Annotated in this window: 66 protein-coding genes (2 of these 66 cut by a window edge); 33 read left to right on the top strand and 33 right to left on the bottom strand. The window is 45.4% G+C overall.

Features of this window, described 5'->3' with window-relative positions:
* The 3 genes in view from cobA to ICN17_RS01170 are tightly spaced (at most 20 nt apart) and all read right to left on the bottom strand, a layout consistent with a single transcriptional unit that may run on beyond the window.
* On the bottom strand, window positions 1-214 hold the beginning of the coding sequence (cobA, locus tag ICN17_RS01180) for a uroporphyrinogen-III C-methyltransferase (protein WP_216235779.1). 605 nt of this gene lie to the left of the window's left edge; the window shows 214 of its 819 coding nt (coding positions 1-214); the start codon lies at window positions 212-214; the stop codon falls past the left edge of the window.
* A 20-nt stretch (window positions 215-234) separates the two neighbouring features.
* Window positions 235-828: a DUF934 domain-containing protein gene (locus ICN17_RS01175; protein ID WP_216235777.1), complete on the bottom strand. Its 594-nt coding sequence runs from the start codon at window positions 826-828 to the stop codon at window positions 235-237.
* Entirely contained in the window at window positions 825-2,543 is a 1,719-nt protein-coding gene (locus tag ICN17_RS01170) for a nitrite/sulfite reductase (RefSeq protein WP_216235774.1), read from the bottom strand. Before ICN17_RS01170 ends, ICN17_RS01175 begins: the two co-directional genes overlap by 4 nt.
* A 204-nt stretch (window positions 2,544-2,747) precedes the next feature.
* On the opposite strand from ICN17_RS01170, the gene ICN17_RS01165 reads away from it, so the two are divergent.
* Both ICN17_RS01165 and ICN17_RS01160 read left to right on the top strand, forming a co-directional pair.
* Window positions 2,748-2,996 carry a prevent-host-death family protein gene (locus tag ICN17_RS01165; RefSeq protein WP_087909036.1) on the top strand — a complete coding sequence of 83 codons (249 nt, stop codon included), beginning with the start codon at window positions 2,748-2,750 and terminating at the stop codon, window positions 2,994-2,996.
* A 3-nt stretch (window positions 2,997-2,999) separates the two neighbouring features.
* A complete protein-coding gene (locus ICN17_RS01160; protein WP_216235773.1) occupies window positions 3,000-3,380 on the top strand; it encodes a type II toxin-antitoxin system death-on-curing family toxin in 381 nt (126 codons plus the stop codon).
* Window positions 3,381-3,387: 7 nt separating this feature from the next.
* Here ICN17_RS01160 and ICN17_RS01155 read toward each other — a convergent pair whose 3' ends face one another.
* Genes ICN17_RS01155 through ICN17_RS01140 form a run of 4 tightly spaced genes read right to left on the bottom strand, consistent with a single transcriptional unit; the run spans window position 3,388 to window position 5,982 of the window.
* A complete protein-coding gene (locus tag ICN17_RS01155) occupies window positions 3,388-3,759 on the bottom strand; it encodes a hypothetical protein (RefSeq protein WP_216236614.1) in 372 nt (123 codons plus the stop codon).
* An 18-nt stretch (window positions 3,760-3,777) separates the two neighbouring features.
* Entirely contained in the window at window positions 3,778-4,002 is a 225-nt protein-coding gene (locus ICN17_RS01150) for a hypothetical protein (RefSeq protein WP_216235771.1), read from the bottom strand.
* A 54-nt stretch (window positions 4,003-4,056) separates the two neighbouring features.
* Window positions 4,057-4,968: an amidohydrolase gene (locus tag ICN17_RS01145; protein WP_216235769.1), complete on the bottom strand. Its 912-nt coding sequence runs from the start codon at window positions 4,966-4,968 to the stop codon at window positions 4,057-4,059.
* Between the two features lie 9 nt (window positions 4,969-4,977).
* Window positions 4,978-5,982 (bottom strand): tripartite tricarboxylate transporter substrate binding protein, encoded by a 1,005-nt coding sequence (locus ICN17_RS01140; RefSeq protein ID WP_216235767.1) that lies wholly within the window; start codon window positions 5,980-5,982, stop codon window positions 4,978-4,980.
* A gap of 89 nt (window positions 5,983-6,071) precedes the next feature.
* Here ICN17_RS01140 and pcaD point away from each other — a divergent pair, with 89 nt between their 5' ends.
* Genes pcaD through ICN17_RS01125 form a run of 3 tightly spaced genes read left to right on the top strand, consistent with a single transcriptional unit; the run spans window position 6,072 to window position 8,169 of the window.
* Window positions 6,072-6,887 (top strand): 3-oxoadipate enol-lactonase, encoded by an 816-nt coding sequence (gene pcaD / locus ICN17_RS01135; protein WP_216235765.1) that lies wholly within the window; start codon window positions 6,072-6,074, stop codon window positions 6,885-6,887.
* Window positions 6,888-6,928: 41 nt separating this feature from the next.
* Complete coding sequence (locus ICN17_RS01130) at window positions 6,929-7,105, top strand: hypothetical protein (protein ID WP_216235763.1); 177 nt, start codon at window positions 6,929-6,931, stop codon at window positions 7,103-7,105.
* Window positions 7,106-7,113: 8 nt separating this feature from the next.
* Entirely contained in the window at window positions 7,114-8,169 is a 1,056-nt protein-coding gene (locus ICN17_RS01125; RefSeq protein ID WP_216235760.1) for an acyltransferase, read from the top strand.
* Between the two features lie 15 nt (window positions 8,170-8,184).
* On the opposite strand, the gene yjgA is transcribed toward ICN17_RS01125, so the two are convergent.
* Window positions 8,185-8,712 carry a ribosome biogenesis factor YjgA gene (yjgA, locus tag ICN17_RS01120; RefSeq protein ID WP_216235758.1) on the bottom strand — a complete coding sequence of 176 codons (528 nt, stop codon included), beginning with the start codon at window positions 8,710-8,712 and terminating at the stop codon, window positions 8,185-8,187.
* 81 nt (window positions 8,713-8,793) lie between these two features.
* On the opposite strand from yjgA, the gene ICN17_RS01115 reads away from it, so the two are divergent.
* The gene (locus ICN17_RS01115) at window positions 8,794-10,419 is read left to right on the top strand and encodes a GMC family oxidoreductase (protein ID WP_216235756.1); all 1,626 of its coding nucleotides are present in this window, start codon (window positions 8,794-8,796) and stop codon (window positions 10,417-10,419) included.
* Window positions 10,412-11,314 (top strand): EamA family transporter, encoded by a 903-nt coding sequence (locus ICN17_RS01110; RefSeq protein ID WP_255538229.1) that lies wholly within the window; start codon window positions 10,412-10,414, stop codon window positions 11,312-11,314. Before ICN17_RS01115 ends, ICN17_RS01110 begins: the two co-directional genes overlap by 8 nt.
* 16 nt (window positions 11,315-11,330) lie before the next feature.
* Here ICN17_RS01110 and ICN17_RS01105 read toward each other — a convergent pair whose 3' ends face one another.
* A complete protein-coding gene (locus ICN17_RS01105; protein ID WP_216235753.1) occupies window positions 11,331-12,152 on the bottom strand; it encodes a sulfite exporter TauE/SafE family protein in 822 nt (273 codons plus the stop codon).
* Window positions 12,153-12,238: 86 nt separating this feature from the next.
* On the opposite strand from ICN17_RS01105, the gene ICN17_RS01100 reads away from it, so the two are divergent.
* The 3 genes from ICN17_RS01100 to ICN17_RS01090 all read left to right on the top strand — a co-directional run bounded on the left by ICN17_RS01100 (window position 12,239) and on the right by ICN17_RS01090 (window position 13,697).
* Entirely contained in the window at window positions 12,239-13,099 is an 861-nt protein-coding gene (locus tag ICN17_RS01100; protein WP_216236613.1) for an MBL fold metallo-hydrolase, read from the top strand.
* Between the two features lie 7 nt (window positions 13,100-13,106).
* The gene (locus ICN17_RS01095) at window positions 13,107-13,418 is read left to right on the top strand and encodes a metalloregulator ArsR/SmtB family transcription factor (RefSeq protein ID WP_216235752.1); all 312 of its coding nucleotides are present in this window, start codon (window positions 13,107-13,109) and stop codon (window positions 13,416-13,418) included.
* A 66-nt stretch (window positions 13,419-13,484) separates the two neighbouring features.
* Window positions 13,485-13,697: a DUF2892 domain-containing protein gene (locus ICN17_RS01090; protein ID WP_216235751.1), complete on the top strand. Its 213-nt coding sequence runs from the start codon at window positions 13,485-13,487 to the stop codon at window positions 13,695-13,697.
* A gap of 10 nt (window positions 13,698-13,707) precedes the next feature.
* Here the strand turns inward: ICN17_RS01090 and ICN17_RS01085 are convergent, their stop codons facing one another.
* From ICN17_RS01085 to ICN17_RS01070, 4 genes are read right to left on the bottom strand one after another with little or no spacing between them, the layout of a single operon-like run.
* Window positions 13,708-14,166: a hypothetical protein gene (locus tag ICN17_RS01085; protein ID WP_216235750.1), complete on the bottom strand. Its 459-nt coding sequence runs from the start codon at window positions 14,164-14,166 to the stop codon at window positions 13,708-13,710.
* A complete protein-coding gene (locus tag ICN17_RS01080) occupies window positions 14,163-14,981 on the bottom strand; it encodes an FAD:protein FMN transferase (protein ID WP_216235749.1) in 819 nt (272 codons plus the stop codon). The genes ICN17_RS01085 and ICN17_RS01080 overlap by 4 nt, the downstream gene beginning before the upstream one ends.
* Entirely contained in the window at window positions 14,978-15,511 is a 534-nt protein-coding gene (locus ICN17_RS01075) for an FMN-binding protein (RefSeq protein WP_216235748.1), read from the bottom strand. Before ICN17_RS01075 ends, ICN17_RS01080 begins: the two co-directional genes overlap by 4 nt.
* Window positions 15,512-15,526: 15 nt before the next feature.
* Window positions 15,527-16,441 carry a DUF6662 family protein gene (locus tag ICN17_RS01070; protein ID WP_216235746.1) on the bottom strand — a complete coding sequence of 305 codons (915 nt, stop codon included), beginning with the start codon at window positions 16,439-16,441 and terminating at the stop codon, window positions 15,527-15,529.
* Window positions 16,442-16,596: 155 nt separating this feature from the next.
* On the opposite strand from ICN17_RS01070, the gene ICN17_RS01065 reads away from it, so the two are divergent.
* Complete coding sequence (locus tag ICN17_RS01065) at window positions 16,597-16,830, top strand: DUF3820 family protein (protein ID WP_216235745.1); 234 nt, start codon at window positions 16,597-16,599, stop codon at window positions 16,828-16,830.
* Here ICN17_RS01065 and ICN17_RS01060 read toward each other — a convergent pair whose 3' ends face one another.
* On the bottom strand, window positions 16,831-17,856 hold the full coding sequence (locus ICN17_RS01060; protein WP_216235744.1) for a DNA/RNA non-specific endonuclease: 1,026 nt from the start codon (window positions 17,854-17,856) through the stop codon (window positions 16,831-16,833).
* Window positions 17,857-18,373: 517 nt separating this feature from the next.
* Here ICN17_RS01060 and ICN17_RS01055 point away from each other — a divergent pair.
* Window positions 18,374-19,360, top strand: coding sequence for a transglycosylase SLT domain-containing protein (locus tag ICN17_RS01055; RefSeq protein WP_216235743.1), 987 nt, complete (start codon window positions 18,374-18,376; stop codon window positions 19,358-19,360).
* 86 nt (window positions 19,361-19,446) lie between these two features.
* On the opposite strand, the gene ICN17_RS01050 is transcribed toward ICN17_RS01055, so the two are convergent.
* Window positions 19,447-19,794, bottom strand: a complete 348-nt coding sequence (locus tag ICN17_RS01050) for an FKBP-type peptidyl-prolyl cis-trans isomerase (protein WP_087909061.1) — start codon at window positions 19,792-19,794, stop codon at window positions 19,447-19,449.
* A 61-nt stretch (window positions 19,795-19,855) separates the two neighbouring features.
* On the opposite strand from ICN17_RS01050, the gene ICN17_RS01045 reads away from it, so the two are divergent.
* Window positions 19,856-20,899, top strand: a complete 1,044-nt coding sequence (locus ICN17_RS01045) for a DUF6352 family protein (RefSeq protein WP_255538228.1) — start codon at window positions 19,856-19,858, stop codon at window positions 20,897-20,899.
* Between the two features lie 4 nt (window positions 20,900-20,903).
* Here ICN17_RS01045 and ICN17_RS01040 read toward each other — a convergent pair whose 3' ends face one another.
* Window positions 20,904-22,097 (bottom strand): MFS transporter, encoded by a 1,194-nt coding sequence (locus tag ICN17_RS01040; protein ID WP_216235742.1) that lies wholly within the window; start codon window positions 22,095-22,097, stop codon window positions 20,904-20,906.
* A gap of 236 nt (window positions 22,098-22,333) precedes the next feature.
* Here ICN17_RS01040 and ICN17_RS01035 point away from each other — a divergent pair, with 236 nt between their 5' ends.
* From ICN17_RS01035 to ICN17_RS01010, 6 genes are all read left to right on the top strand, one after another.
* A complete protein-coding gene (locus tag ICN17_RS01035; protein WP_216235741.1) occupies window positions 22,334-24,568 on the top strand; it encodes an NADP-dependent isocitrate dehydrogenase in 2,235 nt (744 codons plus the stop codon).
* 87 nt (window positions 24,569-24,655) lie between these two features.
* The gene (locus tag ICN17_RS01030; RefSeq protein WP_216235739.1) at window positions 24,656-25,060 is read left to right on the top strand and encodes a BLUF domain-containing protein; all 405 of its coding nucleotides are present in this window, start codon (window positions 24,656-24,658) and stop codon (window positions 25,058-25,060) included.
* Between the two features lie 68 nt (window positions 25,061-25,128).
* Window positions 25,129-26,091, top strand: coding sequence for a protein-methionine-sulfoxide reductase catalytic subunit MsrP (gene msrP, locus ICN17_RS01025; RefSeq protein WP_216235737.1), 963 nt, complete (start codon window positions 25,129-25,131; stop codon window positions 26,089-26,091).
* Window positions 26,092-26,096: 5 nt separating this feature from the next.
* The gene (locus ICN17_RS01020; protein WP_216235735.1) at window positions 26,097-26,666 is read left to right on the top strand and encodes a lipocalin family protein; all 570 of its coding nucleotides are present in this window, start codon (window positions 26,097-26,099) and stop codon (window positions 26,664-26,666) included.
* A gap of 1 nt (window position 26,667) precedes the next feature.
* Window positions 26,668-27,591: an MBL fold metallo-hydrolase gene (locus tag ICN17_RS01015; RefSeq protein ID WP_216235733.1), complete on the top strand. Its 924-nt coding sequence runs from the start codon at window positions 26,668-26,670 to the stop codon at window positions 27,589-27,591.
* Between the two features lie 20 nt (window positions 27,592-27,611).
* Complete coding sequence (locus tag ICN17_RS01010) at window positions 27,612-28,382, top strand: SDR family NAD(P)-dependent oxidoreductase (RefSeq protein ID WP_216235731.1); 771 nt, start codon at window positions 27,612-27,614, stop codon at window positions 28,380-28,382.
* Between the two features lie 5 nt (window positions 28,383-28,387).
* Here the strand turns inward: ICN17_RS01010 and ICN17_RS01005 are convergent, their stop codons facing one another.
* Window positions 28,388-28,945 (bottom strand): DUF2889 domain-containing protein, encoded by a 558-nt coding sequence (locus ICN17_RS01005; RefSeq protein WP_255538227.1) that lies wholly within the window; start codon window positions 28,943-28,945, stop codon window positions 28,388-28,390.
* A gap of 78 nt (window positions 28,946-29,023) precedes the next feature.
* Between ICN17_RS01005 and ICN17_RS01000 the strand changes: the two genes are divergently transcribed.
* Complete coding sequence (locus tag ICN17_RS01000; RefSeq protein WP_216235729.1) at window positions 29,024-29,749, top strand: pseudouridine synthase; 726 nt, start codon at window positions 29,024-29,026, stop codon at window positions 29,747-29,749.
* A 14-nt stretch (window positions 29,750-29,763) separates the two neighbouring features.
* On the top strand, window positions 29,764-30,063 hold the full coding sequence (locus ICN17_RS00995; RefSeq protein ID WP_255538226.1) for a 4a-hydroxytetrahydrobiopterin dehydratase: 300 nt from the start codon (window positions 29,764-29,766) through the stop codon (window positions 30,061-30,063).
* Between the two features lie 14 nt (window positions 30,064-30,077).
* Here the strand turns inward: ICN17_RS00995 and ICN17_RS00990 are convergent, their stop codons facing one another.
* Entirely contained in the window at window positions 30,078-30,293 is a 216-nt protein-coding gene (locus tag ICN17_RS00990) for a hypothetical protein (protein ID WP_087909072.1), read from the bottom strand.
* 157 nt (window positions 30,294-30,450) lie between these two features.
* On the opposite strand from ICN17_RS00990, the gene msrQ reads away from it, so the two are divergent.
* Complete coding sequence (gene msrQ, locus ICN17_RS00985) at window positions 30,451-31,044, top strand: protein-methionine-sulfoxide reductase heme-binding subunit MsrQ (protein ID WP_216235727.1); 594 nt, start codon at window positions 30,451-30,453, stop codon at window positions 31,042-31,044.
* A 3-nt stretch (window positions 31,045-31,047) separates the two neighbouring features.
* Here msrQ and ICN17_RS00980 read toward each other — a convergent pair whose 3' ends face one another.
* Complete coding sequence (locus tag ICN17_RS00980; RefSeq protein WP_216235725.1) at window positions 31,048-31,938, bottom strand: transporter; 891 nt, start codon at window positions 31,936-31,938, stop codon at window positions 31,048-31,050.
* A 57-nt stretch (window positions 31,939-31,995) separates the two neighbouring features.
* On the opposite strand from ICN17_RS00980, the gene ICN17_RS10340 reads away from it, so the two are divergent.
* Both ICN17_RS10340 and ICN17_RS00970 read left to right on the top strand, forming a co-directional pair.
* Window positions 31,996-32,316 carry a hypothetical protein gene (locus ICN17_RS10340; protein WP_255538225.1) on the top strand — a complete coding sequence of 107 codons (321 nt, stop codon included), beginning with the start codon at window positions 31,996-31,998 and terminating at the stop codon, window positions 32,314-32,316.
* Between the two features lie 50 nt (window positions 32,317-32,366).
* A complete protein-coding gene (locus ICN17_RS00970) occupies window positions 32,367-33,209 on the top strand; it encodes a peptidylprolyl isomerase (protein ID WP_255538224.1) in 843 nt (280 codons plus the stop codon).
* Between the two features lie 46 nt (window positions 33,210-33,255).
* Here the strand turns inward: ICN17_RS00970 and ICN17_RS00965 are convergent, their stop codons facing one another.
* Genes ICN17_RS00965 through fdxA form a run of 4 tightly spaced genes read right to left on the bottom strand, consistent with a single transcriptional unit; the run spans window position 33,256 to window position 35,984 of the window.
* Complete coding sequence (locus ICN17_RS00965) at window positions 33,256-33,744, bottom strand: dihydrofolate reductase (protein WP_216235723.1); 489 nt, start codon at window positions 33,742-33,744, stop codon at window positions 33,256-33,258.
* Window positions 33,745-33,757: 13 nt separating this feature from the next.
* Window positions 33,758-34,552, bottom strand: coding sequence for a thymidylate synthase (locus ICN17_RS00960; RefSeq protein WP_216235721.1), 795 nt, complete (start codon window positions 34,550-34,552; stop codon window positions 33,758-33,760).
* Window positions 34,553-34,587: 35 nt separating this feature from the next.
* Window positions 34,588-35,634, bottom strand: a complete 1,047-nt coding sequence (locus ICN17_RS00955) for an FAD-dependent oxidoreductase (protein WP_216235719.1) — start codon at window positions 35,632-35,634, stop codon at window positions 34,588-34,590.
* 26 nt (window positions 35,635-35,660) lie between these two features.
* On the bottom strand, window positions 35,661-35,984 hold the full coding sequence (gene fdxA, locus ICN17_RS00950; protein WP_087909078.1) for a ferredoxin FdxA: 324 nt from the start codon (window positions 35,982-35,984) through the stop codon (window positions 35,661-35,663).
* Between the two features lie 187 nt (window positions 35,985-36,171).
* Between fdxA and ICN17_RS00945 the strand changes: the two genes are divergently transcribed.
* Window positions 36,172-36,711: a hypothetical protein gene (locus ICN17_RS00945; protein ID WP_216235717.1), complete on the top strand. Its 540-nt coding sequence runs from the start codon at window positions 36,172-36,174 to the stop codon at window positions 36,709-36,711.
* Between the two features lie 97 nt (window positions 36,712-36,808).
* Here the strand turns inward: ICN17_RS00945 and ICN17_RS00940 are convergent, their stop codons facing one another.
* From ICN17_RS00940 to ICN17_RS00930, 3 genes are all read right to left on the bottom strand, one after another.
* Window positions 36,809-38,689 carry a TRAP transporter large permease subunit gene (locus ICN17_RS00940; RefSeq protein ID WP_216235715.1) on the bottom strand — a complete coding sequence of 627 codons (1,881 nt, stop codon included), beginning with the start codon at window positions 38,687-38,689 and terminating at the stop codon, window positions 36,809-36,811.
* Window positions 38,682-39,350, bottom strand: coding sequence for a TRAP transporter small permease subunit (locus tag ICN17_RS00935; protein ID WP_216235713.1), 669 nt, complete (start codon window positions 39,348-39,350; stop codon window positions 38,682-38,684). Before ICN17_RS00935 ends, ICN17_RS00940 begins: the two co-directional genes overlap by 8 nt.
* A gap of 115 nt (window positions 39,351-39,465) precedes the next feature.
* On the bottom strand, window positions 39,466-40,581 hold the full coding sequence (locus tag ICN17_RS00930; RefSeq protein ID WP_216235712.1) for a TRAP transporter substrate-binding protein: 1,116 nt from the start codon (window positions 40,579-40,581) through the stop codon (window positions 39,466-39,468).
* A 221-nt stretch (window positions 40,582-40,802) separates the two neighbouring features.
* Here ICN17_RS00930 and ICN17_RS00925 point away from each other — a divergent pair, with 221 nt between their 5' ends.
* The gene (locus ICN17_RS00925) at window positions 40,803-41,789 is read left to right on the top strand and encodes a D-glycerate dehydrogenase (protein ID WP_216235711.1); all 987 of its coding nucleotides are present in this window, start codon (window positions 40,803-40,805) and stop codon (window positions 41,787-41,789) included.
* Between the two features lie 88 nt (window positions 41,790-41,877).
* On the opposite strand, the gene ICN17_RS00920 is transcribed toward ICN17_RS00925, so the two are convergent.
* The 5 genes from ICN17_RS00920 to ICN17_RS00900 all read right to left on the bottom strand — a co-directional run bounded on the left by ICN17_RS00920 (window position 41,878) and on the right by ICN17_RS00900 (window position 47,926).
* Complete coding sequence (locus tag ICN17_RS00920) at window positions 41,878-42,171, bottom strand: hypothetical protein (RefSeq protein WP_216235710.1); 294 nt, start codon at window positions 42,169-42,171, stop codon at window positions 41,878-41,880.
* A 12-nt stretch (window positions 42,172-42,183) separates the two neighbouring features.
* Complete coding sequence (glp, locus tag ICN17_RS00915) at window positions 42,184-43,500, bottom strand: gephyrin-like molybdotransferase Glp (protein WP_216235709.1); 1,317 nt, start codon at window positions 43,498-43,500, stop codon at window positions 42,184-42,186.
* Window positions 43,497-44,102, bottom strand: coding sequence for a molybdenum cofactor guanylyltransferase MobA (gene mobA / locus ICN17_RS00910; RefSeq protein ID WP_216235708.1), 606 nt, complete (start codon window positions 44,100-44,102; stop codon window positions 43,497-43,499). Before mobA ends, glp begins: the two co-directional genes overlap by 4 nt.
* Window positions 44,102-45,229, bottom strand: a complete 1,128-nt coding sequence (gene moaA, locus ICN17_RS00905) for a GTP 3',8-cyclase MoaA (protein ID WP_216235707.1) — start codon at window positions 45,227-45,229, stop codon at window positions 44,102-44,104. The genes mobA and moaA overlap by 1 nt, the downstream gene beginning before the upstream one ends.
* 93 nt (window positions 45,230-45,322) lie before the next feature.
* Complete coding sequence (locus ICN17_RS00900; RefSeq protein WP_216235705.1) at window positions 45,323-47,926, bottom strand: Rne/Rng family ribonuclease; 2,604 nt, start codon at window positions 47,924-47,926, stop codon at window positions 45,323-45,325.
* Window positions 47,927-48,390: 464 nt separating this feature from the next.
* Here ICN17_RS00900 and ICN17_RS00895 point away from each other — a divergent pair, with 464 nt between their 5' ends.
* From ICN17_RS00895 to ICN17_RS00885, 3 genes are read left to right on the top strand one after another with little or no spacing between them, the layout of a single operon-like run.
* Window positions 48,391-49,419 carry an RluA family pseudouridine synthase gene (locus ICN17_RS00895; RefSeq protein WP_216235703.1) on the top strand — a complete coding sequence of 343 codons (1,029 nt, stop codon included), beginning with the start codon at window positions 48,391-48,393 and terminating at the stop codon, window positions 49,417-49,419.
* A complete protein-coding gene (locus tag ICN17_RS00890; protein WP_216235701.1) occupies window positions 49,416-50,102 on the top strand; it encodes an HAD-IA family hydrolase in 687 nt (228 codons plus the stop codon). Before ICN17_RS00895 ends, ICN17_RS00890 begins: the two co-directional genes overlap by 4 nt.
* A 29-nt stretch (window positions 50,103-50,131) precedes the next feature.
* Window positions 50,132-51,079 carry a S49 family peptidase gene (locus tag ICN17_RS00885; protein ID WP_216235699.1) on the top strand — a complete coding sequence of 316 codons (948 nt, stop codon included), beginning with the start codon at window positions 50,132-50,134 and terminating at the stop codon, window positions 51,077-51,079.
* A 35-nt stretch (window positions 51,080-51,114) separates the two neighbouring features.
* Here the strand turns inward: ICN17_RS00885 and ICN17_RS00880 are convergent, their stop codons facing one another.
* The gene (locus ICN17_RS00880; RefSeq protein ID WP_216235698.1) at window positions 51,115-51,885 is read right to left on the bottom strand and encodes an SAM-dependent methyltransferase; all 771 of its coding nucleotides are present in this window, start codon (window positions 51,883-51,885) and stop codon (window positions 51,115-51,117) included.
* A 20-nt stretch (window positions 51,886-51,905) separates the two neighbouring features.
* Complete coding sequence (locus ICN17_RS00875) at window positions 51,906-52,502, bottom strand: Maf family nucleotide pyrophosphatase (RefSeq protein ID WP_216235695.1); 597 nt, start codon at window positions 52,500-52,502, stop codon at window positions 51,906-51,908.
* 41 nt (window positions 52,503-52,543) lie between these two features.
* Between ICN17_RS00875 and ICN17_RS00870 the strand changes: the two genes are divergently transcribed.
* The 4 genes from ICN17_RS00870 to ICN17_RS00855 all read left to right on the top strand — a co-directional run.
* Window positions 52,544-53,122, top strand: coding sequence for a YceD family protein (locus ICN17_RS00870; RefSeq protein ID WP_216235693.1), 579 nt, complete (start codon window positions 52,544-52,546; stop codon window positions 53,120-53,122).
* Between the two features lie 114 nt (window positions 53,123-53,236).
* Window positions 53,237-53,416, top strand: coding sequence for a 50S ribosomal protein L32 (gene rpmF / locus ICN17_RS00865; RefSeq protein WP_011902241.1), 180 nt, complete (start codon window positions 53,237-53,239; stop codon window positions 53,414-53,416).
* Window positions 53,417-53,500: 84 nt separating this feature from the next.
* Entirely contained in the window at window positions 53,501-54,514 is a 1,014-nt protein-coding gene (gene plsX, locus ICN17_RS00860; RefSeq protein ID WP_216235691.1) for a phosphate acyltransferase PlsX, read from the top strand.
* A protein-coding gene (locus ICN17_RS00855; RefSeq protein ID WP_216235689.1) for a beta-ketoacyl-ACP synthase III crosses the window boundary here: on the top strand, window positions 54,511-54,807 show its start. 690 nt of this gene lie beyond the right edge of the window; only the first 297 of its 987 coding nucleotides appear in the window; its start codon is at window positions 54,511-54,513; the stop codon falls past the right edge of the window. Before plsX ends, ICN17_RS00855 begins: the two co-directional genes overlap by 4 nt.

Below are 54,807 nucleotides of genomic sequence, written 5' to 3'. Positions count from 1 at the left end.
GCTTGCCACAGCGTTTACCTACGGCTACTTGAAGCGCTTGTGGGCAAAGAAGGAGCATTTCCGGGTCGACTAGTGCGTCATAAAAAACAATATCGGCTTGCTCTAGTAGTTTTGCGCCGCGCACAGTAATGAGATCAACGGCACCTGGGCCAGCACCAACCAAGAATACCTTTCCAGGTGTTCTAGTGGCATTGGAGTTTTTTAGCGTTGTCATGTGAACTTTGGATTTCTTGCTCAAGCACTTACAGTAGCGCGTGTTGTTCTGAGGCCGCGCCAACTATTCTGGGTAGTTACTGAAAACAGATCAAATTGTCTTAGGGCAACATCCGTATTTTGATCAGGGCGTAATGCAAAACTATCAAAGCCAACGCGAGCACCTTGTAGGAGCTGATCAATGAGTACATCACCAATCGCCCGAATCTCACCAGTCCATTGAAAGCGATCTCGTAATAGAGCTGCAGTACTAAAGCTTCTGCCATCTCTGAAAATAGGAAAGTGCGCACCTACTAGAGGCCATATTTTCTTGCCATCTTCCACGAGGTCTGCGTGCTTCAAAATGTCATCATCCGCTGCAAACCAAACACCAATTTGGCCGGCCTTTGCTTTTTCTTGAATATCTGCTTCTTTATGATGGGTAATCCACCAGGCAAAGGGAACCAATACTTTATGAGCGCCATACTCTAGGTCTGGCAAACCACCTTCATCTTGGCTGCCACTCCAGATCAGCCATTCATTTTTAGCGAGTGTTGGCTTGCCGTTCTTTGGAAAGTGCAAGATTTGCTCATGTGAAGCAATGGCATTGGTAGCGCTGATATTGAGTTGACTCACGCCACTTCTCCAACAGTCTCAATCTTCTCTTTTTGCTTAGTGTTTTCTTTCTTGTTCTTGTAGGCGGCCTCTTTAAATGGCGCCATACCCAGACGGCGATAACTTTCAATGAAAGACTCGTCCTCATTGCGTTGCTGGGTATAGCTATTGATGATGTTAGTCATGACATCCGGAATTTCATCAGCATAGAAAGAGGGTCCGATTACTTTGCCAATCGCGGCATCATTGCCTTGCTCGCCACCTAAAGTGATTTGATACCACTCCTCACCATCTTTATCGACCCCGAGCACGCCAATATTGCCAACGTGATGATGGCCGCAAGAATTGATGCAGCCTGAAATATTTAAGCTGATATCACCTAAATCAAATAAGTAATCGAGATCATCAAAGCGCTCTTGGATCGCCTTAGCAATTGGTAAGGACTTGGCATTTGCTAGTGAGCAAAAGTCACCACCAGGACAAGCGATGATATCGGTGAGTAAGCCAATATTAGGTAGAGCTACTTTTTGTTTTTTCGCTTCTTGCCACAGGCCATAAAGCTTAGCTTGCTCTACATCAGCCAATACTAAGTTTTGTTCGTGAGTAGCACGTAATTCACCAAAGCTATATTGATCGGCTAAATCAGCAATGGCTAACATTTGTGCAGTAGTGGCATCACCAGGCGCCACAGTGCCATGGGGTTTGAGCGACAAAATCACGCTGGCATAGCCATCAACTTGATGAGATTTCACGTTACGCTCTAGCCATTTTGAGAAAGCGATTTTTTCTGTTGCGCTGGCAGTATTGATTACTTGCTCATCAGAGAGTTTTGGCAAGCTCTTGTAATCAGGCTTAGTAAAGTGCTGAGCAACACGATCCCACTCTGCTTGAGTGAAGTTGTCATCACCATTTTTGATGTATAGCCATTCGCCTTCAACTTGGCGAGCAAATTCTGCAGGGCTTAAAGCCTTGACTAAAATCTTGATGCGAGCCTTATAGAGGTTGTCACGTCTACCAAAACGGTTGTAAACACGTAGTAAGGCGGTGAGATAGCTTGGTAGTAGCTGCCATGGCAATTCGGACTTGATGAGCGAACCCAAAATGGGTGTGCGACCCATGCCACCACCTGCATAAATATCAGCAATGAGTTCGCCCCGAGTATTTTTCTTGAGTTCAATGCCTACGTCATGGCATAGTAATATGGTGCGATCTTCTTTGGCACCGTTGATGGCAAACTTAAATTTGCGTGGCAAATGTGCAAATTCAGGGTGCAGTGTTGACCATTGACGTAGTAATTCACAAACAGGACGTGGATCTACATACTCATCACCAGCAACTCCGGCAAAGGCGTCACTTGTAATATTGCGAATACAGTTGCCGGATGTTTGAATAGCATGCATTTCTACTTTGGCAAGTTCAGCCAAAATTTCGGGAGTGTCTTCTAAGGTAACCCAGTTGTACTGAATATTTTGCCGAGTAGTGAAGTGGCCATAACCTCGGTCATACTTTTCAGCAATGAACGCCATGGTTCGTAATTGCTTAGAATTAAACAAGCCATACGGAATTGCCACGCGCAGCATGTAAGCATGGCGCTGGTGGTAGAGACCGTTTTGCAGGCGCAAGGGGCGAAACTCTTCCTCTGCTAGGCTGCCATTCAGACGCCGGGCAACCTGGTCTCTAAATTGGGCAACCCGTTGATCTACCAGGGTTTGGTCAATATGGTCATATCTATACATAAGCCACGATTGTCTAGGGATTTTGATATTGCTACAAATACTTAAAAGTCGTTTCCTTATAGCAATTTAGATATAAAGAGCCTGAAAACCTATTCAAACCTCAAAAGTCTGCATCAATAGCTTTGAGGGGGGGGGGGTTAAAAGCTTATTGCCTTCTTAATGTATTTAAATATACAATTAAACATATATTTAATTGGAGGCTTTATGGAAAACCTATTAACATCTCTCACAGCATCACTTACAGAGCTGAGGGAGCCGAATAAGGTGATTGCCAGGGCCGGTAATCAGCCCGTAGCGATACTGAATCGTAACGAAGCTATTGGCTATTTTGTGCCCAAAGCTGCTCTGGCCGATATTGAATTGAAACTTGCTTCAAAGGATCAAGTGACTGAGTTTATAAGCTCCAAGTTACCGAAGATCGATCACGTCTTAGATTACCTTAAAGATAAGTAATTAATGGCTCAATTTGTTGTCATTGATGTTGAAAATGTCGTATTGATTCATGATGCGGTCATTGGTAAAAAAGAGTTGCGAGGCTTAGCAAAAGATAAATCCTTAGAGGCTACGCTAGAGAGGGTGCATAACCGCTTGCAGTATGGATTTATTTCGGACGCTTTTGACTTGGCAGCATGCTACGCAACTTTTATCGCTAAAGGGCATTGTTTCAATGATGCGAATAAAAGAACATCAGCCGCAGTCCTATTTTTTATATTAACTGAAAACGGCATTGAGATTAATTTTCCAACTCTTGAGTTAGGCGATTGGATTATTGCAATTGCTTCAGATATAAAAACTGAGGTTGAGCTAGCTGGGTGGCTTAGGAGTCATAACACCTAATTTTTTGCTACAACCGAAATTCCCGATAGTGCTTATACAGATTGGCAATCGATGCAAAGCCAAGAATGACGATCAAGATTGAAAAAGCATAGTCAACCGTTAAGTAAGTAAAGATACCCATTGGAATGAGTATTGCTGCTCCAATAAAGGCAGCAATAGAGCCCAGTACAACTAACTTAAAGTTTGGAATGAAAGCGCCTAAAGTAATTGCAATAAATACAATGTATAAATCAGATACAAGCTGATCTGCTGTTACAAATACTGTATTTGTAAACTCAGGGTTAGTAAATTTACCCAATACTGCAATCACCAAAATGCTGGCCAAAATAGCAAAGTTGAGTTTTGCTTTAATAAAGATGGCTTTGAGTTGATCGTTCATATTGATCACTGCGTTTTATTAAGAAGTACTACCGCTAAATACGAGACTCATACCAATCCATAGCAATATAAAAGCAACGAGGATTGTGGAGCCAATTTTCTTGAGAAAGTATTCAAGAGTATCCATATAGGCTTCATCGCCCCGGCCAAAGTATTGATCAAAACGTTTCCATACAAGGCGACCCACCACGATTGGTAGGAGCATGGCAACAATGCCAAAAATGATGGTGAAAGTGTTATCCATAAAAGCTTCTTTCTTGCTAAATACAAATCCTGATGGGTCGGCCCTATCCACTATTTAGGGAGTAAGTGCCGCAAAGTCATACAGGATACAGGGGTTGTCGACTAGGATGGATTTTCTGAGATTTTCATCTTGAACCCAAGACCCTAGTAGGTCACACAGATCAGCATCATGGGGCATCTTTCGCTTGACCATCACATGTGGCCAATCGGTGCCCCAAACTAGCCTATGGGGGTTTGCCTCAATGACCGCATCGTTAAATGGGCGCATATCGACATAAGGCAGATCGCCATCACAAATTCGATAGGGACCAGTCATTTTGACCCAAGCACGGTTACTTTTCAGGAGATCTAGAAGCCCCAAAAACCCCTCATTCTTAAACCCATGTTTGGTATGGGAGTAACCAAAATGCCCCAAAACCAAATCTACTGGAAAGTTTTCAAAAACTGTAGCCAGATTTGGATATTCATTCACATGCATCAGTAGCTCTAAGTGCCAGCCAAAAGGTTTGATACGCTCAGCCAGCATTTTTAGATTTTGTATGGGCAATCCGGCTGACTGATCAGCAACATCCACAATATTGCAGCGGATGCCGCGTACGCCAGATGTATGAAGGCGCTCTAACTCTTCATCACTAATTTCATGCACATCATTAGAAATCACTGCCACACCGCGAAACTTTTTTGGATGGACTTTTAGTGCTGCGAGCATGGCTCGATTGTCTGTGCCGTATACACTCGGTTGTACTAGCACTGCGCGATCAATACCTAACATCTCTAGTAGATCTTGGTAATTATTTAGCGTGGCATCGGGTGGCGTATAGATCCGTGCCTGCGAATACGGAAATTGATTGGCTGGGCCACATATATGTGCGTGGCAATCAACCGCCCCAGCCGGAAATCTAATCTGTGGCGATCGGATTTCTGAATCAGGGGCTTGGCACAGCGGTGCTGAAACGGTTTGAGTCAAAGCAATTCTTTATTGTGGTTCGATGTTCGCTTCTTTGGCAATTTTTTGATACTTCGCCATTTCTTCACGAACAAACTTACCAAATTCAGCAGGGCTCATTGGGGTTGCTTTAATGCCTTTAGTTTCATAAGCAGTTTTGACTTCGGGATCTTGCATCGATTGGTTGATATCGGTGTTGATCTTTTTAATTACTGCAGCTGGAGTTCCTGCGGGAGCCCACACACCAAACCAAAGACCAATTTCAAAAGCGGGGTAGCCTTGCTCAGCAATGCTAGCAATCTCAGGAACTGCCGCATTACGAGTCTTGCTAGTGATACCTAAGGCACGCACTTTGCCACCTTTGAGTTGACCAATGGCTGTATCCAGTGGCGCCATATAAAAAGCCGTGCGACCAGACATCGTGTCAGCAATAGCCTCTGGAGATCCTTTGTAAGGCACATGAATAAGCTTGATGCCCATAATTTGGTTGAAGTACTCAGCAGCTAAGTGGGTTGAGCTACCAACGCCAGCAGAGGCAAAGGTAATTTCTCCTGGTTTGGATTTAGCTGCGATTACTAAATCTCGAATAGTTTGATAAGGACCATCTGCTGCCGTAATCATCACATACGGAGTTTGCCCAAGAATAGCGACATCGACCAAGCTCTTGAGCGGGTCATAAGGTAGCTTCTTATAAATTGCTGGATTGGCTGCATAAGAGGCAGATTGCACTAGTAGGGTATAGCCATCTGGTTCGGAGTTCACCACCACACCAGTACCAATGAGTCCACCAGCACCAGGACGGTTTTCAATAATGACCGATTGCTTCCAGGTTTCTGAAAGATTCTTTGCAACGACACGACCGGCAATATCAGCGCCTGATCCGGTCGTTAATGGCACCACCATTTTGACTGTCCGATTGGGGTAGTTTTGGGCCTGCACCAGGCTAATGCCAAAGCAGAGGCCAGCCGCAATGATGAGCTTGCCAAGAATGAGGCTATTTAGGGCATGCTGTCCCTTTTTAATTGAGGTGAACATCTCGTCTCCTTAGTGTTTTTTAATTTTTTACTTATTTCATTGGATAATCTAACATGCTCTTCACAATAGATAAATAAAGATTGAGGCAAATGACGAAAATGCAGGATGTCCAGACCGCAAAAGTAAATGGGATAGATATAGCCTACCGTTTTGACGGCCCTAAAGATGGCCGCGTTTTATTGGTGGCAAATAGCCTGATGGCCAATGGCAGCATGTGGGATTGGAACGTACCTGCTCTAGCCGATCGATATCGCGTACTGCGCTATGACAAAAGAGGGCATGGACAGTCAGGGGTAAGTCCTGGACCATATACGATTGCCCAACTGGCAGATGACGCAGTTGGATTATTGGATGCGCTCGGAATTGAAAAAGCCCACTTTATGGGCTTATCCATTGGCGGCATGATTGGCCAGCAATTGGGGGCACGTTATCCAGAGCGAGTTCATTCTTTATCGCTTTGCAATTCTGCTTCAGAGATGCCACCACGCAGTTTATGGGAAGAGCGTTTTGAAATTGCTCGAACTCAAGGTATTGCTGGTTTAGTCGATGGCACCATCAAGCGATGGTTCACTGCGCCATTTATCGAGCGCGCTCCAAAAGATATTGAAAAAGTGCGTCAAATGATTTTGGGCACAAATGTTGATGGTTATATGGCTTGTGGAAGTGCGGTGAGGGATATGGCACAAAGCACGATGTTGCTTAAGATCAAAACCCCGACTTTAGTGCTTTCAGGACAATATGATCCAGCCTGTACAGTCGATCAAGGCACTGTTTTACATCGACTCATTGACGGCTCTAAGATGGTAGTGCTTCAAGATGCAGCGCACTTATCCAATATTGAGCAGCCAGCAGCATTTAATCGCACAGTACGCGAATTCATAGATTCTATTGATAGAAGTTTGTAGTGATCGAGTCATAAGGGTACTTAGCACAGAAAGAATTTTGTATGACAATGAAAAAAACCGACCTGTATAAGAACCTAGCCTTAACTACTGCTCAGCGTATGAAAAATGCTGCCAAGACTCCCAAGCTTGGGGCTGCTGAAGCTAAAGCCAAAACTAAAAAAGAGCTAGCTGAGGCAAACCCGATGCTGGCTTCTTTAATGGGCAAGAAAAAACCTTAGTAATTCACTTGAAGCAATCCTCACCATTTCTTCTGATTGATTTTTTAAAGGTCTTTGCGGCTCTTCTGATTATTCTTCACCATTTATCGAGTTATGGGCAGATTGCAGAGGATGCTCGTCAGGCTCTACCCGGCATCATGAATTGGCTTTTTGAGTACGGTCGCTATGCTGTACAAATATTCTTGGTGATGGCGGGTTATTTAGCTGCTCAGTCTTTAACTCGCTACGCTTATGTCAAATTTAGTGCACAAGGATTGCTCAAGGTCATCCTCAATCGCTATTTGCGCCTATTGGGCCCTTATGCTGCCGCCTTAGTCTTGACGATTGCTTGTGCTTATATTGCCCGCTTTTGGATTAGCGATGAATTTGTGGGTGAAGCCGAAACACTTTCACAATTTTTAGCCCACCTCTTTTTTATTCAGGGGATCTTAGGGCTGGATTCCATCTCCGCAGGTGCTTGGTATATCGCGATTGATTGGCAGCTGTATTCAGTGTTGGCTATTTTATTGATTTCCTTTCCAAGATATCAGGCAGTCATTTGGGTGATTAGCGTGCTAGCAGTGAGTTCACTTATGTTCTTTAATCGCTCTGGTACGTATGAGGCCTACTTTATCTATTTCATTGGCTCTTACAGCTTAGGGGTCTTGGCCTACCTAGCTAAGTGCTTTGATAATCAGGGCGTGAATCGCCTAGCCAAAATCGCGCTATTCCTCATCGGACTCATCATTATCGTTTCCTCCTTTCAAGAAATTTGGCTCAGAAACTATTTAGCCTGGTTCGTTGCAATAGCATTACTATTTTGGGGAAACAAATCATATCCAACTGCAGATAGCAAAATGCTAGAAATAATTGCTTGGGGAAGTCAGCGTTCTTATTGTGCGTTTCTCATTCACTTTGCATTGATCTTGCTCGCCAATACCCTGTACATTGCAACAGGCATGTACATGCATGAAAGCGGGATCCTAGCGCTTGTCTTGATGTTGGGGGTAGTGATCTGCAGTACTGTCGCTGCAAATTATCTATATCGTGCTGTTGAGCTACCTACAATGCGCCTGAAAATCTAGGTCTAGATTATTTACCTAGAGCCCCATATCTTTTAAGACCCGGAAGATCTCGCGATAAGCTTTAGGCGGCTTATTTTGCTCTTTTTCTCTACGGGCATTCCGAATCAGCGTACGCATATTCTGAATATCCATATCGGGATATTGATCAATCATTTTGGTGAAAGCTTCATCATTGGCAATTAAGCGATCGCGATAGCTTTCCAAAAAATGGAGCTTGGCAGTTTCTGCTTTACTAACACCCTGAATAGCATCTAAACGTTTCTGAATAGCGTCAAGCTCTTCTGCATCCAAAAAGCGCATGAGTTTGCCAAGATATTGCTTATGGCGACGAATCGCCTCAAAGCTTTTGATTTTATTCGTTTCTGCAATTGCTACTTTGATTGCTTCATCTAAGGGGATGGTTTTGAGAGCATCGCTACTTAAGGCTGCCAAAACTTCTGCCAATTTCTGGCGCTCAGTCATTTGGCGCTTAAGTTCAGACTTGCTAGGGCCTTCATCAGCCTCGACTAGCTTGGGTGTGCGATTCTTCTCATTAATGTGCATACAACCATTTTAGACGGGTATTGGACTATCCTAATTAGATGTCAGGATTCTGGGTTTGGTAAATAATAGGTGCTCAAGCATATGACTCAAGCAAATACCTACGACTACATCATTATTGGGGCAGGCAGCGCTGGCTGTATGTTGGCCAAACGTTTGACCGAGAACCCCAAGAAGAAGGTTTTACTCATTGAAGCGGGTAAGAGTGATAACTACATCTGGATTCATATTCCGGTGGGTTATCTGTATTGCATTGATAACCCGAGAGCAGATTGGCGTTTTAAGACCGCTACTGAAAAAGGCCTCAATGGCCGCTCATTAATCTACCCTCGCGGCAGAGTTCTGGGTGGATGCTCTTCCATTAACGGCATGATTTATATGCGTGGCCAAGTCGGTGACTACGACGCTTGGGTGGAGGCTACTGGCGATGATGATTGGTCTTGGCAAAATGCTCTAGCCCGTTACAAAAAGTTTGAGGATTACCATAGTGCTGCTAATGATTGGCATGGCAAAGGTGGTGAATGGACCGTATCTAAGCAACGCCTACGCTGGCCCATCATGGATAAGTTTAGAGAGGCGGCTGTAGAGGCAGGCATTCCATCATCGGATGACTTTAATCGAGGCGATAACTTTGGCGTAGGCTACTTTGATGTCAGTCAGCGCTCTGGTTTGCGATTAAACACTGCCAAGGCTTTTTTAAAAGAGGCGGCCAAGCGTAGCAATTTGACAGTGATTACTGAAGCAATGGTTACTAAGCTCAAGATTGATCCAACTACCAAGAGTTGCTTTGGAGTCGAGTATCGCAAAGATGGGGTTCTTCACCAAGCCCTGTGCACAATTGAGTCTGGCGGCGAAGTTTTACTGAGTGCAGGCTCTATTGGCAGCGTACAAATATTAGAGCGATCCGGTATTGGTGATGCTGCACATCTTTCTGCATTAGGCATTCTGGTGATGGCTGATTTGCCTGGTGTTGGTCAAAATCTACAAGACCACCTACAACTGCGCATGATTTATAAAGTCAATGGCATTAAGACTCTCAACACCAAGGCCAACTCTTGGTTTGGTAAGTTGATGATTGGTTTGGAATATCTCTTGAGGCGCTCTGGCCCGATGTCGATGGCACCATCCCAATTGGGTGCTTTTGCTTATAGTTCTCCAACGCAAAAGAGTGCTAATGTGGAATATCACGTGCAACCACTCTCATTAGAGAAGTTTGGCGAAGATTTGCATTCATTTAATGCCTTTACAGCTAGTGTTTGCAATCTGAGACCTACATCTCGTGGCAGTGTGCATATCAATTCTCTGGATCCTGAAGCGCCACCAGTGATTTGCCCAAATTATTTATCAACCGAGGAAGATCGCCAGATTGCGGCTGAATCGTTACGCTTAACACGCAAGATTGTGCAAAGCCCAGCCCTTCAGCCTTATTCACCAGAAGAATACAAGCCGGGTGCACAGTACCAAACTGAAGCGGAGTTGGTTAAAGCTGCTGGTGATATCGGCACCACTATTTTTCATCCAGTTGGCACCTGTAAGATGGGACGTGTAGATGATCCGATGGCAGTACTAGATTCTCAATTACGCGTCAGAGGTATTCAGCACCTACGAGTAGTTGATGCCTCTGCTATGCCCACCATCACTTCAGGTAACACCGCTGCTCCAACGATGATGATTGCAGAGCGTGTTGCGGAGTTACTCACTATTGAATAGTCCTAAAAGCAATCAGCTTCCCTTAAGTCATCTTCTGCTAGCTTTAGCTATTGTGGCGGTGTGGGGAACAAACTTTGTGGTGATCAAACTTTCTTTAGATGCCTTTCCACCATTCCTATTTGCAGCGCTACGTTATACCTTTGCATTTTTACCCTTGGCATTTTTTATACCCAGACCTAAGGTCTCTTGGGCCAATATGTGTGCATATGGTGTTGCCATTGGGGTTGGGCAATTCGGTATCTTATTTTTTGCGATTGATGGGCGAATTTCTCCAGGCTTAGCCTCTTTGGTAGTGCAGACACAGGTATTTTTTACCATTGGATTTGCAATGTTCTTTGCAAAAGAGCGTTTGAAGCTTTATCAAGCAGTTGCTGTCTCGGTATCAATGACCGGCCTCGCAATTATTGCGCTCCATACGGATGCAAACACAACATTTTTGGGATTGGCTTTAGTGGTTCTTGCAGGTCTAGCTTGGGGAATGGGCAATACGGTGAGTCGGCGTGCTGGCTCTATTAATATGCTTGCTTATGTTGTCTGGGCAAGTGTGTTTTCGCTGCCACCACTCTTTCTGATCTCTTGGATTTTTGAAGGTGGATGGGAGCAGATGAGTACTTCAATCAGTTCTGCGCCAATGAGTGCATGGGCTGGCGTGTTTTGGCAATCATGGGGTAACACTGTCTTTGGTTACGCTGCTTGGGCTTGGCTGCTCTCAAAGCATCCTGCTGCAGTAGTGGCACCAGCTCCATTATTGGTGCCGATATTTGGGATGGGTGCTTCAGTCTATTTTTTAAGCGAACCGCTCCCTTTGTGGAAAATTTTGGCTGCTGGCCTAGTGATTACTGGACTGATCGTGAACTTATTTTGGCCGAATCTAGAAAAGTTCTTTAGAAAATAATCAATATTTTCATTGCCTAGTAATAACTTTTGATGCCTTTGGCCATGAGGCTAAATGCCACTGCAAAAGTAAGAATCGAAAAAATTTGCTGTAGGCGCGGACCACTGATTTTTTTACCAAACGCCATTCCAATCAAAAGACCTAATAAAGCCCCTAAAGAGAAGGGAGCTGCAAGCAGTAAATCCAAGTTTCCAGAAGCGGCAGAAAACACGGCGCCACCAGCTGAAATGACCGCAAGCACGCCTAATGAAGTAGCCACAATCGATTGAACTGGTAGATCGGTATAGCGCTTCAGCGCAGGAACAATTACAAAGCCACCACCAACACCCAGAAGCCCAGATAAAAATCCTGCCACTCCACCAGAAAGCATCAGCGCTCTTGCGCAAGGAATATTCCAAGCCAACTTACCAATTGATGGATCTAGCAAACATGGTGGTGGTTTACTCGCTGAGTCAGTGATACCCAATAATTCTCTGCTGGCTTGTTTGTAGAGATTGGTTGATGAATAGAAGAGCGTGAAACTAAATAAAATCAATAATGGTCCATTAGGTACGCGTTGCGCTAACCAAAGACCTATTGGGGATAGTAGTAATCCAAAGATCGCCATAAATCCAGCGGCTTTGTATCTCAAGATTTTATTTTTCAGCCCTAATAGCGCACCAACACCGGCGGCAAGCGCAATAGCAGATAAAGCAATCGGAGCTGCCTCTGCTACTGATAGATGCAGGGCAAAGACGAGCAATGGGACAGACAAAATACCTCCACCAGCGCCAGTAAGGCCCATGAGGAGGCCTACAAGGATGCCTAAGGCGGGGCCGATCAGTATTGAGTAATCCATTGCAATTTATTTTATATTAAGATAATATATAAATATATATATTAATTACCAAGATCAATCATAGAAAGACTATTGTGAACTCAAAAGTGCATACTGACATTAAAGCTTTCTTCGATCCAGAAACCTGGACATTCACCTACGTGGTCTATGCGGGTGAGGGAAGTGCTTGTGTAGTGATTGATTCTGTTTTGAACTATGAATCTAAGTCAGGTCGAACCACTACTAAATCTGCAGATGAGGTAATCCAATTCATTGTTGAGCATAAGCTACAACTTGCTTGGATATTAGAAACCCATGCCCATGCAGACCATCTCACTGCTGCCCCGTATTTGCAAGGTAAGCTTGGTGGCAAAATTGTCATTGGTGATCACATTACCAATGTGCAACAAGTTTTTAAAGGTATCTTCAACTTAGATGAGCAATTTCCAATTGATGGTTCTCAATTCGATCATCTACTCAAGGATGATGAATCACTTACTTTTGGTAATTTATCCTTAAAGGCAATGTACGTTCCAGGTCATACCCCAGCCTGTATGGCTTATGAAATTGGAGATGCCTTATTTGTAGGAGATACATTGTTCATGCCTGATGTTGGTACGGCACGCTGTGATTTCCCGGGAGGAGATGCTAAAGCCCTGTATCAATCCATCCAGAAAATCTTAGCCTATCCTAATGAAACTAAGCTGTACATGTGTCACGATTACCCTCCAAGTGATCGACCAGTGGCCCATCTCAGTACTGTAGGCGCAGAGAAGCAAAGCAATATTCACGTCCATGATGGCATTACTGAAGATGCATTTGTACAAATGCGTAGTAAGCGGGATGCTACTTTAGAGGTGCCTCAACTCATCTTGCCATCGATTCAGGTCAATATTCGTGCTGGTCACTTTCCTGAGCCAGAGGCGAATGGTAAGTCCTATCTCAAAATTCCACTCAATACTCTCTGATATGAATATGCCGATTTCAAAATCTGAGCTTAAGAAAATGCAATCTTCTGCAGAAGATGCTTGCAAGCTCATGAAAGTACTTTCTAACCGAGATCGCATGATGCTCTTATGTGAAATTGGTCAGGGTGAAAAATGCGTTGGCGAGCTTGAAGCTGCCTTAGATCTTCATCAACCGACACTCTCACAGCAATTAACCGTTTTACGAAACGAAAAGCTAGTAAAGACCCGAAGGGATGGCAAGCAAATCTACTACTCGCTTGCTAGCCAGGTAGTTGTTGCGGTGATGGGATTGCTATATAAGCACTATTGCAAAAAATAATGACTGCATCAAAGTGAAGCGGTAATCAAAATTGAGTTAACGTTTTATTAAAAGAAGGGATTCACCATGAAATGCAACGTCGGTGGTATTGATCGTATCTTAAGAATCGCAGTTGGCGCATTGTTAGTGGCACTTGCAGCGAGTAATGTAGTTGGATGGTGGGGCTGGTTGGGTGTGATTCCATTAGCAACTGGATTATTTCGTTTTTGCCCAGCCTATCCTTTGCTTGGAATAAATTCATGCGGAGTATCTGCTGATAAGGGCTCTTGCTGTAAGTAATTAAACTGAATCAAGATTTATCTAGAGGGGGTGCCAAGTACATCCCCTTTTTGATACCTCTTATTTCTAATCGCAAGATTGAATGAATTAAAAAAATAGTAAAGAACAGCAGTCCCAAGATCCAGTGGGTACTAATAACAGCATCTCGAATTTCTGCAGGTCCGTAATAGAGTAAAGCCCCAGTAGTGAGTAGGGCTAGCAAGAGGCTCAATTGGCTAAAACCACTTAACCATTTCTTTTTAGATTTAAGACCAGCCTTTAAGTGAAAGGGCAGCACCGATCCTAGGGCGAGAGTTGCGATCATCGCAAAGACTCCATGCAAAGCCAGAATATGGTGCTTTCCTAAAGCTGATCTTTGAACCTGAAACTCATGGCCAAGTAAATATAGGCTCCCACTCATTGAGCAGGCAAGCATGCTGATAATGACAAATGACCTTTGCCAGCTAGGCATTTTTCCTAAACGACTCATGCGGCAATCTTGATGGTCTTGGCTGAGAAGTGGGTAAAGCAAGTATGATCTCGCAGGTTTGAGAGTGCAAGTACCTTGGTAAGCGCGTCTGCATAAACACATTCATTCGCTAAGACGGAATACGATCCTGAAAAATGGAGATGTGCCTCAGATTCATCTTTTGCAAAAGGGTTGATGATGTGGCTTTGTTCTTGATCGCGATTGGAAAAGTACAAGCCACTTGTAGCGATAGCCCCATTTTGTAGAGAGCCAACATCGATCAACTGGTTTGGGCGGCTTGGATTTCGAATTTGCACTGGTCTTGCCGTTCCAAATACTCGCAAATCACCTCCCGCATTCACGCAACCCGATTGAATGCCGCTTGCCAGCAAACTCTCAACAGCCTTATCGACTGCAAACCCTTTGGCAATTCCTCCGAGATCTAGGCATACGGGCTTAGAGGCTCTTAAAGTTTGCGGGTCTATAAAGTGAATATCTTCTATGCCGCCTAGCTCATATTGGGATAGATCAAGATGGCGAGGCAATAAGCCAGCAGCAACAAGTCGATGCCCAATGCCGCAATTAAATAAGCCATTTGATTGCTGATATATCTCTTGGGCAATCTTGATGATTTCAGCAGTCCATGGGTGAACTACCAGGGATACTTGATGGGCCCAGCGATTAATTTGATTGAGCTCACTTAAGGGATCATAAAAACTCATCAAGTGTTGAACTTGCCCTACTGTAGTAAATGCTTTAGTGATTGCTCCATCACTTTCTTGATCGATAGTGATTTCTACAAATGTTCCCAAAAGGGCTTGGCAGCGGATGGTCATTTAGCCTTTAAAGCTAAGTCATACAAGACTGCTACTCGCTTCACTCCATCGGTAATATGTTTGCAAGAAAGGGTCGCGCCACCAATATTCTGGATATCTTGATTGAGTTTGATAGGATCCTTCGCCGACTTACCAACAAATTGTTTGCGCCACTGAGCTTCTGCTACCTCGTAGCCATAAGATTCAACGTATTCCAAAATCTCAATACCTAAAATACTGCCATTGGGAGAGATCCCCACGGCATAGGTAATCATTTCGTGTTTACCAACAACTTCATCAACAATGAGCCAGCTACCATCAGATGCTTTCCAGACTCGGTCCCCTTGAAAGGGGTGGCGAATACTAGAGGCTGCCCGCATCCTCTCTTGGAGATCATCGGTAATGATGATGGGTGTTTTTGTGAGCTGCTTATTAGGGAATAGAATTTTCTGTACTTGATCTACTGTCACATAAATCTTTGCCTGAGCAATAATGGGGACACTCACCATTGCTAAGCCAACAATCGCAAAAGGGTTGGGTTTCCAGTTCATTGAATGTCTTTATCTTTAGTTCAGTGGAAAACCAACTTTGAGAATGAATTCATTAACGGTGTGGCTATCCCATACCCGGGCGTTGGAACATTCAGCTTCACCGCCACCCATACAGTTACCGCCAGCCAGTTGATAGCGCCAGGCACCAGTTACCCACCAGCCTTTGGAGGCGTAGTGCACGTTGGGCCCCACAAAGGTGGCGCGTTGTACTTGGTTGCGTAGATTGAGTTCTGAATAATCGTTATGAAAGCGTGCCTCTATGCCTGCAGACCACTTAGGAGCAAACCGATAGCTGGCCCCCACTAAAAAATCGAGCATTGATTCGGGGACATTGCCATTCTCAATAAATTTCAAGCGCTCATTTGCTACTACAACATTGCCGGCAAGTATTAAACGATCATCTAGGAAGTTAGACTGTAATAAGAGTCGAGCTGCTAGCTCATCTTTATTTTTACCCCAGGTAGGCTCCAAATAAAATCCTACTCCAACAGGAGAAGTTACTGGATTGGTGAGTCGATAAATAGCTTCCAGTGAGACCCCTTCAATACCACTCTTTCTATATGCTGTAGCAGGATCATGCGAGGATGGCACTGCATAGCCGCCAGTACAGCTTGGCTCATCGCCGCATGCTTCAGGATTGGTGTAGTTTTGATTTGCATTGGTGTAGTAAGAATTGATATAACCCGCAATTTGCAAATCATTTGTTAAGCCATATTCCAATTCTGATCTAGCAGTCCATGCCTCATAGGTTCCAGCGGCCTGTTGTTGATTGAGTTGTAGGCGTTGTTCAAACTCCAACTTCCCTTTGGGTTGAAGGTCTAGGGTGTAGATCCAGCCGAATACTCCTTCGCCGGCATTGGCAAAGGAGAAATGAAGGGCGCTTGCAATGATGAAGCTAAAGGCAATCAGTCTTTTGATGGTTATTTTCATAGTCGTATCAGGTAGGTGGTTGAAAAAATCTAAATGAGAATAATTCTCAATATAGCATCAAATGAGAATGATTCTCAAATAGAAAAAATGACCAGCTTCCGATAAATGGCTTTTCTTATCAGGCTTTTCTGTATTGCTTGTAAGATTTCACTTCAATGAATGCAGAAGCTCTCGAGAAACTCGTCTTAATGAAAATGCCTTACGGCAAACATGCTGGGCGCGCACTCGCAGACTTGCCAGGAAATTATTTAGCCTGGTTTGCAAGAGAGGGATTTCCCAAAGGGGAACTGGGGCAGCTGCTAGAGTTGATGCACACGCTCGATCACAATGGCTTGCGTGGACTTTTGGCCCCCATTCAGAGGGCTCATGTTTTGAATACTAGGCCTTAACTACTTTGATCTGATAATTGCAGTGACTCGGTTGCGCTCATAAGTCACAGTAGCTGAATCTGGTGGGCTACTGTGAACTAAGACGGGCGTAATCGATGTTTGTGATCCAATTTGAGCAACAATTTTTTTAGCTAGGTCACTATTGCGGTCGTATTGAATCTCAATACTCGCTACACGACCTTCTTTAATGTGATTGATGAGTTGATCTATCTTGGTTGACGAGTAATCATCAAAAAAGACCGGGTACCACCCACCCATTATGGCTTTATTTGAATTAGGCGCCAGCGTTACTGCTTGAGCTTTAGTCGTCCCCGTATTGAGCGCTAGCTGAAAATCAATCCCGGTTTTTTGAACCAAGTCTTGATAAGAGATTGGCGGAGTCATAGTGGCCTCGTTGGTATTCTCAATCCAATAAGCCCAGACTAAATTTTTGCTTGGGTCGTAAACCAGTTTGTATAAATGACTTGGAATGGTGACGCGACCGCTACCGATACTGCCGTTATTTCCAGTGGATCCGGTGTAGACATAAATATCGCCAGCTGCTCTTTTGACGTAAAGTCTGGTCGGCTCTTCCACATTCTTGGCCCAAATGCCTTGATTGTTTTGTCTGGCCTGGGGCATCATGTTTGCCAATGAGAATGACTGGGCCATTGACCGCTCATTCGTCATGTCTCCAGCTGGGGCGTTGTGACCTCGGTCATAACCGCTCCCACGGTAGTCTGAAAGTAGCGAGCGCTCAGCCAATGGCAGTCTGGCTTCCTCGTAGAACTGGTTACTTCTTTTGGGGTGAGGGGCCAATAACTGCTCTCGACTCAACTTCTCCACGGTATAGATAGGCTTCTTATCTGAGGGTGAGTAATAGATCGCAAAGCTATCAAAGCAGAGGTCACGCCCTACCTGTTGGGTGCTCGGAATCTTCCGCCCTGGGAATAGATCCTTGCAATCCTCAAATAAGGCAAAGGCGCTCAGTGGGTTTAGAAGGCCAAGCAGGACTGCTAGGACAAGAAACTGGCGAAGAGATTTCATAGGATGTAAGTGTAGGGGGTGCTAGCAAAACACCCCTGCCAATTTTTCAATGGAGCTAGCCATGGAGCTAATAGGAATTTGACTCGAGGCGAGAGTTCAGCGTGCCTTTGCCCAACCGTAATGAAGCAGAAATGCTTTAAAAATAATGCCTTGCAATAGTTGGGTGTGATTGGGTGTGGCTACTACCGGTAGAAACTGAGGCAGTCTAAAACACTAGATGTATGGTTTTTGAGACCATTTTTTTATCCCAAATCGTAAAAAGTCCAAATTTAGCCATTTTTTTATAGTATGAAATTAGTACTCCCTAACTTTTATAAGTGGTTGATTTCAATAAATTAAATATTGATATTGGAAAGTATCTAAGGGAGATCCCGTATTTTGAGATCAAAAAGTTATTGAAATCATCTTTCTTATTCTTGACTTGATATAAGAACCTTTTTAGGATGACCCATGTTTTTTAGATATTGCGTTGCAACATAAATTGGTAGTTAGGTTTTTGGGTGACGCAAACAAATAAATGAGTAAATGTTTAACGAATAATTTAAGTGAGATGCAAGATCAGCCGTCAGTAATCCTGGCCGCTAAAGATCTGCTGACCCATGCCATGAACCCGGTTTACCGGGTGATCAATGGCATCCTGGTTGTTAGTGTATTCATGGTCGTAGGACTTTGGCTTTCTGGCAACGGCACCAATGCCGGCGCTTTTGATTTAGCCCGCATCTTAGTCCCAGACGAAGCCCGCCATATTGTTTGGAGCAATGGCTTTGGCATGCTCGAGCAATATAAGACTGCAAATGACAGTTCGACCCAGATGGCAGATTCTGAAATCGCTTCGGTGATTTATAACAAAGGTCATTCTCACTCCACTGGCTTCAATAGTGCTAAGCAGCAGACCGTTGCATTGTTAATGCCTTCAGTTGCGCAGGTGCAGGTGAAATCGATTTCTCATTTGTCTGACCGTATTCCGACCTCCAAGATTGATCCACAGGCTCTGGATAGTCATTTGATGAGTTCAATTCAGAATCAACGACTAGTTGCAGATTTCTTTGAGCAGAAATACAAACTCGATCGCGCCAAAATTGAAGAGTATGTATCGAAAACGATTTTGATTGCTAAAGAAGTCAATATTGATCCAGTGCTTCTATTAGCTGTGATTTCCGTGGAGTCAAACTTCAACCCAAACACCAAGAGTCATGCTGGTGCTGAAGGTCTGATGCAGGTGATGACTTCAGTACACAAGGATAAGTATGCTTTGTATGGTGGTACTACTGAAGCAGTGAAGCCTGAAGTCAATATTCGTATCGGCGCCTATATTCTGAAATACCTCATCGCCACCGCAGGCTCATTGCGTAATGGTTTGAAGTACTACGTTGGTGCCGCAAATGCTGAACATGATGGCGGTTATGCCGACAAAGTCATGGCTGAAAGAAATCGCATCATCAGCCTGTGCCAAACCCGCCCTACAAATCGTTTGACCTCAAACGGCAAGAATGTGCGCTCTTAATTTGAGTGGCATATACATAGCAGCATAAATAAAAAGACCACCCTAGGGTGGTCTTTTGCATTCCATCAAGACGAATCTAATGGTGCTTAGTTAACACCATGCAATTCAACATCAAATACTAAAGTTGCATTTGGTGGAATAACACCACCCGCACCGCGAGGACCATAGCCCATATCCGAAGGAATGATGAGCGTACGTTTACCACCGATTTTCATGCCGGCAACGCCTTCATCCCAGCCTTTGATGACATGACCGGCACCCAGGGGAAAGCTAAACAGTTGGCCGCGATCTAATGAGCTATCAAACTTCTGACCCTTATGATCAGCAGCATTCTCGTCATAGAGCCAGCCTGTGTAATGTACGTCAACGTGATTGCCAGCTACCGCTTCTTTGCCATCGCCCACAACGGTATCGATTTTTTTGAGTTCACTCATAATGTTTTTCCTATTTCACACAAATTGATTGGCTAGTATATTCTGAGCTTTATTGATTCTGATGACGAGCCGCATTTGGCTCTATGACATGACAAATTATTGGCCCAATTCCGCATACAACACCCTTTTGCATAGCCCAGACCGGCAGCTATTAGTCACGGATGACTTTTTACGTACCTACTTGCTCCGACCTGAGCTTAGCTTGGTTCCGGAGTCCTGCGCTATTGAGAAAGCCTTGCACCAGCGCTTGATGGAAAACCCCCGAAGCGAGATTGCCGATACTGAAATTGCCACTATGGCCGATGAGGATATTCAAGAAAACTATCGGGTCTGGTTGCGGTATCGAGCTCGTCTATTAGCAGCAAGCTCTTTAGAGAGTTTTTATATGAGCTTGTTTAGGGGTGAGGGCGTTGACGTTCCTCCCTTATTTGTAGCGCAACTGGCGCAGATCTTCGTGCGACATATTTTGGGAGATGAAGTTCATCCTTTGGAAGCGCGCATGGGCGAGCTGTTCTTTAGGACCCAAAAGATTACAGTGCTGGAAGATTCCATTGTGATGGGCGCAGATGAGGAGACAGTCTCTCGCAATGCCCAAGCAGGTGATACCGGCAACATCATGGATTTATTAAAAGGTAAATCGATGACGATGCGGTCGGCAGACTTGGATGTCTTGTATGAAGAAAACTCCGCCGAGTACTGGACCCGAAATACCGATTTTGACTTTGCAGTACAGCTGAACTTCGGACATGAGCCTATCAATCACTTTTGCCGTGTTCTAGAAAAATGGATTGAGCATTTTCTGGGGGCTAAAGTGCGCATTACTCCAATGCAGCAAATCAGCGATCCCAAGTGGTCATGGCATGTGGGTCTAGATGCTGCGGCAACAGAGATACTAAATAAGCTTTACAACAAGGAGGCTGTTGAGGCTGATGAGCTTGAGAAAGTAATCTGCCTATTTCGTCTAGACTTTATTGATGAGGCTGCTGTAGCTAAAGCTCAGGCAGGTAAGCCAGTCTATATGGCAATTGCTATGAACGAGCAGCAGCAACTTAAGCTAAAGCCCCAAAATCTCTTATTTAACCTGCCGCTCGCAAAAGCTTCTTAAGGCTCTAAGTATTTTTCAGTTTCCGATTTTTGCTAGCTAGCCAGAGTAGTGCTGCTGCAGTTACAAAAACAGGAAAGAGTGATCCCAGGTTGAGGATATTCCAGCCTTGTGAGGTAATTAGGGCACCAGATCCAAATGAGGTAAATGCCATCGTCCCGAAGACAAAGAAGTTAATGGCTGCTTGAGCTTTATCTCGCTCATTGGGTTTGTAGGCAGTCATCGCCAAAGAGGTGGAGCCAGTAAATAAAAAGTTCCAACCAACGCCCAGTAAGAAAAGTGCAATGAAGAATTGATGTAGATCTGCACCACTCAATGCAATCAAGATACAAATCAAATTGAGGGCCACTCCAACACCCATAATCTTGATGGCGCCAAAGCGTTGGATGAGGGAGCCAGTAAAAAATCCTGGTGCGAACATGCCAATGACATGCCATTCCAGAACAAGGGCTGTATCTGAAAAAGGGAGCCCACACATTTGCATTGCAAGTGGGGTTGCTGCCATGAGTAAATTCATCACACCATAACCAAGGGCAGCGCCAATCATGGCAACCATAAAGACCGGCTGCTGGAGAATGCTCTTGAGCGCGCGTCCATCTGAAAGTGCATGCTGGGTTTTAAATTCTTCAGGAAAGTGAATGAACTGCATCACAAAGATACCAATACAGGCGGCAATCGATAGAGTGAGATAGGCCCCCAAAAAGGCGGTATCGAATAAATCGCGTGTCCAGGATGCAAGGTTGGGGCCTATGACTGCACCCAGAATGCCGCCTGCCAAAACCCAGGAGACGGCTTTATCGCGCTGGCTAGTTTCGGTGAGCTCAGCAGCGGCGAAACGATAGAGCTGACCATTAGCGCTGTAGTAGCCGGCAATAAAAGTACCTGTTACCAAGAGCCAAAAATTCTGACTCAGGGCCGCATAGGCGCATAAGAGGGCGGAGAGCATAGCTACTAGTAGCCCCAGTTGAAAAGAAATCTTTCTGCCAAAGTAATTCTGAGATTTCGCAACAATGGAAGTGGAGAACGCAGCACCCACTACATAGCCCATGACCGGCAAGGTGGCCATCCAGCTAGCAGGCGCCAGACTGAGGCCAACCAAACCATTAATGGCGATAAAGGTGACGTTATTAGTCAGGAATAGGCCTTGGCAAATAATGAGCAGCACCAGATTTTTATTGAGTAAAGGGTGCTTGTTGGGCATGAGATGGAGTTTACGGCGAATTCAGACCTTTGGTTGTCTTGGTGGATTCCCTTAAATAGGGCGGTATTGGTGGGTTTAGGCTATAAATCCAGCAATTTTGCCAACCCCGATGATTTAAAATAGAGAGCTCCCCTCGTTGGCAATGGGCGCGCTAAAAGCGGCTTGCAAAATGCGGATGTGAGACTGGTTGGGTAAAAACCTAGCCCTGTAAATTTTTCAAAATTGAGGAAACGTTAATGGCTTCAGAGAAATCAAAGATTATTTACACACTGACAGATGAAGCGCCACTTTTGGCGACTTGTGCATTTCTGCCAATCATCCGCACTTTTACAGCGCCTGTTGGCGTTGAGATTGTAAAGAGCGACATTTCTGTTGCTGCCCGTATCTTGGCTGAGTTTTCTGATTGCTTAACGGCTGAACAAAAAGTGCCTGATAACTTGGCTGCACTCGGCAAAATGACTTTAATGCCTGATACCAACATCATTAAGTTGCCAAATATTAGTGCTTCCGTACCTCAGTTGCTTGCAGCAATTAAAGAGTTGCAAGGCAAGGGCTACAAAATCCCGAATTTCCCAGATGATCCTAAGAATGATGAAGAAAAAGCCATTCGCGCTCGTTACTCTAAATGCTTAGGTAGTGCCGTAAATCCCGTCTTACGTGAAGGTAACTCTGATCGTCGCGCACCAAATGCGGTGAAACAGTTTGCTCGTAAACATCCGCATTCGATGGGTGAGTGGAGCCAAGCATCCCGAACTCACGTATCCCATATGCACGGTGGCGACTTCTACGCTGGCGAAAAGTCAATGACCATGACCAAAGCCTGCGATGTGAAGATGGACCTGGTGACCAAGAGTGGCAAGACTATTGTGCTCAAGCCAAAAGTCTCTTTGCTAGCTGGCGAGATTATCGACAGTATGTACATGAGCAAGAAAGCCTTGTGCGAGTTCTATGAAAAAGAAATCGAAGATGCTTATAAGACTGGCATGATGTTGTCCTTGCACGTGAAGGCAACCATGATGAAGATCTCGCATCCAATCGTCTTTGGTCATGCTGTAAAGATTTTCTATAAAGATGCTTTTGCTAAGCACGGTAAGTTGTTTGAAGAATTAGGCGTCAATGTCAATAATGGTATGAGTAGCCTTTATGACAAGATTAAATCGCTACCAGAGTCCAAGCGTGAAGAAATCATCCACGATGTGCATGCTTGTCATGAGCACCGCCCAGCATTGGCAATGGTGGACTCTGCTAAAGGCATTACCAACCTACATTCCCCAAGTGATGTGATCGTTGACGCTTCCATGCCAGCCATGATTCGTGCTGGTGGCAAGATGTGGGGTGCTGATGGGCGCTTGCACGATACCAAGGCGGTGATTCCAGAAAGCACCTTTGCGCGTATCTATCAAGAAATCATTAATTTCTGTAAGACCCACGGTAACTTTGATCCAACAACAATGGGTACTGTGCCTAACGTTGGCTTAATGGCCCAACAGGCCGAAGAGTACGGTTCACACGATAAGACTTTTGAAATCCCTGAGGCTGGTGTGGCTCGTATTGTTGCTGATGACGGAACTGTATTGCTTGAGCAGCATGTAGAAGAGGGCGATATCTGGCGCATGTGCCAAGTTAAAGATGAACCAATTCGTGACTGGGTGAAGTTGGCAGTGAATCGTGCTCGCCTCTCCAATACTCCAGCAGTATTCTGGTTGGACGAGTACCGTCCACACGAAGCTGAGCTCATTAAGAAGGTCAATACCTATCTGAAAGACTACGATCTCAAAGGCGTGGATATTCAGATCATGTCCCAGACACGTGCAATGCGTTATACCCTTGAGCGCGTGATTCGTGGCAAAGACACCATCTCTGTCACCGGCAACATCTTGCGTGATTACCTCACCGACTTGTTCCCAATTATGGAGTTAGGCACTAGCGCAAAGATGTTATCTATCGTGCCTTTAATGGCAGGTGGCGGCCTCTTTGAAACAGGCGCCGGTGGTTCTGCTCCTAAGCACGTACAACAGTTGGTTGAAGAGAACCACTTGCGTTGGGATTCACTGGGCGAGTTTTTGGCTTTAGCGGTATCTCTAGAAGATATCAGCGACAAGACGGGCAATCCTAAGGTGAAAATCTTAGCTCGCACCTTGGATGAGGCAACTGGCAAATTGTTAGATAACAATAAGTCACCCTCTCCACGTACTGGTGAGTTGGATAATCGTGGCAGCCAGTTCTATTTGGCGATGTATTGGGCAGAGGCATTAGCAGCGCAGACTGAAGACAAAGAATTGCAAGCTTACTTCGCACCCTTAGCTAAATCTTTGCAGGCAAGCGAACAGAAGATTGTGAGTGAGTTCCAGGCAGTTCAAGGTAAGCCAGTAGATATCGGCGGTTACTTTGCAGTTGACCCAGAAAAGTGCAAGGCAGTAATGCGCCCAAGCGCCACTTTCAATGCCGCTTTGAAGGCAGCCAGAACTTAATCAGCAGATAAGGACTATAAAGCCAAGCGATAAAAAGGCAAACTTGCGAGTTTGCCTTTTTATTGAAAGCTTAGTATTGAAATATCTATGCCAAAACCACAAGACCTTATTGAACTCACCTACTTAAGTGAGTCAGTTTCAGACATGTCTTTTTTGGGTTTGATGCGCTTATTAGAGTCTGCTAGAGCCTTTAATCAAAAGCATGGAGTTACTGGAATCTTGCTGTATGACAATCAGCAGTTTGGCCAAGTGATTGAGGGTGAGCGCCAAAATATAATGAAGGTATGGAAGCGGATTCAAGAGGATAAGCGTCATCACCGGATTGAGCTTTTAGAGATTCGAGAAATTTCATCGCGTAGCTTCCCGACCTGGTTACTACGGTTTTATGGAGGCGATACCTTAATTAAAGATTATCCAGCTTTAGCTGAGGTAGTTGGTGGAATGGATAAACATAGCCTGGAACTAATCAATAAGATGCGGGCGACTCAATAAGATTAGGTATCGAGCAATAAATTGCCATCAGTAGCAAAATAAGCTAATTACATTGACTGGGGTATCCCATGCGCTTTATTGATAATACAATTCTTCCGAGTGATATCACTCCTCAAGCTGTTTTTGAGAATCGCCGCAATCTCATCAAGGCCGCGGCTGCAGGCAGCTTCGGTATGGCGCTAGCTCCTTGGTTTTCAAGAGAGGCCTTGGCTTCCAATCCGGACAAACTGAGCGCAGTGCTCAATCAGGCTTATGCAGCCAAGGATGAATTAACTCCCTATAAGTATGTAACGGGCTATAACAACTTCTATGAGTTTGGAACTGATAAAGCTGACCCAGCTCAATATGCTCATACCTTACAAACTCGACCATGGACTATTTCTATTGAGGGCTTAGTGAAAAAGCCCGTCACTCTCGATATTGATGCGCTATTAAAACTGGCGCCAATTGAGGAGCGTATCTATCGCATGCGCTGCGTTGAGGGTTGGTCAATGGTGATCCCTTGGGATGGCTACTCATTATCAAAACTCATTAATAAAGTAGAGCCCCTAGGTTCTGCAAAGTATGTGGAATTTATCACTCTGGCCGACCGCAAACAAATGCCAGGACTTAAGAGCAATATTATTGATTGGCCTTATCGCGAAGGCTTGCGTATGGATGAGGCGATGAATCCCTTAACACTACTGACTCTTGGCTTGTATGGTGAGGTGCTACCAAAGCAAAACGGTGCACCAGTCCGCATCGTAGTTCCATGGAAATATGGCTTTAAAAGCGCAAAGTCTATTGTAAAAATTCGGTTTACAGAAGAAATGCCGAAAACAAGCTGGAGTCAGTTTGATGCGCGCGAGTATGGCTTCTATTCCAATGTAAACCCTCAAGTAGATCATCCACGCTGGAGTCAAGCAACTGAGCGACGTATTGGTGATGCAAAAGGGATGTTTGCGCCGAAGATTAAAACTCAGATGTTTAACGGCTATGGCGATCAAGTCGCCAGCATGTATGCTGGCATGGATCTGAAGAAGTACTATTAGGCATTATGAAAATACAAGGCGCTTTATTCAGTCTCCTCCTCTTAATTTGCTTGCCTGCTTATAGTCAAAGTAATAGTCAAGTAAGCGATGATTCAGTCAAGACGATCCCAGCTTTAGATGTACCGAGATACTTGGGTGCTTGGTATGAAATTGCCAAGTTTCCGAACTGGTTTCAGAGGAAATGTATTAGCAATACCAAAGCAGTTTATTCAATAAGGCCTGATGGCAATCTCAAAGTGCTCAATAGCTGCAAAAATGCTGACGGTGAACTCTTGGATGCTGAGGGTACAGCACGGCAAATCGGTGCCAAAGATTCGCCCAAGCTAGAGGTGCGATTTGCGCCAGCATGGCTTTCTTTTTTACCCATGGTGTGGGGTGATTACTGGGTGATTGATTTGGATTCTCAGTATCAGGTGGCTGCAATCAGCGATCCTCGACGTCAATATCTCTGGATTCTTTCTAGAACACCGCAGTTAGATAAAAAGACCTATGACGATCTTTTACAGAGACTGCAAGGTCAACAGTTTGACACTCGTCAATTAGAGTTGACCCCGCAAGCCAATCTTAGAAATTAAAGTGCCCACCCGTTTATTGCCTCCAGGGATTGAAGTCTTTGAAAGAGGCTGGCTTTCTGCTAATAATATTTTTCACTTTGGCGATCAGGATGTTTCGCTCGTGGACACTGGCTATTGCGCACATGAAAATCTCACGATTGATCTAGTGCGCAATGCACTGAATAAGAATTCATTATCGGGTTTGAATAAAGTGGTGAATACACACCTCCATTCAGATCACTGTGGTGGCAATGCTGCTCTAGCAAAAGCATTTCATTGTGAGATTCTGATTCCAGTGGCAGAAGAAACAGCAGTGAGTAATTGGAATGAAGATTTATTAAGTTATCAAAATCTAGGGCAAGAGTGTCCACGTTTTACTCATCATGGATTGCTGATTCCCGGACAGGAAATATTGCTTGGTCGTTATGTTTGGCAAATTATGGCGGCTCCAGGACATGATCACCATTCCGTGATGCTCTATCAGCCAGATCATCGCATTCTGATTTCTGCCGACGCACTTTGGGAAGAGGGCTTTGGCGTCATTTTCCCTGAGCTCTGGGGTGAGCCTGGTTTTGAAGAGGTTGCCCAGACCCTAGACTTCATTGAGAGTTTGCCAGTGAATCTGGTAATTCCGGGGCATGGCAAACCCTTTCTAGATGTTGCCAAATCAATAGCCACGGCACGATCAAGATTGGATTATTTGGCTTCTGATCCAGACCGCAATGCCCGTCATGGCGCAAAAGTGTTGCTCAAATACAAGTTGATAGAGTGGCGCTCAAAAGAACTGCCTTTGGTTAACGATTGGATTGTCAATACACCGGCACTCAAAAGCGCTGCAAACCAGTTAAATATGGATTTAGAGGATTTCAGTAAATGGTTGCCTCAGGCTTTGGTAAAGTCAGGGGCTGCTAAGCTTGAAGATCAGAAGTTAGTAGACCTAGCTTAATCATTGGAGTTGAAGGAGATATGGAACATACCGTTTTAGTAACAGGTGCAACTGCTGGATTTGGTGAGGCAACTGCACGACGTTTTTTGGCTCATGGTCATAAGGTCATCGCTGCCGGTAGAAGAATCGAGCGCTTAGAGTCACTCAAGGCATCGCTACCTGCAGAGCAGCAGAAGAAGCTTTACATCCTGGCATTGGATGTGTGTGATAGCGCCCAGGTTGATTCTTTAGCAGCTTCTTTGCCTCAAGAGTTTGCGAAGCTTACTGTTCTCGTCAATAACGCTGGGCTTGCATTAGGTTTGGAGCCGGCGCATCAAACCAATATTGCTGATTGGGATCAAATGATTGATACCAATATTCGAGGTCTTGTTCATATGACTCGAGCGTTTTTGCCCGGCATGGTCGAGCGAAAATGTGGTCACGTGATTAATGTTGGCTCTGTGGCAGGGCTCTATCCCTACCCTGGCAGTAATGTGTATGGCGCTACCAAAGCATTTGTAAAACAATTTAGCCTGAACTTGCGTGCAGATTTGATAGGCACGCGTTTACGCGTTACCTGTGTAGAGCCTGGCCTGAGTTCAGGAACTGAATACTCGAATGTTCGCTTCAAGGGTGATGATGCAAAAGCAGAGAAAGTGTATGAAGGGGTTGAGGCACTGAGCTCTGACGATGTGGCAGAGGCAATATTCTGGTCCGCAACCTTACCTGCGCACATGAATGTCAATGCTGTTGAAATTATGCCTATTCAGCAATCATTTGCTGGCACTACCTTGTATCGTGGGGAGCTGTGATTGGGTTACTTTTTCCACTGATAAAACTGGGGATAGACCCGCATGACGACTGGGCCATCAAAATCCCAAGACTTGCAGTTACCTAAATATAAAGGCGGTTTATTTTCATCGGGATCAAAGAGCGCACCTGGAATAGATTGATAGGCTGCAGTGGCCATGTTATTCAGTAGTTCACGCAAGTGAGTGCAGCCTTTAATTCCGCCTAGATGAGTCTCAATGGTTTTACGCCAACCTTTGCCAATACGTGCACCAATTAATGTATCCATTGGCGGAATGACTAGTGGGCACTCGGGGTGAGGGTGACTATCCATAGTCACTTCAATATCTTTGACAGTGAGCTCATCATCCACTGTGACTCTCACCCACATATCATGGATTGCCTCTCCAGGAGTCCAAGTTCTTGAGCCCGTAACAAAAGGGTGTGACTTAGTATCCTTTAGGTGGCCCTCAATGTCCCAAAGACCATCCTTTCGTGAATAGCCATTAAAATTAACTTCGCGTTTATGTAGCGGCTTACGTGGTTTTGGATCAGAAAGCATGGTGGAGGTGGTGGTTAATGACAATACTCAATCATAATGAATTGAGATCTCAGGAGTCTTGATATCGAAAGCATGTTCTCTCTATAGTATTCTCAGCAACATATGGCAAAACCCATTTCCCTCGAAAAAATCCTCTTTAGCCAAGGCTTTGGAACACGTCGCTACTGCAGCGATCTAGTCTATGCCGACATGGTGAAGGTGAATGATGTTCTAGCTGAAGATCCCGAGGAGCATATTGCCACGGAAGGATTGGTTTTAAATGTCCAAGGGCAAGATTGGGAGTATCACGAAAAGGCCTATATCGCATTTCATAAGCCATCCAATTACGAGTGCTCTCATAAAACAACCCATCATCCCAGTGTCTATAGTTTATTACCAGCTCCATTTGTAGAGCGCGGTCTACAATGCGTAGGGCGTTTAGACTTCGATACCACTGGGCTCTTATTGATTTCAGATGATGGTCAGTTTATTCATAAAATGACGACCCCTAAAAAGAATATCGGTAAGGTATACGAAATCACTACGCCTGATCCCATTACCTCAGAACAAATGGAGCACTTATTAAATGGTGTTGTATTGGATGATGATCCAAAGCCTTGTTATGCTACAGCGTGCAAGCAGCTCTCGGCAAATGTACTTGCTATGACAATAGTTGAAGGACGCTATCACCAAGTCAAGCGCATGATGGCTGCGGTTGGCAATCATGTTGCTAAGCTTCACCGCGTAGAAATTGGAGCTTACGTAATGCCTACAGATCTTGCCGAGGGCCAATGGCGTTGGCTATATCCAGAGGATTTGAAACAGCTCTCACAAAGCGTGAGCTCTTAAATCAAGGCTTTTCCATGAAACCTGTATTGATACCTGGCGATTTTGATTTTCAGAATAGCATTCCCCTGTGGACACCAGATAAAGCCAAACAAGCGATCTTTCGAGAGTTTGCTTTTGCCGACTTTAAACAGGCCTTTAGGTTTATGACCTTATGTGCTCAATATGCTGAGGAGCTTGATCATCATCCAGATTGGTCAAACTCTTGGAATAAAGTGGCTGTGCATTTAACCACGCACTCAAGCAAGGGTTTAACAGAGTTGGATATTCAGATGGCTAAAGCGATGGATACATTTGCAATTGAAGCCATGCGCTAAGCAGTGCTTACTAATTAATGCTCATCGCCTTCGTGATCTTCTTCGTTGATGCTCATTAAAATCGTTGCGAGTAGGCCATAAACCACCTCAGTTGAAATCATTCCATCTTCATCGAGCTCGTCAATTAAGTCGTTTAGGCAATCTTCCGTGGGCTCGTTAAGCAAAGTCATTGCGCATTCGCAGCCATAGTCAAAATCTTCATCATTTTGGTTTTGGTCATTGTCAGTCATATTTATCCTTAATTGAGCCCTCAGGATAGCAAATTAATTCTCAATTGAATAGGACGTAATAGACTCTGAATGATTTATCTACGCTAATGACAATATCCCAGAAACCTACTTTTTCTTTGAATTCATCGCTCAAGAGCGAGTCGTTTAATATGCTTTTATGAAGTATTTAAAGAGCACTCTGTTTCTCATATCTCTATTGCCGTTGGGGCGCTTGATATGGCTTGGCATTCATGATGATTTAGGCGCTAATCCAATAGAGTTTATTACTCGCTCTACTGGTACTTGGGCGCTCGTATTTTTATGCATCACTCTGGCCATGACACCCATGCGCCTCATTACTGGGTGGTCTGCTTGGATCCAGTGGCGTCGTATGTTTGGCCTCTTTTGCTTCTTCTATGCTTGTATTCATTTTTCTATTTGGTTCTGGCTTGATCAAAATTTAGATCTTCAAGCAATGTGGGCTGATGTCCTCAAGCGCCCATTCATTACTATGGGCTTTGCAACCTTTGTGCTGTTAGTTCCCTTAGCTATCACATCAAATCACTGGGCTGTGCGGGCTCTAGGGAGGCGCTGGAGTCTGCTTCATAAATTAGTTTATGTGATTGCTTGTACAGCAATTATTCATTATTGGTGGCATAAGGCCGGTAAAAATGATTTACAGACAGTCTCTATCTACGGATTGATTATCTTGTTGTTGCTACTATGTCGCCTACCATGGCTGAAGACTTATCTGCAGAAGATACGTCTCTGACCTTTAGAACTCGGTTGTATAGCGAAGAATAAACCGACGCGTTTCTACAAAACCATTTTTGATTTCCATATCACGACCATATTGCAGGCTAATTCTGCCGAATGGGTAATAGGCTAAGCCACTCAGTAAAAATCGTTGCGTATTGATGACGTTATTTTGATAACTGCTACCAATAGTAGTTGCACCCCCGGCGACATAAAAATAAGAGGCGCCAACAGTGTAAGTCTGATTGAGTTTATAAATCGGCCCCAACTGAGTTGATGTCAATGGTTTTTGATTCAATGAAGTATTGGTTGGCGAATTGCATGCTGCAGCACATTGGCTATTACCCCCAAACCACATGGTATCGACTGCAACCATGCCATCGAGGTTGCCGATAATGGCTTGTTGATAGCCCATCTGAATATCCGATTTATAACGATTTTCCCCAGTGTTAAAGGGCTGCTGACTGTTATAACTGCCCGTTGGAAGGGATAGGTAGCCTGCAATACCCAAATAGCGCCTATTGACTCTATCTGAGTAGGGCCAAAAGGCGCTAGCAAGCGTTAAGTCTCCAATGCCTGTCGCAGTGGGGTACGCCGCCAAGGAGCCCCCCGGCTTAATTGTTCCGTATGGCAGCTGAAGGTAAGAGACTGCCGGCAAACCATTGAAGGTATAGGAGGTCACTAAACGAAGATTTGCCAGTTGAGTACCAATATCTGGGCTGCTATAAGGCCTTGCACTTACTGCAGAGCCATTTCGATAATAGGTTGTGTTATCGGTATTGACATAACTAATCATTGCATGATTTTTATTAGGCAATGGCGCAACAATATCGTTAGGCTGTAAGTCCACTGCTAACGAAATAGTAGGCTGTATCACTAGAGCAAAGAGAAGAAAGCGGAAAATCTGCATCCAGGAATTGTAATCAAATTGTCGCTATTTGATCTGCGACTCCCATACAATGAGCTCATGCATATCTCTCTAAAATTCGCTCTCTGTCTTGCATTGGTAGGATGCTCAACAGCACAGCAAGGACCCCCTCCCAAGGGTTCACAAACTTCCCCCGTTTACTCTCCTGAGCAATTGAGAGAATTTAATAATCAACCTGTTGCACTCACTGAGGGGCCATTTGGTCCGGTTGCTACCCCATCCCAAAAACAGGGTCTGAGTAGACAATCACCCGGAGATTCAAAATACTTTAATCAGCCACAGGGTGAGCAAGAGGCAGAGGCGATCGAAACCCAATCGGCCGATCCCTATTTGCCAAGCACTCCCATTTATCGGTTCTAGCGCTAGGCTGCTGTTACCATTAAGGCTCATTTTTAGAAAGATATAGTCTTATGAGTTCGGTCATCATGTTGTTTCAATCGAAATTCAGCGCATTGCTTGCTGCCAGTTTTTTATCTGTAGCATTAATTGGTGCCGCACATGCTCAGCAAAGTGGTTTACCAATTAATGCTGCAGCTTCAGTAAACGGCGCCATCATTACTAATGATATGGTTGAGCAGGGTATTAAGATGGCGATTTCGCAAGGACAGAAAGATAGTCCTGAGTTGCGTCAAGCGGTTGTTCAAAAATACATTGAAGTATTGCTGTTATCGCAGCGTGCAGAACGCGATGGTTTGGCAAACTCCGAAAAAGCCAATACTCAACTGATGCTGATACGTCAAAACTACTTAGCAGATCTTGAGTTATCTACCTTCATGGCACAAAACCCAATCAGTGATGCTGATATACAAGCCGAATACAACAAAGAAATTGCCTCCCTTGGCCCTCAAGGTATGTTGGTTGAATATAAGGTGAGTGATATAGCGACAGCTAGTGAAGCCGATGCGCAAGCAGTATTGGGCCGTCTTAAAAAGGGTGAGCCATTTGATAAGTTGGCCAAGAGTGTTTCTCTTGCGCCAAATAGAGTGCAGGGCGGTGCTGTTGGTTGGGTTCAGGCTGGGCAACTTCCCCCACAAATTTCAGCTGCCTTAGTCAATCTATCTAAGGGGCAAGTCTCTCAAGCTCCAATACAAGTTCAGCAAGGCTGGTATTTGGTGAAACTAGAAGATAAGAGGTCTACTAAGCCGCCTACATTTGACCAAGCTAAGGCTGCGATTCGCAATGCCATAGCGCAAAGAAAGCAATTTGAGTTTTTATCTCAGATCGCTAAAGAATCTAAGATCATCATTCAGTAAATGACGTTTGCTGTGATGAAAAAAGAGCTCCTCGGAGCTCTTTTTCTTATTTACGCTCAAGCGTCACAAAATTAAATGTGATGTCGCCTTCAGATCCCGGGGCGCGCTCGACTTCTTTCCAAGAGGCTGCATCAGGAACTTCAAAGAAAGTGTCCCCATCGTTAACATCCATATTAATTTCAGTGATGTAGAGTCGATCTGCTTTAGCAAAAGCTTGCTTAAAAAGTTGCTCACCACCGATGACAAATACTCGCGGTGCTTCGCTTAAGCGATTCAGAGCCTCATCTAATGATCCTGCAAGCTCGCCGCCCTCAAGCTGGAACTGCGCATTACGGCTCACCACGATATTGCGACGGCCTGGAAGTGGGCGACCAATAGATTCCCAAGTCTTGCGTCCCATGATGACTGGATAGCCCATTGTCACTCTCTTAAAGAACTGCAAATCCGCAGAGATCTTCCAGGGCATTTGGTTATCGCGGCCAATCACGTGATTGCGCGAGCGCGCAACAATCATAGAAATAGCAGGTTGTGTCATCAATGCTCTCTTTTTAAATAGCTACTGGAGCTTTGATATGTGGATGTGATTCATAGCCGAGAATTTCAAAATCTTCGAACTCATAGTCAAAAATAGAATCTGGCTTTCTCAAAATATTGAGTTTTGGCAATGGGAAGAAATTTCTTGATAGCTGAAGATCTACTTGCTCTAAGTGATTGCTATACAAATGACAATCACCGCCAGTCCAAATGAAGTCACCCACTTCTAAATTACATTGTTGGGACATCATGTGTGTGAGCAAAGCGTAGCTGGCAATATTGAATGGTACGCCCAAGAAAATGTCAGCACTGCGTTGGTAGAGTTGGCAAGAGAGTTTGCCATCAGCAACATAGAACTGAAAGAAGGCATGGCAAGGTGCTAAAGCCATACGGGGAATATCTGCCACGTTCCAAGCAGAAACAATGATGCGACGTGAATCCGGATTTTTCTTGATTGTCTCAACTACCTCAGAGATTTGATCAATGTGTTTGCCATTCGGTGCTGGCCATGAACGCCATTGATAACCATAAATGGGGCCAAGCTCGCCATCTGGTGCTGCCCACTCATTCCAAATAGATACACCACGCTCTTTAAGCCAGTTGTTATTAGTGCTGCCTTTGAGGAACCAGAGCAATTCGTAAATGATGGACTTAAGGTGAAGCTTCTTGGTCGTCACCATCGGAAAGCCTTCAGCCAAGTTAAAGCGCATCTGGTGGCCAAATACCGAGATAGTGCCTGTGCCAGTCCTATCGGACTTTTGGACGCCCTTGGCAAGGACTTCTTTCATGAGATCGTGATATTGGCGCATATAAATATTGGCAAAAATAAGTAATTAGGGATAGCTTACTCGAATGTGGGCGGGCTCACCCCAAGAACCTTATGCAGCTTTGTTGAGGTGGTGGTGTACTGGAGCTGGATAGGCTTTTCTGGGTTGAGGTAAGCTGCTGCAGCAAAGGCTGCCAAAGCCGCCTCATGAAAGCCTGACAAAATCAGTTTTTTCTTGCCGGGATAAACATTGATATCTCCCACAGCATAAATTCCGGGAATACTCGTCTGAAATTTCTCGGTATCGACAGTAACTTGCTTGCGATCGATATCTAAACCCCAATCTGCAATTGGCCCTAATTTGGGTGATAGTCCAAAAAAGATCAGGAGATCATCTACCGCTATCTTTTGATCTTGACCATCAATATCAGTCACCACTATTTTGGTGATCTGATCATTCTCCACTTCGTAGCTCGTCACTTGCCCAATCAATAACTGCATTTGTTTGTTTTTGCAAAGCTCGCGCATTTTGGCAATGGATGCTGGTGCTGCCTTAAAGTCATCACGTCGATGAATTAACGTAACACTGGCAGCTTTATCTGCAAAATGTAGCGCCCAATCTAATGCAGCATCTCCACCACCGCAGATCACTATCTTTTTGCCATTAAATTGATCGGGATGCTTGACGCTATAGAACACCTGCTTACCTTCAAAAGCCTCAATACCATCAAGCTTGAGGGTGCGGGGCTGAAAGGCTCCTACACCTCCGGCGATAAAGACGGTCTTGCTCAAGAATTGATTGCCCTTAGAGGTGCCAATGAGAAAGCGTCCATCAGCTTGTTTCTCTAGCTGAGTAACTTCTTGCCCTAAATGAAACTGCGCACCAAATGGCTCAATTTGTTTCAGTAGGTTATTGGTGAGCTCACGTCCAGTACACACTGGAATTGCTGGAATATCGTAGATGGGTTTATCTGGGTACAGCTCGATGCATTGACCGCCAGCTTCGGGGAGGGAGTCAATTACATGGACTTTGATTTCTAGTAGGCCAAGTTCAAAGACTTGGAAAAGACCCACAGGGCCGGCGCCAATAATGACAGCGTCGGTTTGTGTAGGTGAGTGCAACACGAATTCTCGAAAAGGCTATTAAAGAATTACTTTACGAGCTGATCGAGTTTGTTTTTAACGTCTTTCCACTCATCCGCATCAGGAAGAGCGCCTTTGGATTTAGTGATCGAAGTCCAAGTGGGGGAGAGGTCCGCATTGAGCTTGATAAATGACTGTTGATCACCAGGAACGTCATCTTCAGCATAAATCGCGTTTACTGGACACTCTGGAACGCAGACGGCGCAGTCAATGCACTCATCCGGATCAATGACTAAAAAGTTAGGGCCTTCACGAAAGCAATCAACTGGGCAAACATCAACACAGTCGGTGTATTTGCAGCGGATGCAGGATTCGGTAACAACGTAAGTCATGGCGTTTATTCTAATTAGCCCTAAAACTGGGGCTGCTAAGTTATAAAAGCTCAATTTTAGCCGAAATAGCCAATTTTTCAGGCAAGGCCCTGATTTCTTGGGCTAAAGCCCCTTTTCCAAAGGCAAGCTTCAATTGATTACACTTTGAGGATCAGTATTAATAAAACCCACTAGGAAAGAATGGATTATGGAAGAGTATCGGCTACAGATCAATAAAACAGCAAAACCACTATTGATTATTGATTACACCTTTGGGGGTGACCGTAGTCTGGAGCAAATGAAGTCTACCCATCTGCCAACCCCCTTACAAAACGCTAAGGTGAAGACTGAGTTTGATTTGGCATATGCCTGGAGCGAATTTGCCCGCAAGTATTTAGAAAGCACCAAAGAGATCGCTGGTACCCCTTTATGCTGGAGTGGACATTACGATCAGCTGGGCAGAGTAATGCTTGAAATGATGCGCTTGAGTCGTGATAAGCAGACGATGGTCGACAAGGATGGTGTTCATGAAATGATTCCTAACCTGGAAGAAATTCCTTTTGTCAGCAAACCTTCTACTCTTGAAGACAAGATGTTTTGTCGTATCTGGCTTTCTTTGATTCGTCATCCTGCCTTTATTGAGATGGAGTTGGATGAAGACGAGCTCACTGCATTTAACTACTGGCAGGGTTTATTTACTGTTGCCCTAGGTAAAACTAATAGTGAGTTATTAAACCAGGTTGCCTAGGTAAGTTGCTTAAGTTACTTAAGTCGCTTAATTCACTTTAGTACATATAAAAAAGCGCTCCGTTTGGAGCGCTTTTCTTTTACTAGAACTACCTCAATCAACCTCCGTAGAGGAACTTCGGTAGCCACAATGTCATGCCTGGCCAGACATACATGAAGGCCATACAAGCGATCACGATGAACATGTAAGGCATCATGCCTGCAAAAATCTGGTTAAGCGTGACGCCTGGTGGCGATACACCTTTCAGATAGAAGGCAGACATTGCAACTGGTGGTGACAAGAACGCTGCTTGCAAGTTGACAAACACCAATGTTCCCCACAAGAGTGGGTCGATATTGAAGTGAGCCAAGATAGGCAAGAAGATCGGCACGAAAATAACAATAATTTCAGTCCACTCCAAAGGCCATCCAAGGAAGAAGATGATTGCTTGAGAGAGCAGCATGAACTGAATTGGTGTTAGGTCTAGCATGAGTACCCATTTTTCGATGATCGACTGACCACCCAAAATAGTAAACACCGCTGAGAACAACGCTGAGCCTACAAACAACCAGCACACCATAGAGGTTGTCTTAGCAGTTAAGAAAACTGCCTGCTTAGTACGCTCAAAGTCCAGAGTGCCTGCTTGAAGCGCCAGAATGAAAGCGCCCAATGCACCTACTGCCGCAGATTCGGTAGCAGTAGTAATGCCCAACAAGATCACTGCCAGCACCAAAATTGTCAGTACACCTAAGGGCATTACTGACTCAATCAGCAGCTTGAGAATTTCAAACTGCTCCTCATCAAACTTGAGGTAGTAGTAAATCAATAACAAGCCAAAGAGCACGCAAGTCAAGCCAAAATACAACTCGAAATTTTCAGGTGGCCCAGTATTAGCCTCCGCTACAGCCCCAGCATCAATTGGATCATCGCCAGCGGCAGCATCCAATGCAACCAAAGGCGCATCTTCTTCAACTACTTTAGATTTGATCTTGCTAGAGGTAGCATCAATCGATACCAATTCTTCTTCAACTGGCTCAGCAGCGCTAGTAGACGCTTTGGCTACTTGAGTCGCAACTGGAACAGAATTCATCGCATCTCTTTCGTTTTGCTGATGAATAATGACATACCACCATACGCCCCACATAGTCAGGGCAATCAAAAATAATGGGGTTAATGCTGCGAGTACATTTTTGAAAATTTTCCCAAAGGACAGTCTTGCATCTGCCGGAGCATTCATGAGCTTGGCTGGTGAAAACAAGGCTTTAAATGTAGCAAGCAACATATTTTGTGAATAGTTCTCGCGCATGAAGTGAATCGGCGCAGGAACTGGCACGATCAGTTGCTCAGGAGGAAGCTTAGGAGCAACCTTAGGATTAATTAAAGCCCAACCGATGATGTAAACCAAGTACAAGAATGCAAGGAAGAATCCTGGCACCATTGCAGCGGCATAGAGCTTCACTACAGATTGACCAGCAACCGCTGCATACACAATGATCATCACTGATGGCGGGATCAAAATACCTAAGGTACCGCCGGCGGTAATCACGCCAGCAGCCAAACGGGTATCGTACCCTGCATTCAGCATTGGCTTCATGGCAATCACGCCCATGAGAACCACAACTGCGCCAACGAGACCACTTGCAATACCCCAGAAGGTACAAACAATCAAAGTAGCTACTGCAAGTGAAGCTGGTAGGCGACGGAATGCTAACTGGATACTGTAGAACATCTTATCTACCAGTGCCCCTCGTTCCATCACATAGCCCATTAAGACAAAGAGCGGAATGGATAGCAGGACATCGTTAGTCATACCCCCGAACGTTCTTTGCACCATCAGGGTAAATACTTTGTTTGCAGTCCAGCTTTGTGAAGGATCGTAGAAGGCTGCAAAACCAAACATCATGCCTAGACCCATCAGGGTAAAGGCAGTTGGAAAGCCCAGCATGATTACCACAATAATCAAGCCAAGCATGACTAGGCCAAGAATTGGATCACTCATGATTTATCTCTTTAGTTTGGCCAATACGATGATGTGCTGCTTCATCGATGGATTTGGCGTTTTTGATTGCTTGTTGACGTGATTCGTCATCAACGTGAGTAGACGCGGCTAATTGCTGTTCAACCACATCAATTTCGGCAGCATCTTTTAAGCGCTCAGGCCATTCGCCAGTCTTAAGGCAAATAACGCAACGCATGATTTCAACAATCCCTTGTAAAAGTACAAAGGCTCCAGCAACTGGAATAATTGTTTTGAACGGATAGAGCGGAGGACCGTTTGCAATCTGAGTGGTGTGCTCACCGATACGCCACGATTCTGCGGCATAGGTGTAACCGGCATAAACCAAAGCGGTGATTCCTGGAAGGAAGAAGGTGATGTACAAAATCAGATCTAAGGTTGCCTGCGTGCGTGGTTTCATTGAACCGTATAAGAAGTCGCCGCGAACATGGCCATTTTGTGCAAGGGTATAAGCACCGCACATCATAAATAGCGTGCCGTATGCCATTACTGATAATTCACCAATCCATGCAGATGGGGAATTAAACGCATAGCGCCGCACGACGTCTGTAAAGACCATCAGCATTAGTAGCACGACAAGCCAAGCAGCAGCCTTACCTACAAAGGTGCTGATCTCGTCTACTCTTAGCATGAATTTATCCATAACTAATCTCCTAAAACAACTTTCTAACTATCTATTTCACTTGGGGAAATATAAAAAAAACCGGACGGGGATGCCGTCCGGTCAAGATGCATACTGCCGGTATTATAAAAGCATTTTAGCCTTTGAAGTAATGGTCGTAAGCGATCTTCATATCAACGTTAACTAGCAAATCCCAGCGAACTGCGCGCTGAGCGAAGGCTTTCTGGGAATCCAGGACTTTCTTGAACATTGGGAGTTCAGAGGCCTTTTTGGCAATAATCTTGTCCCAAGCATTCAACTGGGCTACCAAAATGGACTTCGGTGTAGCGTAGAACTTAACCTTGTCCTTAGTTTGGAGTTCAGCGAAGTCTTTGGAGTAGCGATCAATCGCCTTCCAAGACATATCTGCAGAAGCTGCTTCAGTACCGTATTTCAGGATAGCCTGGAGGTCAGCTGGCAAGGAGTTAAATTTCTTCTTGTTGAAGATAATTTCAAATTGCTCTGAAGACTGGTGGAAGCTCTGGAGCATGTTGACTTTAGAAACGTCTGGGAAGCCCAAGATACGGTCTGAAGTTGCGTTATTGAACTCAGCAGCATCTAGAACACCACGGTCCATTGCTGGGATGATCTCGCCACCAGGCAAGGCTTGTACTGATGCGCCCATATCTGTGAAGATCTCAATAGAGAGACCAACAGTACGATACTTTAAACCTTTCAAGTCATCAGCCTTAGCGATTGGCTTTTTAAACCAACCTAATGGCTGTGTAGGCATTGGGCCATAAGGGAATGAGACTACGTCGAGTTTGAGGTCGTTGTAGATTTCATTAAGCAACTGCTGGCCACCACCGTATTGGTTCCATGACAGGAGAGTGTTAGCGTCCATACCGAAAGCAGGACCAGATCCCCAGAGTGCTAGTGCAGGGCTTTTGCCATACCAATATGCCAAAACGCCATGACCGCCGTCCAATGTACCGCTAGAAACTGCATCCAACATATCAAAAGCTTTGACTACTGAACCAGCAGGCAGCACTTCAATTTTCAGACGACCACCTGACATCGCATTTACTTTAGTTGCGTAGTCATTAGCGTACTCATGGAAAATATCTTTAGCTGGCCATGTTGATTGGAAGCGCAAGTTAATAGTTTGCGCGCTAGAAATCATTGGGAAGCCCATTGCAGCTGCGCCGGCGCTACCAACGGCAGCGTTCTTTAGAAACTTACGGCGTGGACTAGTCTTATTCGTATCTGACATCAAAATCTCCTAGGGTCATTTTTATAAAATTAACTACTGGATGAAACAAATCCTACAAAGAGAATATTCTAAAACGAGTTAAATAGGGTTGAGGGTTTCCCCTTGCTAAGGTAGTCTTTTTATTGTGCAGTGCATCAAAATGTCACCATCATTTTTTTCAAGATCAATTTAATATACGGGAGCATCGGCGAACCGCTGAGCAAATCAATACAAGGACGCAGATGAGCAACAAAGCAAAAGTTTTAGTGGCAAGAGCAATATTTCCAGATTTACTCGCTAAGTTAGAAGGGTCTTTTGACGTTCGTTCTAACCAGGCCGATCAAGTGTTTACGCCAGAAGAGTTACAAAAAGAACTGGCAAACGTAGACGGTGCATTGGTAACGGGTAGTGAGCGCATTGACGCAGCAGCATTAGCCAACGCCAAAAATCTCAAGATCGTAGCCAATATTTCAGTTGGTTATAACAATTTCGACGTGCCCGCAATTACCGCGGCTGGTGTCATGGCTACCAATACTCCGGATGTATTAACGGATTCCACAGCTGATTTTGGTTTTGCCTTATTGATGGCTACAGCACGGCGCGTAACCGAGTCTGAGCGCTGGATTAGGGATGGCAAGTGGGATAAATGGTCTATCGTGACGAATCCTCTCGGTATGGATTTACACCACAGCACGCTGGGCATTATTGGCATGGGTCGCATTGGTCAAGGCATTGCAAAGCGTGCCTTGGGTTTTGGAATGAAGGTGATTTATCACAATCGCAGTCGCTTGCCTGAGGCTGATGAAAAGGCCTGCGGTGCAACTTATGTATCTAAAGAAGAATTACTGCGCACTGCTGATCACGTCATCCTAGTATTGCCATACACGGCTGAGAATCATCACACCATTGGCGCAAAAGAAATTGCCCTCATGAAACCCACTGCAACCCTGGTGAATATTGCGCGGGGTGGCATTGTGGATGATGCGGCATTAGCGCAAGCACTCAAAGAGAAAAAGATTTTTGCTGCTGGCTTAGATGTCTTTGAAGGTGAGCCTAAGGTTCATCCAGAGTTATTGAAGTTGAGTAATGTTGTCTTAGCTCCGCATATTGCTAGCGCTACTGAAAAGACGCGTCGCGCGATGATCGATTTAGCGGTGGAGAATTTGCGTGCCGCAATCGCTGACAAGCAACCTCCAAGCCTGATTAACAAAGAAGTATTTAAGGGCTAGAAAATAATCACGCTTAAATTTATAAGGTCGTAAAAATAAAGCCGAGCATTGCTCGGCTTTATTACTTTGTAGTTACTGAAGTTTTAAATTACTCAGCTTCAATCTCTTCTGGTAAGTCGCGCAGCGCTAATTCGATACCACCAAATTTTTCGGCTACCCAGTTATAAACCTTACATGCAATCCACAATAAGCCAAAGCCTAATAAGGCATTCAGAATGAGTGCGGATAACACCGTAAATCCTGGAATGGCACCATCACGAATGAAGGCGACAAATAGGGCCAATAAAACGATTGGAACGGAGAAGCAAAGGTAAACCAAAACAAGCGTTTTGGCAGTGTGCGTTGGGTCGAGAAAGACGAGTTCTTTTTTGCTAAGTTTCATGATGACGCAATCTTAAAGCAGTCCATCAAAAAGCGCTACATCTACCCAGTCCCCAGCAACAATATTTCCTTGGTCGTGAGCAAGAATGACAAAGCAATTTGCCTCACTCATGGAGCGTAAAATCCCCGCACCTTGGCTGCCTGTGAGTCTGACGGTTGGGCGGCCATCAGTATTGCGTCCCAAGATAGCGCGCTGAAACTCTGTACGACCTGGTTTCTTGCGAATTGGTGCCTCAGAGATTGCTTGGATGATTGGTGGCTCAGTCTGATTGGCGCCATTGAGTTGCAAGAGCGCACTTCGAACAAACTGATAAAAGGTCACCATGACTGCTACTGGATTGCCAGGCAATCCAAAGAACAATGTTTTGCGTGCGGGCGACTTCCCGGCGATAGGCTTGAAAACTCCAAAAGCCATTGGGCGACCAGGACGCATCGCAATCTTCCAAAAACCGACGTCTCCCAGCTCTTGCATGATTTGTTTAGTGAAGTCAGCTTCACCAACAGAGACTCCACCGGAGGAGATTAAGACATCCGCTTTGGTGGCGGCATCGATAAATGCATTTTTAAGGGATGTTGGGTCGTCGCGCACAATCCCACAGTCAATGATTTCAAGATTGAGGCGATTCAGTAAGCCGGTAAGACTATGCCGATTGCTGTCATAAATACTGCCAGCATCTAAGGTTTGACCTAAGGATCGCAACTCATCTCCCGAAGACAGAATGGCTACCTTGAGTTTGCGCTTCACTTTAAGAGAGGCTATGCCGAGGGATGCTGCCAAGCCTAAATCTGAAGGGCGCAATAAACGACCTGCGCGAATCGCAGGTTTGCCTTGTTGTAGATCTTCGCCACGTAAGCGACGATTCTCGCCGGGCTTCAATTGATTTTGAGGAAACTCAATATGTGTATCAGTTTGATCGCTAGTGAACTCTTGTGGAATGACGGTGTCACAACCAGCTGGCATGACAGCGCCAGTCATAATTTTGAGGCATTCACCAGGATTGATCTTGCCTTCATAAGGCTTGCCTGCAAAGGCGGTACCGATCATTTTTAGGGAGACGGTAGCACTCTGCGTGCCTAAGCACTTGCCATCAAAGGCATAACCATCCATCGCTGAGTTGTCAGCCGCAGGAACATCAATTGGTGAGAGTAAATCTTCAGCAAGGATGCGGTTGATTGCTTGGTCTAAAGAAACGATTTCAGTATCACTCGCATCACCAATTGCATTAGATTCTGCAATGAGCTCATTAACCAATTGCGCAATGGCTTTACGGGCTTCATCCACATGCAGCGATGAAGTGAGAAGAATGGGATTATTAGGTGAGTACTTCATACAAAGGCCTCTTCTAATGCTTTTAATTCTTCTGGAGTATTGACGTTAGCAAATGCTTGCGTGTCATCAAACACCACAGTGCTACTCTTTAATTCTTTAAACCAACGATCAATCTTGAGATCGCCTTTTTGTAAAAAAGTTTCTAATGATTTGTTTAGATTGGTACGCATTAAACAAAAAACAGGCTGTGCCCATACCCTGCCATCAGCCTCTTTGCTTGAGGCATATACCAATTCAAAGTCACCATGGACCATTTCTGCGGCTAGTCTGCTACCCAAATCCTTGGGTAGCAATGGCGAATCGCAAGGCGTAGTCAGCATATATGGCGTATTACAAGCCTTGAGGCCTGCAGAGAAGCCGGCTAATGGCCCTGAAAAATCCGGAGTCTCGTCCATGATGACGGGATGGCCATGAATGGCGTATTTCGTAATATTGCGATTAGCATTAATCAGAATAAGACCCACTTGGTGCTTGAGCCTTGTAATCGCTGATTCAATTAGAGGTTTACCGAGGAACGGAATTAATCCTTTATCAATGCCACCCATGCGTTGGGCACGCCCACCAGCTAGGATCAGACCGGTAATTTGATCGGAAGAAATCATTAGCCGCCGATATAAGACATTTCGACTTTACGAGAACCAGTCGATTGGTTTGCAGTATTCGAGCCACGGATTTCAGAGTAATGATCATCACGTGCTGCCCAGGTATTCATGATGGCATTGGCAATCTCTAAATCACTTTTACCTGAGCGTAATAAAGTTTTGAAATCAAAGCCTTCATTTGCAAAGAGGCAAAGGTACATCTGGCCATCAGTAGAAATGCGGGCACGCGTACATTCATGGCAGAAAGTTTGCGTCACACTGGAGATCACGCCCACTTCACCTGAACCATCCTGATAGTGCCAGCGCTGTGCAACCTCGCCTGAGTAGTTTGCTTCAGCTGCCTCCAGCGGAAAGACTGCATTGATTCTGGCAATCACTTCTTTGGACGGCAGTACCTCTGCCATATTCCAGCCATTGGAGCTGCCCACGTCCATAAACTCAATAAAGCGCAGGATGATGCCACTGCCTTTGAAGTGTTTTGCCATCGAGACGATTTCGTGATCGTTCGTACCTTTTTTAACCACCATATTCACTTTGATATTTGCAAAGCCAACTTCTTGAGCGGCGGCAATGCCATCCAAAACATCAGCGACTGGAAAGTCAACATCATTCATTTTTTTGAAGATGACATCATCTAAACCATCCAAGCTCACAGTGAGTCTTTGTAGGCCAGCAGCTTTTAAGGCAGCAGCTTTCTTACGCAGAATGCTGCCATTGGTTGTTAAGGTGAGATCAAGCGGCTTGCCTTCGGGCGTGCGTACTTGGGCCAACATGTCGATGAGCACTTCTAAATTCTTGCGAAGTAGTGGCTCGCCACCAGTTAGGCGAATCTTCTCAACACCTAAGCTAGAGAAGATTGAAGTGAGGCGAGTGATTTCTTCAAAACTCAGAAGTTCTTTGTGCGAGAGGTAAGGGTAATTCTGATCAAAGACTTCTTTAGGCATGCAATAGGTGCAGCGGAAGTTACAACGATCAGTTACTGAAATACGTAGGTCGCGTAAGATGCGACCGCGCCGATCTTGGGTGTTGCCGTGAGGGGTATGGAGTTGCGCGCCAATAGACGGCGTAAGGCCTCTGCCTTCGTCGATGCGAATTGGGATTACCTTTGGGATTGATTTTTCAACCATGTTCTCAATTATGGCTATGAAACGGTGTTTCTGCCAAACCACCAGATATCCTTGCAGGATAAATGGCAGTCCGGAGAAAAGCTTAAAGCAGCATTAAACCGTTTTTTCTTGGCCGCCGGTTTCAACTAAAACCATGGGACCTTCTGGTCGGGCTGCTGCAGGTTTGGGCGTTCTGCCTAAGTTAGTTGACTCAGGTTGAATCTGGCTTTGGGCTTCTGCATGCTTAGAGGCATCAGTAGCAACCCAAATCATGCCGGCAGATTGCACAACGCTATGCAAAGGAGTTTCTTCAAGTGCCTGGAAGGCAACCTTCGGAAGCTCTGGTGCAGGCTTAGCAATCACTTCAATAGTCGAAACTGCCGCCACTGCCACTGCTGCAACTGGAGCTGCTGCTGGAGTACTTTGAGTACCTTGCGCTGGACGATTGGGTTGGCGTGGAGGACGTGGTGCCCTCTCTTGTCTTTCCTTAGTAGGTTTTGTATTACCAAAGCTATTGGCAAGATTCTGAATCGGCATTGATGCAGATGCGCCAGCCATCCCTACAGGAGGACCTGTAAATGGACTTGCTGCCACTGCAGTAGCTGTGTCACCATTCTCTTCGCGTTCGCCACGATCATTACGATTGCGACCACGACCACGACGATTGCGACCACGACCACGACGCTCTTCGCCATCAGTAGTTGGTGCAGTCTCACCTGGAGCAGCTTCGGTTGCAGGAGTTACTGCAGCTGGGTTTGCTTGGCGCTCTGGCTTTGGACCACTGCGATTGCCGTTACGGTTATTACCTGGATTGCGATTGCCGTTGCGATTGTTGTTAGCCTCAGCAGTGCCTTCAGCAGCAGTTACCGCTGGGCGCTCTGCACGCTCACCATTACGTTCGCCACGACGATTGCGACCACGATTACGATCACCGCCATTGCCATTGCGACCTTGGTTGCGACCACGAGCATTGCTTGGCGCTGGCTTCTCTTCTGCTGCAGGAGAGGAGGAGAACATCTTTTTAATAAATCCAAAGAAACCACCAGAGCTCTCAGTTTGTACTTTTTCAGTACGTGCTGGACGAGGTTGGCTAATTGGTGCGGGTTGAGTTGGAGTAATACCCTTAACAGCAGCTTCAGGGCGCACCTTCACATCAGCATCTTTACGACTTACTGTAGTGTCGGTCTCGAGCTCACGAGCAGCCTCTTCAGCCATCACATAGCTCGCTTTTTGATCATCCAAGCGTGGATCATCATGACGTAAACGCTCTAACTTGTAATGTGGAGTCTCCAAATGCTTATTTGGAACCATCAAGACATTTACTTTGAAGCGAGTTTCAATCTTGATGACTTCAGCACGTTTTTCGTTCAAGAGGAATGCAGCCACTTCGACTGGTACCTGTGTATGAATCGCTGCAGTGTTCTCTTTCATTGCTTCTTCTTGAATGATGCGCAGAACTTGCAATGCTGAAGATTCAGTATCTCGAATGTGACCAGTACCGTTACAACGTGGGCAGGTTACATGGCTACCTTCAGAGAGGGCAGGGCGCAAGCGCTGGCGTGACATTTCCATCAAGCCAAACTTGGAGATCTTGCCCATCTGAACGCGCGCGCGGTCATGACGCAGAGCATCGCGTAGGCGATTCTCAACATCTTTCTGTGCTTTGCTCGATTCCATATCGATGAAGTCGATCACGATCAAACCACCCAAGTCACGTAAACGTGCTTGACGGGCGATTTCATCGGCAGCTTCTAAGTTGGTTCGGGTAGCAGTTTCTTCAATATCAGAACCACGGGTTGCACGTGCGGAGTTCACGTCCACAGAAACTAAAGCTTCGGTGTGGTCAATCACGATTGCGCCGCCTGATGGCAAAGGCACAGTACGTGAGTACGCAGTTTCGATCTGATGTTCAATTTGGAAACGCGAGAACAAAGGCACATCATCCTGATAGCGCTTCACTCTTGGCAAATTATCTGGCATGACTACCGACATAAATGCAGCGGCTTGTTCGTAGATGTCATCGGTATCGATGAGGATCTCGCCGATATCAGGTTGGAAGTAATCGCGAATTGCACGAATGACTAGGCTAGATTCGAGATAAATGAGTAATGGGGCTGAATTGCCTTTGGCAGCTTCATCAATCGCTTTCCACAACTGCATTAGGTAACTTAAGTCCCATTGCAATTCGGTAGCATCACGACCAATACCAGCCGTACGAGCAATGATGCTCATGCCATCAGCTACTTCTAATTGAGCCATGGCTTCACGGAGTTCTTGACGGTCTTCACCTTCAATACGACGGGAAACGCCGCCTCCACGTGGGTTATTTGGCATTAATACCAAATAGCGGCCAGCCAAGGAGATAAAGGAAGTTAGGGCGGCACCTTTTTGGCCACGCTCTTCTTTTTCTACTTGAACAATGATTTCTTGACCTTCGCGCAGGGCATCCTTAATGGAGGCGTTGCGAACATCGATACCCTCTTTGAAATAGGTTCTGGCAACTTCTTTAAATGGTAAGAAGCCATGACGCTCTTCACCGTAGTTGACAAAGCAAGCCTCCAGGGAGGGCTCAATGCGGGTAATAACACCTTTGTAAATATTGCCTTTGCGTTGCTCGCGACCGGCAGCTTCGATATCAATATCGATGAGTTTTTGGCCATCAACGATGGCAACTCGCAACTCTTCTTGTTGAGTTGCATTAAACAACATGCGTTTCATAACACTCTCCTATGGGGGAGGATGTCGTTGCGCGCTGCGTTAGGGGACAGGTTAGATACCGCTTAAGGCATAGCCTCTGGCGGTTTAAGAGTGTGGATCATACAAATCTGGGCATTTATTACCCAGCTCACCAAATTAACGGGTGGTTAAATCGGTGCCACACTTGACGATCGCCGCAGAGACCTCCTTTAGGTCATCAATGCAGGCGCGCGCCTGAAAACTGTCTTCTAATCGCGGGTCGCGGCATACGGCACACCAACCCTGCGCCTCATTACAACGGGGGAGGGGCAACCCCGGGAGTCTTTTAAAGGGCGACTCCAAGCTCCACGATTTAAACCTGACTTCAGGTTCATATCGGGCCAATAAATTGGCTAGAGCGTTGATTATACGGCACAAGTTGAATGACAATGGGGTATTGTTGAGTCCCTTGTCGTCTCAGAACGAGGCGGTAAGAGAGATAAATCATGAAATCTGAACCCATTTCCAAGCCTTTAAAGGTAAAAACGCATACAACTTCAGCACCTGCTGCAGTGCATCTCCAGACGATTGGTCCGGAAGAGGCTGGTCAGCGCTTGGATAACTATTTGTTACGCTGGGCTAAAGGAGTCCCCAAAAGTCACGTTTATCGGATTATTCGTTCGGGCGAAGTGCGGGTGAATAAAAAGCGGGCTGAGCCAACTACCCGACTCATTGAGGGTGATGTAGTGCGTCTTCCCCCCGTCAGAATTGCTGAGCCTGCCCAAATGGCAGCAGTTAATAGTGCTCAAACCAAATCCAGAGCCCACGGTTACTCAGACAAAATGCCTATCCTTTTTGAGGATGAGGCTCTCTTAATAGTAGATAAACCTCCTGGCTTAGCTGTGCATGGCGGTTCTGGAATTGCTCTGGGGGTGATTGAGACTTTGCGCATTACTCGCCCAGAATTGAAGTTCCTGGAGTTGGTTCACCGTTTGGATCGAGATACCTCTGGCGTATTGCTGCTTGCTAAGAAGCGTAGCGCTCTAGTGGAGTTGCACCGTCAAATTCGTGAAGGTCAAACAGATAAGCGCTACTACTTACTAGCCCATGGAGAAATTCAGCAGGGTGCGCAAGTGATGCAACTAAAGTATCCATTGCATAAATACCTCTTGGCGAATGGTGAACGCAGGGTTCGAGTTGATCCTGAAGGGTTGCCAAGCCACACCGCGTTGCGCGTTAGCAAAACTATGAAGCGTGCGGATGCCGCCATCACATTGGCAGAGGCTCAGTTAAAAACAGGCCGCACCCATCAGATCCGCGTGCACCTTCAGAAGCTGGGCCATGCAATTTTGGGCGATGATAAATATGGCTTTGAAGATCAAGACAAGGTGATTAAATCGAAACGACTCTATCTCCATGCTCATCTTGCGGGTTTCACGCATCCCCGTACTGGTGAGAAGATGCGGATTGAGTCCCCGCTGCCAGCTGAGTTTGCGGCGATGATGAAGAATTTTGAACCAATAGAAGCGTCATGAGCCAAATCCGTAAATTCGGAGATAAATCCGACCGCCGCTATGACCTGATCGTGTGGGATTGGGATGGAACCATTATGGATTCCACGCCAACCATCGTGCATTGCATTCAGCAAGCTTGTCGTGATTTAGGTTTTAAAGAGCCTGATGATGCATTGGCAAGTTCAGTGATTGGTTTGGGCATTCAGGATTCATTGCGTAGGGCGGTTCCTTGGATTGAGCCATCCAACTTTCCAAAACTGACAGATCGTTTTCGTTACCACTACCTCGCAAAAGATCATGAGCTTCATTTATTTGTAGGCATTCGTGAGCTGCTAGAAAATTTACGCGAAGATCAATATCTATTGGGCGTTGCTACAGGTAAATCTAGAGTAGGGTTAGACCGCTCCTTAAAGCACCATCAAATCGGGCATCTTTTTCATGAAACACGGACGGCTGATGAGTCCTTCTCAAAGCCCCATCCAGGAATGTTGCTAGAGTTATCTGATGTGACTCAGGTACCTACGCGCCGGATGCTAATGATTGGAGATACCACCCACGATTTAGACATGGCAGCCAATGCTGGCGTAGATGCTGTGGCAGTAACCTACGGCGCGCATCCCCCAGACACTTTAAAAACATCCCCTTCATTGGCGCATGTAGATGATGTGGCGCAACTGTCACAATGGCTCAAGCAAAATCTGTAAACCACAATAAGCAATACTAAGGAATCAAGATGGAAAACAATCCAAATCCAAACTGGGAACGTCAAGCTCTTGAGCATTTGCTCCTTGAGAATTTGAAGGAGACACGCAAAGCGCGTCGTTGGAGAGCTGTACTGCGAGTGCTGACCTTGGTGGTGATCGTTGGGGTAGTTCTTGCGGTATTTGATTTTCATCTGCCGGGGCGCGGTATGGCAGGAGAAAAGCACACCGCTATGGTGACATTAGAGGGTGAGATTTCATCGAGCTCAATGGCCAATGCTTTAGACATCAACTCTTCACTACTTTCTGCATTTGAGAATGAGCATAGTGCCGGCGTGGTTCTGCGTATCAATAGTCCCGGCGGTTCACCGGTTCAAGCAGGAATGATTAATGATGAGATTCATCGCTTACGCAAGCTCTATCCGAACAAACCATTTTATGTAGTGGTTGAAGATATTTGTGCTTCAGGTGGCTACTATGTTGCAGTAGCTGGGGATCAGATTTTGGTGGATAAGGCTAGCTTGGTGGGTTCAATCGGCGTGATCATGGAAGGCTTTGGCTTTACAGGCTTGATGGATAAGTTAGGTGTAACCCGTCGCATGATTACCTCGGGATCCAATAAAGGCATGCTCGATCCATTTAGCAAAGAAGATCCAAAGCAAGTTGAGATGGTGAAGACCATGATTGACGAGATTCATCAGCAATTTATTGCTGTAGTGAAAGAGGGTCGCGGGACACGTTTAAAAGATGTCCCTGATTTATTCTCCGGCCGCATATGGAATGGCGAACAGGCTGTCAAAATTGGTTTAGCTGATGGTTACGGCACAGTTGAGTCCGTAGCGCGCGATATCTTCAAAGCCCCAGATATTTTGGACTACACCATGAAAGAAAATTTTGCAGAGCGTGTAGCCAAGCGCTTCGGTGCTGAGGCAGGTGCTGCTGCTGGCAAAGCTTTAGTAAAGGCACCAGATCTAAAGTAAGAATCAATTCCTAAGCTAGGGAAAAACGTCAACTCTTAGGCCAACAGTAGAAATACCGTTGGCCTATTTTGCAAGGAAGCGCATGCACCTTCATTTGGATAGCGCTTACGCCACTCTGCAATCGATAATGTTGCGATCATTTCTGAAGTGAGGCTGAGATCAACACCCAAGCAGAGTAAGGATTGTGGTGCTAAAGAATTTAAGCACGCCATCAACATCGCGGTATTGCGATAGGGCGTCTCAATCCAAATCTGAGTTTGCTGTAATTTTCGAGACTCTACTTCAAGCTGCTTCAACTTTGCACTCCGCTCGTGGGCATCATGCGGCAGATATCCCTGAAAGGCAAAGCGTTGACCGTTGAGACCGCTGGCCATTAAACCCAGCAAGATAGAGCTTGGCCCCACTAAAGGCTTTACCTGGGCGCCCAACCGATGTGCTGCTAGAACAAGTTCTGCGCCTGGATCGGCAACACCCGGCACACCAGCTTCAGACATTAAGCCCATGTCATTACCATCAAGCAATGGTTTGAGTAAATCAGCAGGCTTCACAGTATCACCATATTTTGCATTGCGAGCTGCACCGCGCCACTCACTCATGTGCATTTCTTGAATAGTGCAAGCAAGCGGAGCAACACTATCAACGGCTTTTAATAATGCACGTGCTGTTTTCGCATCCTCAACAATCCAGTGTTTGAGTTTGGCAGTTTGTAAAAGCGTTTGATGAGGCAATACCCACGGCAATTGTTCAGTGCGCGCGTCATCACCCAAAGTATTGGGAACTAGATAGAGTGTGCCTAACTTGGACATGAATAGATTGATTCGATCTCTTAATTCTTCGATGGAATTAGAAAACCAGCATCACGTAATAAACCGGTTAAAGCAATGAGTGGCAGGCCAATCAGGGCTGATGGGTCATTACTTTGAATGGACTCCAAAAGGCTAATGCCAAGGCCCTCAGACTTGGCGCTGCCAGCGCAGTCATAAGGTTCTTCCGCAAGCAAATAACTTTCTAAAACCTCATCTGATAGTTTTCGAAAGGTCACTTCAGTGGGCACGTTTAAGGTTGTTTGCTGCTCGCCTTTCATTAAGCAAAGTGCGGTATGAAAAGTCACCGTTTGTCCACGCATGAGTTGCAGTTGAGCGAGAGCTCTTTCAAAATTTCCAGGCTTACCAATTGCGGCGCCACACAAATCTGCAACTTGGTCAGAACCGATTACCCATGCATTGGGGTGATCCTTAGCAACTGCCGCAGCTTTTGCAGTGGCAAGACGTAAGGCTAATTCGAGAGTGCTCTCGCCGGTGAGTGGTGTTTCATCTACTTTGGGGGAAACGACTTCAAAAGGAATGCGCAGACGACCCAAAAGCTCGCGGCGATATGCCGAGGTCGATGCCAGGATGAGGGGCGGATTGATTAATTTGCTCATTGCTACGGACTTTCGAAGGGGCCTTGATTTAGACTGATGTCATGAATCGTAATCAAGTTTTACCTCAAGTCCAGTTATCGGCCGAGCCCAGCGCTTTAAAAAAGGTCGATTTTTGTGCCCCCCAGTCTTATCGAGGAGCTGGTTTTTTGCCTATTTCTGATATGCCTAGGTTGGCTGAGGAGGCTTCCAGTATTAATCCGGGGGATGGCTTTGATTGGCAAATGGAGACCCATTTTGAAGATTCGCCTGGGAGTGAGTCTCGCCAAATCCTGGAATTGGGCCTAAAAGGGCGCCTTCAACTGGTTTGTCAGCGCTGTTTGCAAGACTGCACTGTGGATTTAGATGAAAAACGCCGTTTTGTCCTGCTTGCCACTGAAGCTGAGGCTGATGATTACCCCATGGAGGATGAGGAACAGGAGCCTTTGGTCGCCAGCCAGCATTTCAACCTCTTGGAAACCATTGAGGATGAGGTTTTACTGTCTTTACCCTTGATTCCAAAGCATCCGGAGGGCTTTTGTGAGCCCCATGCTTCAGTTTTTGGATTAGAGGATGGGGGTGAGGGAGTTGATGAGCGCGAAAATCCCTTTAACATATTGAAAAATATGAAGAAAAACTCATAAATCGGGCTCCAAATAGGCCCTCGTTACCCTAGTTGTTTTAAGTAATCTCTATCGATAAATCAAGCATTTAGCTGATTTATCATGCTAGAATGTCGCCTTGCTTAGGAGTTCAATATGGCCGTTCAACAAAACAAAAAATCACCTTCCAAACGTGGCATGCACCGTGCGCACGACTTTTTGACCGCACCTGCTACGGCTGTTGAAGCCACAACTGGTGAGGCTCATTTGCGCCACCACATTTCACCAAACGGCTACTATCGTGGCCGTAAAGTTGTTAAAACAAAAAACGACTAATTCTTTTAGTCTAAATAGATCGAAGCGGCTCCCAAAACAGCCGCTTTTTTCTTAGATAAATCACTTGCAGCAGTCAATGAGTTTATGAGCGTTACTCTAGCTATTGATGCCATGGGCGGAGATCATGGAGTCGTCGTTACGGTTCCTGCTGCCTGCGATTTTCTAGAAAAACATAGCGATGTGAGAATTGCCTTGGTAGGTGACCCCGATTTAATCAAGCAAGTTTTAGATAAATCCTCCACAGCTCACGCTGATCGCATTCAAATTATTCCCGCAAGCGAAGTGGTATTGATGGACGACCCCATCGAAGTTGCCTTGCGTCGCAAAAAAGATTCATCTATGCGCGTTGCTATTGAGCAAGTCAAAGAGGGCGCAGCTGATGCTGTCATTTCCTCTGGGAATACTGGCGCACTCATGGCGATTTCTCGCTACATTCTCAAAACCCTTGAAGGTGTTGACCGTCCTGCGATTGCTACTGCTATCCCAAATGAATTAGGGGGTGGTACAACTATGCTCGACCTGGGCGCAAACGCAGATTGCGAGCCAATGCATTTGGTGCAATTTGCCCAAATGGCAAACGTCATGGTTCAGGTGGTTGATGGCAAGAAAAACCCTTCAATTGGGCTTCTCAATATTGGGGAAGAAGTGATTAAGGGTAATGAGGTTGTCAAACAAACCAGCGAGTTACTCCGTCAAACTCATTTAAACTTTTACGGCAACGTAGAAGGTAATGATATTTTTAAAGGCACTACCGATATCGTCGTATGCGATGGTTTTGTGGGTAATGTCGTTCTCAAGGCTAGTGAAGGTTTGGCAAAAATGATGAGTGGCATGATTCGTGAAGAATTTAAGCGCTCGTTGATGACTAGACTGATGGCAATTTGTGCCATGGTGCCATTGCTGCGTGTACGCAAGCGTGTAGACCATCGTCGTTACAACGGTGCGGTATTGTTGGGTCTACGCGGTTGTGTGATTAAGAGTCATGGTTCTGCTGATCGCTTTGCCTTTGGTTTTGCTTTAGAGCGCGCATATGAGGCCGCCAAGAATCGCATGGTTGAGCGTATTGCCGCAGCCTTTGTGGTGGAGACAAAAGAATGAGTATTTTTGCAAGAGTCGCTAGCACTGGAAGCTATCTTCCCAAGCAGCGTTTAACTAATCAGGACTTAGTAGAGCGCCTTGCTAAAACAGGCCTAGAAACTAGTGATGAGTGGATTACGACTCGCAGCGGAATTTCTGCACGGCACTTTGCTGCTGAAAATGAATTAACCAGTGATTTGGCGGTTCAGGCTGCTCAAGCTGCATTAACAAGTGCTGGACTCACTTCTGAAGATCTAGATCTCATTATTTTGGCAACCTCTACACCGGATCATTTGGGTGGGTTTCCAAGCACG

The sequence above is a fragment of the Polynucleobacter sp. 73C-SIWE genome (assembly GCF_018882465.1).
GTDB lineage: Bacteria > Pseudomonadota > Gammaproteobacteria > Burkholderiales > Burkholderiaceae > Polynucleobacter.
The sequence above is the reverse complement of the archived record's forward strand: the minus strand, read 5'-3'. Positions and strand labels throughout refer to the sequence as shown.

Coding starts and splice junctions, on each gene's coding strand:
- ICN17_RS01170 (WP_216235774.1), bottom strand. CDS start 2,543: ATGTATAGATATGACCATATTGACCAAACCCTGGTAGATCAACGGGTT.
- ICN17_RS01165 (WP_087909036.1), top strand. CDS start 2,748: ATGGAAAACCTATTAACATCTCTCACAGCATCACTTACAGAGCTGAGG.
- ICN17_RS01160 (WP_216235773.1), top strand. CDS start 3,000: ATGGCTCAATTTGTTGTCATTGATGTTGAAAATGTCGTATTGATTCAT.
- ICN17_RS01155 (WP_216236614.1), bottom strand. CDS start 3,759: ATGAACGATCAACTCAAAGCCATCTTTATTAAAGCAAAACTCAACTTT.
- ICN17_RS01150 (WP_216235771.1), bottom strand. CDS start 4,002: ATGGATAACACTTTCACCATCATTTTTGGCATTGTTGCCATGCTCCTA.
- ICN17_RS01140 (WP_216235767.1), bottom strand. CDS start 5,982: ATGTTCACCTCAATTAAAAAGGGACAGCATGCCCTAAATAGCCTCATT.
- pcaD (WP_216235765.1), top strand. CDS start 6,072: ATGACGAAAATGCAGGATGTCCAGACCGCAAAAGTAAATGGGATAGAT.
- ICN17_RS01130 (WP_216235763.1), top strand. CDS start 6,929: ATGACAATGAAAAAAACCGACCTGTATAAGAACCTAGCCTTAACTACT.
- yjgA (WP_216235758.1), bottom strand. CDS start 8,712: ATGCACATTAATGAGAAGAATCGCACACCCAAGCTAGTCGAGGCTGAT.
- ICN17_RS01115 (WP_216235756.1), top strand. CDS start 8,794: ATGACTCAAGCAAATACCTACGACTACATCATTATTGGGGCAGGCAGC.
- ICN17_RS01105 (WP_216235753.1), bottom strand. CDS start 12,152: ATGGATTACTCAATACTGATCGGCCCCGCCTTAGGCATCCTTGTAGGC.
- ICN17_RS01095 (WP_216235752.1), top strand. CDS start 13,107: ATGCCGATTTCAAAATCTGAGCTTAAGAAAATGCAATCTTCTGCAGAA.
- ICN17_RS01090 (WP_216235751.1), top strand. CDS start 13,485: ATGAAATGCAACGTCGGTGGTATTGATCGTATCTTAAGAATCGCAGTT.
- ICN17_RS01085 (WP_216235750.1), bottom strand. CDS start 14,166: ATGAGTCGTTTAGGAAAAATGCCTAGCTGGCAAAGGTCATTTGTCATT.
- ICN17_RS01080 (WP_216235749.1), bottom strand. CDS start 14,981: ATGACCATCCGCTGCCAAGCCCTTTTGGGAACATTTGTAGAAATCACT.
- ICN17_RS01075 (WP_216235748.1), bottom strand. CDS start 15,511: ATGAACTGGAAACCCAACCCTTTTGCGATTGTTGGCTTAGCAATGGTG.
- ICN17_RS01070 (WP_216235746.1), bottom strand. CDS start 16,441: ATGAAAATAACCATCAAAAGACTGATTGCCTTTAGCTTCATCATTGCA.
- ICN17_RS01065 (WP_216235745.1), top strand. CDS start 16,597: ATGAATGCAGAAGCTCTCGAGAAACTCGTCTTAATGAAAATGCCTTAC.
- ICN17_RS01060 (WP_216235744.1), bottom strand. CDS start 17,856: ATGAAATCTCTTCGCCAGTTTCTTGTCCTAGCAGTCCTGCTTGGCCTT.
- ICN17_RS01055 (WP_216235743.1), top strand. CDS start 18,374: ATGAGTAAATGTTTAACGAATAATTTAAGTGAGATGCAAGATCAGCCG.
- ICN17_RS01050 (WP_087909061.1), bottom strand. CDS start 19,794: ATGAGTGAACTCAAAAAAATCGATACCGTTGTGGGCGATGGCAAAGAA.
- ICN17_RS01045 (WP_255538228.1), top strand. CDS start 19,856: ATGACGAGCCGCATTTGGCTCTATGACATGACAAATTATTGGCCCAAT.
- ICN17_RS01040 (WP_216235742.1), bottom strand. CDS start 22,097: ATGCCCAACAAGCACCCTTTACTCAATAAAAATCTGGTGCTGCTCATT.
- ICN17_RS01035 (WP_216235741.1), top strand. CDS start 22,334: ATGGCTTCAGAGAAATCAAAGATTATTTACACACTGACAGATGAAGCG.
- ICN17_RS01030 (WP_216235739.1), top strand. CDS start 24,656: ATGCCAAAACCACAAGACCTTATTGAACTCACCTACTTAAGTGAGTCA.
- msrP (WP_216235737.1), top strand. CDS start 25,129: ATGCGCTTTATTGATAATACAATTCTTCCGAGTGATATCACTCCTCAA.
- ICN17_RS01020 (WP_216235735.1), top strand. CDS start 26,097: ATGAAAATACAAGGCGCTTTATTCAGTCTCCTCCTCTTAATTTGCTTG.
- ICN17_RS01010 (WP_216235731.1), top strand. CDS start 27,612: ATGGAACATACCGTTTTAGTAACAGGTGCAACTGCTGGATTTGGTGAG.
- ICN17_RS01000 (WP_216235729.1), top strand. CDS start 29,024: ATGGCAAAACCCATTTCCCTCGAAAAAATCCTCTTTAGCCAAGGCTTT.
- ICN17_RS00995 (WP_255538226.1), top strand. CDS start 29,764: ATGAAACCTGTATTGATACCTGGCGATTTTGATTTTCAGAATAGCATT.
- ICN17_RS00990 (WP_087909072.1), bottom strand. CDS start 30,293: ATGACTGACAATGACCAAAACCAAAATGATGAAGATTTTGACTATGGC.
- msrQ (WP_216235727.1), top strand. CDS start 30,451: ATGAAGTATTTAAAGAGCACTCTGTTTCTCATATCTCTATTGCCGTTG.
- ICN17_RS00980 (WP_216235725.1), bottom strand. CDS start 31,938: ATGCAGATTTTCCGCTTTCTTCTCTTTGCTCTAGTGATACAGCCTACT.
- ICN17_RS10340 (WP_255538225.1), top strand. CDS start 31,996: ATGCATATCTCTCTAAAATTCGCTCTCTGTCTTGCATTGGTAGGATGC.
- ICN17_RS00970 (WP_255538224.1), top strand. CDS start 32,367: ATGAGTTCGGTCATCATGTTGTTTCAATCGAAATTCAGCGCATTGCTT.
- ICN17_RS00965 (WP_216235723.1), bottom strand. CDS start 33,744: ATGACACAACCTGCTATTTCTATGATTGTTGCGCGCTCGCGCAATCAC.
- ICN17_RS00960 (WP_216235721.1), bottom strand. CDS start 34,552: ATGCGCCAATATCACGATCTCATGAAAGAAGTCCTTGCCAAGGGCGTC.
- fdxA (WP_087909078.1), bottom strand. CDS start 35,984: ATGACTTACGTTGTTACCGAATCCTGCATCCGCTGCAAATACACCGAC.
- ICN17_RS00945 (WP_216235717.1), top strand. CDS start 36,172: ATGGAAGAGTATCGGCTACAGATCAATAAAACAGCAAAACCACTATTG.
- ICN17_RS00940 (WP_216235715.1), bottom strand. CDS start 38,689: ATGAGTGATCCAATTCTTGGCCTAGTCATGCTTGGCTTGATTATTGTG.
- ICN17_RS00935 (WP_216235713.1), bottom strand. CDS start 39,350: ATGGATAAATTCATGCTAAGAGTAGACGAGATCAGCACCTTTGTAGGT.
- ICN17_RS00930 (WP_216235712.1), bottom strand. CDS start 40,581: ATGTCAGATACGAATAAGACTAGTCCACGCCGTAAGTTTCTAAAGAAC.
- ICN17_RS00925 (WP_216235711.1), top strand. CDS start 40,803: ATGAGCAACAAAGCAAAAGTTTTAGTGGCAAGAGCAATATTTCCAGAT.
- ICN17_RS00920 (WP_216235710.1), bottom strand. CDS start 42,171: ATGAAACTTAGCAAAAAAGAACTCGTCTTTCTCGACCCAACGCACACT.
- glp (WP_216235709.1), bottom strand. CDS start 43,500: ATGAAGTACTCACCTAATAATCCCATTCTTCTCACTTCATCGCTGCAT.
- mobA (WP_216235708.1), bottom strand. CDS start 44,102: ATGATTTCTTCCGATCAAATTACCGGTCTGATCCTAGCTGGTGGGCGT.
- moaA (WP_216235707.1), bottom strand. CDS start 45,229: ATGGTTGAAAAATCAATCCCAAAGGTAATCCCAATTCGCATCGACGAA.
- ICN17_RS00900 (WP_216235705.1), bottom strand. CDS start 47,926: ATGAAACGCATGTTGTTTAATGCAACTCAACAAGAAGAGTTGCGAGTT.
- ICN17_RS00895 (WP_216235703.1), top strand. CDS start 48,391: ATGAAATCTGAACCCATTTCCAAGCCTTTAAAGGTAAAAACGCATACA.
- ICN17_RS00890 (WP_216235701.1), top strand. CDS start 49,416: ATGAGCCAAATCCGTAAATTCGGAGATAAATCCGACCGCCGCTATGAC.
- ICN17_RS00885 (WP_216235699.1), top strand. CDS start 50,132: ATGGAAAACAATCCAAATCCAAACTGGGAACGTCAAGCTCTTGAGCAT.
- ICN17_RS00880 (WP_216235698.1), bottom strand. CDS start 51,885: ATGTCCAAGTTAGGCACACTCTATCTAGTTCCCAATACTTTGGGTGAT.
- ICN17_RS00875 (WP_216235695.1), bottom strand. CDS start 52,502: ATGAGCAAATTAATCAATCCGCCCCTCATCCTGGCATCGACCTCGGCA.
- ICN17_RS00870 (WP_216235693.1), top strand. CDS start 52,544: ATGAATCGTAATCAAGTTTTACCTCAAGTCCAGTTATCGGCCGAGCCC.
- rpmF (WP_011902241.1), top strand. CDS start 53,237: ATGGCCGTTCAACAAAACAAAAAATCACCTTCCAAACGTGGCATGCAC.
- plsX (WP_216235691.1), top strand. CDS start 53,501: ATGAGCGTTACTCTAGCTATTGATGCCATGGGCGGAGATCATGGAGTC.